This window comes from Corallococcus sp. CA049B, from assembly GCF_003611685.1.
GTDB classification, from domain to species: Bacteria; Myxococcota; Myxococcia; order Myxococcales; family Myxococcaceae; genus Corallococcus; species Corallococcus coralloides.
Genome location: NZ_RAWC01000031.1, coordinates 1 through 57,671, shown reverse-complemented (window position 1 = coordinate 57,671; position 57,671 = coordinate 1). Strand labels below are relative to the sequence as shown.

The 57,671-nt window shown below is 71.6% G+C and carries 29 protein-coding genes (1 of these 29 running past the window's edge); 13 read left to right on the top strand and 16 right to left on the bottom strand.

All coding sequences use genetic code 11. The features are described from left to right. Nucleotides 1-366, bottom strand: the 5' portion of a protein-coding gene (locus D7W82_RS10150) for a hypothetical protein (RefSeq protein ID WP_120618145.1). The gene continues 168 nt to the left of window position 1, outside the view; the window shows 366 of its 534 coding nt (coding positions 1-366); the start codon lies at nt 364-366; the stop codon falls past the left edge of the window. 88 nt (nt 367-454) lie between these two features. Here D7W82_RS10150 and D7W82_RS10145 point away from each other — a divergent pair, with 88 nt between their 5' ends. Further along, on the top strand, nt 455-1,579 hold the full coding sequence (locus tag D7W82_RS10145; RefSeq protein ID WP_120618144.1) for a hypothetical protein: 1,125 nt from the start codon (nt 455-457) through the stop codon (nt 1,577-1,579). On the opposite strand, the gene D7W82_RS10140 is transcribed toward D7W82_RS10145, so the two are convergent. Together D7W82_RS10140 and D7W82_RS10135 are read right to left on the bottom strand one after the other, a co-directional pair. Next, nucleotides 1,563-2,612 (bottom strand): GNAT family N-acetyltransferase, encoded by a 1,050-nt coding sequence (locus D7W82_RS10140; RefSeq protein WP_120618143.1) that lies wholly within the window; start codon nt 2,610-2,612, stop codon nt 1,563-1,565. The two genes, D7W82_RS10145 and D7W82_RS10140, sit on opposite strands and share 17 nt — an antisense overlap. Nucleotides 2,613-2,850: 238 nt before the next feature. After that, nucleotides 2,851-3,852 (bottom strand): endonuclease/exonuclease/phosphatase family protein, encoded by a 1,002-nt coding sequence (locus D7W82_RS10135; RefSeq protein WP_120618142.1) that lies wholly within the window; start codon nt 3,850-3,852, stop codon nt 2,851-2,853. Between the two features lie 300 nt (nt 3,853-4,152). Between D7W82_RS10135 and D7W82_RS10130 the strand changes: the two genes are divergently transcribed. Further along, nucleotides 4,153-5,694, top strand: a complete 1,542-nt coding sequence (locus D7W82_RS10130) for a DUF4153 domain-containing protein (protein WP_147439285.1) — start codon at nt 4,153-4,155, stop codon at nt 5,692-5,694. A 25-nt stretch (nt 5,695-5,719) separates the two neighbouring features. Further along, nucleotides 5,720-6,604, top strand: coding sequence for a DMT family transporter (locus tag D7W82_RS10125; RefSeq protein ID WP_120589708.1), 885 nt, complete (start codon nt 5,720-5,722; stop codon nt 6,602-6,604). 186 nt (nt 6,605-6,790) lie between these two features. On the opposite strand, the gene D7W82_RS40030 is transcribed toward D7W82_RS10125, so the two are convergent. From D7W82_RS40030 to D7W82_RS10115, 3 genes are all read right to left on the bottom strand, one after another. Next, on the bottom strand, nt 6,791-8,059 hold the full coding sequence (locus D7W82_RS40030; protein WP_147439284.1) for a hypothetical protein: 1,269 nt from the start codon (nt 8,057-8,059) through the stop codon (nt 6,791-6,793). Between the two features lie 156 nt (nt 8,060-8,215). Continuing rightward, nucleotides 8,216-9,406 carry a cysteine desulfurase-like protein gene (locus D7W82_RS10120; RefSeq protein ID WP_120618140.1) on the bottom strand — a complete coding sequence of 397 codons (1,191 nt, stop codon included), beginning with the start codon at nt 9,404-9,406 and terminating at the stop codon, nt 8,216-8,218. Nucleotides 9,407-9,443: 37 nt separating this feature from the next. Then, entirely contained in the window at nt 9,444-10,058 is a 615-nt protein-coding gene (locus tag D7W82_RS10115; protein WP_120618139.1) for a CAP domain-containing protein, read from the bottom strand. Between the two features lie 182 nt (nt 10,059-10,240). Here D7W82_RS10115 and D7W82_RS10110 point away from each other — a divergent pair, with 182 nt between their 5' ends. From D7W82_RS10110 to D7W82_RS10095, 4 genes are all read left to right on the top strand, one after another. Further along, nucleotides 10,241-10,693, top strand: a complete 453-nt coding sequence (locus D7W82_RS10110) for a putative toxin-antitoxin system toxin component, PIN family (RefSeq protein ID WP_233587402.1) — start codon at nt 10,241-10,243, stop codon at nt 10,691-10,693. An 85-nt stretch (nt 10,694-10,778) separates the two neighbouring features. Beyond that, nucleotides 10,779-12,173 (top strand): penicillin-insensitive murein endopeptidase, encoded by a 1,395-nt coding sequence (locus tag D7W82_RS10105; protein WP_120618138.1) that lies wholly within the window; start codon nt 10,779-10,781, stop codon nt 12,171-12,173. Between the two features lie 15 nt (nt 12,174-12,188). Continuing rightward, nucleotides 12,189-12,902 carry a purine-nucleoside phosphorylase gene (gene deoD / locus D7W82_RS10100; RefSeq protein ID WP_120597913.1) on the top strand — a complete coding sequence of 238 codons (714 nt, stop codon included), beginning with the start codon at nt 12,189-12,191 and terminating at the stop codon, nt 12,900-12,902. A gap of 12 nt (nt 12,903-12,914) precedes the next feature. Continuing rightward, complete coding sequence (locus D7W82_RS10095; protein ID WP_120618137.1) at nt 12,915-13,805, top strand: alpha-ketoglutarate-dependent dioxygenase AlkB; 891 nt, start codon at nt 12,915-12,917, stop codon at nt 13,803-13,805. 244 nt (nt 13,806-14,049) lie between these two features. On the opposite strand, the gene D7W82_RS10090 is transcribed toward D7W82_RS10095, so the two are convergent. Further along, nucleotides 14,050-16,392, bottom strand: a complete 2,343-nt coding sequence (locus tag D7W82_RS10090) for an RIO1 family regulatory kinase/ATPase (RefSeq protein WP_120618136.1) — start codon at nt 16,390-16,392, stop codon at nt 14,050-14,052. Nucleotides 16,393-16,688: 296 nt separating this feature from the next. Between D7W82_RS10090 and D7W82_RS10085 the strand changes: the two genes are divergently transcribed. Together D7W82_RS10085 and D7W82_RS10080 are read left to right on the top strand one after the other, a co-directional pair. Further along, entirely contained in the window at nt 16,689-17,426 is a 738-nt protein-coding gene (locus tag D7W82_RS10085) for a murein L,D-transpeptidase family protein (RefSeq protein WP_120618135.1), read from the top strand. A 70-nt stretch (nt 17,427-17,496) separates the two neighbouring features. Further along, nucleotides 17,497-18,996, top strand: coding sequence for an amidase (locus tag D7W82_RS10080; protein WP_158617629.1), 1,500 nt, complete (start codon nt 17,497-17,499; stop codon nt 18,994-18,996). A gap of 1 nt (nt 18,997) precedes the next feature. Here D7W82_RS10080 and D7W82_RS41450 read toward each other — a convergent pair whose 3' ends face one another. Further along, nucleotides 18,998-20,401 carry a TonB C-terminal domain-containing protein gene (locus tag D7W82_RS41450; RefSeq protein WP_233587401.1) on the bottom strand — a complete coding sequence of 468 codons (1,404 nt, stop codon included), beginning with the start codon at nt 20,399-20,401 and terminating at the stop codon, nt 18,998-19,000. A 171-nt stretch (nt 20,402-20,572) separates the two neighbouring features. On the opposite strand from D7W82_RS41450, the gene D7W82_RS10070 reads away from it, so the two are divergent. From D7W82_RS10070 to D7W82_RS10055, 4 genes are all read left to right on the top strand, one after another. Then, nucleotides 20,573-23,701, top strand: a complete 3,129-nt coding sequence (locus D7W82_RS10070; RefSeq protein ID WP_120618133.1) for a tetratricopeptide repeat protein — start codon at nt 20,573-20,575, stop codon at nt 23,699-23,701. A gap of 67 nt (nt 23,702-23,768) precedes the next feature. After that, nucleotides 23,769-24,635 carry an NAD-dependent protein deacetylase gene (locus D7W82_RS10065; protein ID WP_120618132.1) on the top strand — a complete coding sequence of 289 codons (867 nt, stop codon included), beginning with the start codon at nt 23,769-23,771 and terminating at the stop codon, nt 24,633-24,635. Nucleotides 24,636-24,792: 157 nt separating this feature from the next. Then, the gene (locus tag D7W82_RS10060) at nt 24,793-26,811 is read left to right on the top strand and encodes a protein kinase (RefSeq protein WP_120618131.1); all 2,019 of its coding nucleotides are present in this window, start codon (nt 24,793-24,795) and stop codon (nt 26,809-26,811) included. 14 nt (nt 26,812-26,825) lie between these two features. Continuing rightward, nucleotides 26,826-28,367 carry an adenylate/guanylate cyclase domain-containing protein gene (locus D7W82_RS10055; protein ID WP_120618130.1) on the top strand — a complete coding sequence of 514 codons (1,542 nt, stop codon included), beginning with the start codon at nt 26,826-26,828 and terminating at the stop codon, nt 28,365-28,367. A gap of 3 nt (nt 28,368-28,370) precedes the next feature. On the opposite strand, the gene D7W82_RS10050 is transcribed toward D7W82_RS10055, so the two are convergent. From D7W82_RS10050 to D7W82_RS10015, 8 genes are all read right to left on the bottom strand, one after another. After that, nucleotides 28,371-29,051, bottom strand: a complete 681-nt coding sequence (locus tag D7W82_RS10050) for a Crp/Fnr family transcriptional regulator (RefSeq protein ID WP_120618129.1) — start codon at nt 29,049-29,051, stop codon at nt 28,371-28,373. Between the two features lie 418 nt (nt 29,052-29,469). Then, nucleotides 29,470-31,908 (bottom strand): penicillin acylase family protein, encoded by a 2,439-nt coding sequence (locus D7W82_RS10045; RefSeq protein WP_120618128.1) that lies wholly within the window; start codon nt 31,906-31,908, stop codon nt 29,470-29,472. Beyond that, nucleotides 31,905-33,308, bottom strand: coding sequence for an MFS transporter (locus D7W82_RS10040; RefSeq protein WP_120618127.1), 1,404 nt, complete (start codon nt 33,306-33,308; stop codon nt 31,905-31,907). Before D7W82_RS10040 ends, D7W82_RS10045 begins: the two co-directional genes overlap by 4 nt. 93 nt (nt 33,309-33,401) lie before the next feature. Next, complete coding sequence (locus D7W82_RS10035) at nt 33,402-37,937, bottom strand: type I polyketide synthase (protein WP_158617628.1); 4,536 nt, start codon at nt 37,935-37,937, stop codon at nt 33,402-33,404. After that, nucleotides 37,930-41,253, bottom strand: coding sequence for a non-ribosomal peptide synthetase (locus D7W82_RS10030; RefSeq protein ID WP_120618146.1), 3,324 nt, complete (start codon nt 41,251-41,253; stop codon nt 37,930-37,932). The genes D7W82_RS10035 and D7W82_RS10030 overlap by 8 nt, the downstream gene beginning before the upstream one ends. 2 nt (nt 41,254-41,255) lie before the next feature. Next, nucleotides 41,256-47,228, bottom strand: coding sequence for a type I polyketide synthase (locus D7W82_RS10025; protein ID WP_120618125.1), 5,973 nt, complete (start codon nt 47,226-47,228; stop codon nt 41,256-41,258). A 39-nt stretch (nt 47,229-47,267) separates the two neighbouring features. Then, nucleotides 47,268-51,926 (bottom strand): type I polyketide synthase, encoded by a 4,659-nt coding sequence (locus D7W82_RS10020; protein ID WP_120618124.1) that lies wholly within the window; start codon nt 51,924-51,926, stop codon nt 47,268-47,270. 44 nt (nt 51,927-51,970) lie between these two features. Then, complete coding sequence (locus D7W82_RS10015) at nt 51,971-57,346, bottom strand: non-ribosomal peptide synthetase (protein WP_158617627.1); 5,376 nt, start codon at nt 57,344-57,346, stop codon at nt 51,971-51,973. Nucleotides 57,347-57,671 lie beyond the last annotated feature (325 nt).

Below are 57,671 nucleotides of genomic sequence, written 5' to 3'. Positions count from 1 at the left end.
CGGCCCCACCGACCCCGTCAGCGCGTCCGGACTGAGCGTCAGCGACGAGGGCTGGCCCGCGAAGGTGCCCATCATCTCCACCACGTCCGGGCGCTCGGCCACGGTGAGCTCCACCGGTTTCTCTCCCACCGTGCCCTCGATGCGCCGCTCCGACAGCTTCAGGTCCACGGGGCGCTGGAAGGCCTGGCCCTTCAGCGCGTTGTCCGACAACTGGAGCTTCAGGTCCGGGCCCTGGAGACCCTGCGCGTCGACGCTCGCACGCACGGTCGTCCGGGGCGTCCGCAGCTCCACGGTGTCGTTCTTCTTCGCCACGGCGGATCCGCCCGCGAGCAGGGCGGCAACGGTGAGGATGCGAACGATTCTCATGCTCCAAAGCTGGGGCGTCGGGCCGCGCGTCACCAGGGCCGTGCCCCGGCTGCTCGGCGGGCCGCACGTTCGTGATATCCGTTCGCGCGTGTCCCGCACGCGCCTGCTGGCCCTCCTCGTCGCACTCGTCGCCATCGCGGTCGCCGTCTGGCAGCGCTCCCGGGCGGTGGAACGCCTGGGCCAGGACTTCGACGAGGCGGTCTACCTGCCCATCGCCTTCACCTATGCCCAAATGGTGGACGAGGGCCGCTGGGGCGACATCGGCCAGCTTCGGGAGAACTTCGAACACCCGCCGCTGGTGAAGCTGCTCTTCGCCGAAGCCGTGCGCGTGTCGGGCGCCCCGGCGCCGGACTGGCGGGACGTCCCCATGGGCCGGCCCATCCCGGACGCCGCGCGCCCCGCGTTCAACGTGACGCGAGGCCTGTCCGCGGTGGCCGGGGTGCTCCAGGTGGGGCTCGTCGCACTCGTGGATCCGTTGGGCGCGCTCCTGCTCGCGTGGGACCCGTACCACACGAAGTACACGTCGCAGGCGTACCTGGAGGCGGTGCCGGGGCTGCTCGCGGTGCTCGCGCTGCTCGCGTTCGAGCGCGCCCGGCGGATGGGTTTCGCGCCGGGATGGACGGCGGGGTCCGGCGCGCTGCTGGGGCTCGCGGCGGCGGGGAAGTATCCGTATGGCCTGGTGGGCGGGCTCACGTTCCTTCCCTTCCTGGTGGCGGGCGCGCGCACGCGGTGGCGTCCGTGGGCCGCCATCGTCGCTTCCACGGCGGCGGTGTTCATCCTGGCGAACCCTGCCCTGTGGGCGTCTCCGTTCGCGTCGCTGTGGGAGTCCATCACCTTCCACTGGAACTACTCCCACAACGAGCACGTGCGCCGCGCCGGGCTGCCCTGGTACCAGCCGCTGGTGTTCCTCACGGACACGTGGCTGTCAGGCTCCGACCCGGGCATCTACCTCACGCACTTCAACGCGCGGGCGCTGTTGCCGCTGGCGGTGCTGGGCCTGCCGCGGACGTGGCGCGAGCGCCCCGTGTGGGCGGTGGCCGCCGTCGTGGGGCTGGTGTTCCTGCTGCTGTGGAACACCAAGTGGCCGCAGTACCTGCTGCTCGTCATTCCCGCGCTGTGCGTCTGCGCGGGCGGGGGTGTGCGGACCGTGGCCAGCGGGGCCGTGTGGCTGCTGCGCAAGGTCCAGGGCTCGCGCGTCAGCGCAGGTGCGTGAAGACGCACGGGTCCGCGGGCAGGTCCAGGTCGCAGATGGGCATCAGGCACGTCACCGTCGCGCGGCGGGGCAGCGGCACCCAGCCCGAGCGCAACAACAGACAGGCCGGCGTGCCGGGCCCGCGCAGCATGCCCGCGAACGCCACGCCCCGGCGCTCCATGTCCTGCATGGCCACCTGGAGCAGCCGCCGCCGGTCCCTGGCGGACACGGAGGCGTGGAAGGCCATCAGGTCCACGACCTCCGCGGTGAGCTCTCCCACGCCCGTCATCAACAGGCTGTGGGAGCTCACCAGCCCGCGCACCTCGCCGTCCTGCTCCAGCACGAAGGTCCGGGGCACGTCGCGGTACTGGAGCTGGGCCGCCAGCTGCTCGGTCGAGTACGTGTAGCCCAGCGTCACCGGGCGCAGCATGTCGTGGACCAGCGCCGTGCAGCGGCCCAGGTCCGCCGGCTGGTAGGGGCGGATGCCCTGGGGGTCCGCCTCCCGGAAGCGGTGCCTCAGGAAGGGCTGCGCCAGGGTGAAGAGCCTCCGCTCGTTGTCCGTGAACGACCAGCGGGCGAGCGCGCGCGCATCAAAGGCATACATCCACAGCCCCAGCCCTCCGAAGAGGCGCGTGTTCCACGTGCGCCGCCAGAAGCCCGGCGGGCGGGGCTCCGTGGTCGTGAAGCCCAGGGTGAGGCGCGCCGCCCGGTCCTGGTGCCGCCGCAGCAGCTCGTGCGCGAGCTTCGCGCCGATGCCCTGGCCCCGGTGGGAGTTCGTGACGGTGGCCCGCAGTCCATAGCTGCCGTCCACTTCCAGGCGTCCCAGGCGCAGCTTCGCGGGCTCCGCGAAGAGGGTGCCCACCAGCGTCCTTCCCTCGTATGCCGCGAGCAGGTAATCGCGCGGCGCCCGTCCGTCCCGGAACAGCCGCCAGTCGCAGAAGCGCTTGTCCCAGACGGGGATGGGGGCCGTCTTGCCGTAGGTGGATTGCCAGACGCGGTTGAGGAACCAGGACGCCTCGGAGGCGTCACCTTCGAAGGTGCGCACCTCAATCATGGCCTGCCCTCCGGGACGGGATGCCGAAGCGCCCGGGGGTGGCGTGCCGCATGCGCCACGCGATTGCTGTTCATGGCAAGGAAGGTAGGGAGGGGGGCCGGGCTGGAAATCGGCCGCCGAGGATGGCTCCTCCCTGGCTGTCATTGCCGCGTCAATGTCAGGCCTTCCGCGTGCGGTGGTCCACAGGCGGCGCGCTGACAGGGCAGGGGAGTGTGCGGGGCTCGCCGTCCCCCGCGCTTCAGCGAGGGGTGAGCGCGAAGTCCGCGTACACCGCGCCGTGGTCGGAGCCGCCGTAGCCTCCCGTGGGCTCGCGGGCCACACGGAAGGAGCCCGGCACATAGGCGCCGCCCCCGTTGGGCGCGAGGTAGAGGTGGTCGATGGCCTGACCCCTGCCGGAGTAGAAGTACGTCCAGGTCTCGTTGTCCGGCCGGTCCTTCGCGACGCGCAGCAGGGCCTGGTCCAGGGCGTTGATGGGCTCCGAGCCGGGGATGTCGTTGAGGTCTCCGCCGAGCACGATCATCGCGTCAGGGAACTCCCGCGCCGATGCGAGGAGGATCTCCCGCGCGGCGGTGGCCTCCGCCATGCGGCGGCCCGGATCGTCGTCCACCTTGGAGCGGAAGTGCGCCGCGAAGACGATGACCCGCGTGCCCTCCACGTCCACGTGGACCTCGAGCAGGTCGCGTGAGAAGCGGGTGGCGGAGCCATCCGGCCTGAAGATGTAGAGGTTGCGGTGGCTGCGCACCTCCGTGATGGCGTGGCGGGAGAGGACCGCGACGTCCACGGAGGCCCGGGTGTACGTCTCCCCGAGGCGCGATTCGGGGAACTGCGGGACCTTCTTCAACAGTCCATCCAGCGAGTTCTGCGTCTCGACCTCTTCCAGCATCACGATGTCCGCGTTGAGCGCGGTGATGGCCCGGCCGAGCTGGGCCACCTGCGCCTCGAACTCCGCCTCGGTGGGCAGCTCCTCGTAGTTGGAGCCGCCGCAGGAGCCCGTGTCGCAGACGGTGTCGAAGAGGCGGTGCACGTTGAACGCCGCGATGCGCACGCGGGTGCCGGAGGGATCCACCGGCGTTCCGCTGTCGGGCTGGGGGCAGTTGCCCTGGACGCAGGCGCCGGCATCCGGAACCGACTGGACTTGAGGAGACTGGCCGTCACAGCCCGCGAAGGCGAGCACCAGGCCCCACAGGGCCAGGGTCGAGCGGGGACGGAAGCGGAAGGGGAGCCGCGGCGGGGGTGACATCGGGGCGGCAACCTACCATCGGGCCTGCCCGGGTGCCGCGCGGACCGGCGCGGAGTGTCCGTCGACGCGGCGCGGCTCGCGGCGTCGTCCAGGGCGCGGACTCCAGGTCCCGGTGAGCCGGACCCCGGGTGGGACCGTCCCGCCGCTCCAGGCCCGGGAGGTGCCGACCGGCCACCAGAGGGGCGGCGCCGTTCGGCGTGACTCCGCGACCGCTCGCCCCCGAGTCCCCCGGCCGTGCCGCCGGGCGTGTGCATCCTGCCGTCGTTCCGGGTGCTGACGCGCCCGCGAGGTGCCGACGCCATGAACCCATCCGTTCCCATGTCCCCGCTTCCTCCTTCTCCCGCTCCCGCCGTCGTGGCTCCGGAGCGGCCGGTGCTGCCCTGGGTGCGCGCCCCGCGCCGGACGCTGGCGGCGTCGCTGGCCCTGGGGGTGCTCGCGGAGGTCCTGCTCGAACGGGCGCGCTGGGGCCTGGGCTTCCCGTTGCTGGTGGCGGCCCTGGTGGGCGCGCTGGCGTGGCTGGGCGGACGTGAAGGCTGGCAGCGCGCGCGGCCCAATGCGTGGCTGCTGGCGCCGCTGGGCCTGGTCAGCGTCTTCGTGGCGGTGCGGGACAGCTCGTGGCTGCTGGCGCTCAACGCGATGACCGCGGCCGTGCTCCTGATGATGCTCTCGCACTTCTGGGCCGCGGGACGCGTGGAGCGGCTGGGGCTCGCGGACTACCTCCTCGTCTTCTTCGGCTCCGCCGCGCAGAGCCTGCTCTACCCGCCGGTGCTCGTCCGGGACAGCGTGGACGTGCGCGGGCTCAAGACGCACTCGCGCCTGCTGGGGGCGCTGTCGCGGGGCCTGCTGCTGGCGGTGCCGGTGCTGTTCGTGTTCGGGGTGCTGCTGCAATCCGCGGACGGCGTCTTCTCCTCCACCCTGGAGCGGATGCTGTCGTTCGACCTGGACCTGGAGCTGCTGGTGCTGCGCGGCATGGGCGTGGCGTTCGGCGCGAGCGTCGCCGCGGGCGTGCTGGGGCATGCGCTGCGCCGCCGCGCCACGAAGGAGCTGGGGGACGCGGAGGTGGCGTCGGCCACGCCGCGCCTGGGGCTCATCGAGGCGCTCACGCTCATCTTCGCCGTGAACGCGCTGTTCTTCGTCTTCGCGGCCTTCCAGGTGGCGTACCTGTTCGTCGGCGACGCGTCGTCGCCCGCCGCCGGTTACACCTTCGCGGAGTACGCGCGGCGCGGCTTCTTCGAGCTGGTGGTCGTCGCCTCGCTGACGCTGGCGCTGGTGATGGCCCTGACGCGCTGGACCCGGCGCGAGACGCGCGTGGCGCAGACCGTCTTCCGCGCGAGCACGTCGTTGATGGTGGTGCTGACGCTGATCATCCTCGCGTCGGCGATGCGGCGTCTGTCGCTGTATGAGGACGCGTTCGGCTACACGCTGCTGCGCGTGCACACGCACGTCTTCATGGTGGCGCTGGGCGCGGCGCTGGCCTGGCGCGCGGTGACGCTGTGGTGGAAGCCGGAGCGCTTCGCGGTGGGCGCCTTCGCCACGGCCCTGGGCTCGGTGCTGGTGCTCAACTTCCTCAACCCGGAGGCCTTCATCGTCCGCCACAACCTGGAGCGGTACGCGCGCACCGGATCGTTGGACACCGAAATGTTCTACGACCTGTCCGCGGACGCCGTGCCCGGGCTGGTCCTGGCGGACTCCATCCTCGAGGAGACGTACCAGGGGCGGCTGGCGCCTGTGCTCAAGGAGCACCGGGAGCGGCTGGAGCAGCGGGACTCGGTCCCGGAGTGGAATGTCTCCCGCTTCCTTGCTCGCCGTGCGCTGCTTCGGAGTGCGCCCGTGAATCCGTGAGGCACCCTGGGTAGATTCCGGCGCCATGAGTGAAGTCGCCGGACGCCGTGTCTCCGCCTTGCCCCCCATTCCCGCGGTCCTCATCGCCGTGGTGAGCGTGCAGGGGGGCGCCGCGCTCGCGAAGGGGCTCTTCCCCGTCCTGGGCTCGGTGGGGGCCGCGGGCCTGCGGTTGGTGCTGGCGTCGGTGATGCTGCTGGCCTACTTCCGCCCGCCGCTCTTGCGCTACACGCGGGCGCAGTGGGCGGCCGTCGTGCCGTATGGCGTGGCGCTGGGCGTGATGAACCTCACGTACTACCTGGCCATCGCGCGCATCCCGCTGGGGCTCGCGGTGACGCTGGAGTTCGTGGGGCCCTTCGTGCTCGCGGTGGTGGGCTCGCGCAAGGTCTTGGATTTCGTGTGGGTGCTCTTCGCGGCGACGGGCATCGTGTTGATTACCCCGTGGACGGCGAAGCCCGGCGGGTTGGATCCGCTGGGCGTGGTGCTGGCGCTGACGGCGGGCGCGTGCTGGGCGCTCTACATCCTGGCGGGCGGAAGGCTGTCGCGCCGGGTGCCGGAAGGGCAGGGCGTGGCGGCGGGCATGGTGGTGGCCATGCTGACGGTGCTGCCCTTCATGCTGCGCGAGGGCCACCTGGAGCGGATGACGCCGGGACTCTTCGCCGCGGGCGTGGGCGTGGCGCTGTTGTCCAGCGCGCTGCCGTACTCGCTGGAGATGATGGCGCTGGGCCAGCTCTCCAGCCGCACCTTCGGCATCCTGATGAGCCTGGAGCCCGGCGTGGCCACGCTGGTGGGGTGGTTGTTCCTGCGCGAGCAGCTCACGCCCCTGCAATGGCTGGCGGTCGCGCTGGTGAGCGTGGCGTCCGCGGGGGCGACGCTGACGGCGAAGCAGCCCCCTCCACCCGTGGAGGCGTAACGCTCGTACGGGTGCTCCTGCGAACACAAGACTGTAGTCTACTGCATTCAGTTAATGAGAACATCACCGCGAAGAGGCTGCCGGCAAGGCCAAGTTGACTAGTGCATTTATTGACAGGCCCCTCTTCTGATGGCGAGTGTCGCCAGGACTTGGTTCCCTTGGTGAGTATTCAATCGTCCTTCTTGTTCAATCGTCTTTCTTGAGAGCCGCCGCAACGGAGTCGGCTGCTTTTCCAAAGACAGCTCCCACAATGCTGCCGTCGTCCGCATCCTTTTCGCCAGTCTTGCTTGGACGACGAGACTCAGGGCGCGAGGAAGGTTTAGATGGGCGAAGCAGCTGGCCGATTACCTTTCGCAGGGTTTCGCGTTGTGTGTCTTTGGTGTCGCCCTGGGCGTAGTCGAGGGCCAGTTGGAGGCGGTCAAGTGCGGCGAGTTCCGATTCAGCGTCACGATGTTGCTCGCGCAGTTTGTTGTCATGACGTAAAAGAGCAAGCCCAATAGCTAGAGGAACAGCCGCTAGGCTGATGCTTGCAAGTAGGTAGTGCCAGTCCCGACTTGTTACAAGTAGCCAAACTGCAACTCCTGGCCCACCAGCAGATAGAAAAAGAAAGAAGCAGGCTAGCTGAAATGCCCGCTGGGCACGAACCCAAAGCAGATCGCGATCATCTCGGATGGACGTTGTCCGACTGCGAATCTTTGCGCTAGCATCTAATTGAACAATCTGTTCAGGCTCTAGATGGTCTTCAGTAATGCTAAGGGGCACTTCAGCCGGCGCCGAGAGCAAGCTCGGATCGGTATTTGGGTCAGAAGATTTGCTGGTGACTTCCAACAAGTGTCCAGTGGAGTCGTGCCGGACAATCCTTCCGTCGGAGTATTGATAGGTGCCATCTGATAAACGCCTCCTGCCTATGAAGGGGGGTGTCTTATCTCCAAATGCTCGCTGGAACGGGCGTTCAATGTCGTTGGCGCTATCGGAGAGATATGCAGCCGCAACAACCAAGCCAGCGAAGACGAATGGTGCGATGACAACGAGACTTCTCTCTACTGAGCGCGTAGCTAACCACCAATAGAAAGTCCACAGTAGAAGTCGCCAGATTCCGTAGATAAGCCCAATCACGGGTAGTGCGATGGCAAACCAAGTTGCTCCTTTTTGGAGAAGAACTCGGGGGCTCATTACGCTGAGTTCTGCCAGGGAGCGATTCTTCGCAGGAATGGATAAGGCGTCCATGGCCGCTTGGGCGAAATCGCGGGTTCGGGGACCTACTGTCGGCCTGCTCCCCCGGTCGAATAGGCGCAGCATTAATCGATCTTCTGAAGACGTCGCATCAATCAGATCGAGATCATTTGATTCTGCTGCCTTGCGTACCTGCCGTTCCCATCCAGGTAGAAGGGGAGTCGGACGCGGTACCGATACAGTTAATCGAACGCCGATGAGTTGCCGAAACCATTCGCTCAAGGTGGGTTCCTCCTCTAGGTATAGTAGGTGATGCTAATGCTCCTGTGCTCCGTCTTGGAGGAAATGATTGAGCCTGGAACTGCAGGATGTTGTTGTGCAAGGGGCCCCGTGCTCGTCGAAGTCGACGCGGAGCAGGACGCCACTCCCTCGGAGTCATCAGGGAAGCGAATCCAGCGCCGCGAGCAACCGCCCCACGTCCTCCGCCGTGTTGTAGTGGAGCAGCGACGCGCGCACCGCTCCGTCGGGCATGAGCCCCAGCGCCTGGGCCGCCATCGTCGCGTAGTAGTGCCCCGCCGCGACGCCCACGCCCTGCTCCGCCAGGTGCTCGGCCACGGCGCGCGGCGACACACCGGTCACGTTGAAACAGAACGTGGCCACGCGCCCGGCGGACGTCTCCGGCCCGTAGAGTTGCACGCGCGGATGACGGGACAGTTGCTCCAGCGTGGCCTCCAGCAGCGGCTGCTCCAACTGCGCGATGCGCTGGAAGGCCCGCGTCAATCCCTCACGTCCCGGCTGGCCACCGCCCAGCACGTCACGCAGGTAGCGCAGCGAACCCAGCCAGCCGGCCCAGCCTTCGTGGTTCGCCGTGCCCGGCTCGAACTTCTGCGGACCGTCATCCGGCATGAACCACAGCTTGTCCGCCGGGAGCCCCGCGAGCAGCTCGCGCCGCACGAACAGACAGCCCAGGTGCGGACCGAAGACCTTGTACGGAGAGAACGCCGCGAAGTCCGCGCCCCACGCGCGCACGTCCGGCAGGTGGTGCGGACTGGAGTGCACCGCGTCCACGAACAGCCACGCGCCCACGCCGTGCGCCACCTCCGCCGCCGCGGCCACGTCAGGCGTCGCGCCCACGGAGTTCGCCGCCGCGGACACCGCCACCAGCCGCGTGCGCGGCGTGACGAGCTTGCGCAGCTCGGAAGGCTCCAGCCGTCCCTCCGGCCAGCTCGCGCGCCAGGTCGTCACCTTCACGCCCTGCGCCTCCAGCGCGCGCCACGGGGCCGCGTTGGATTCGTGCTCCAGCTCGGAGATGACCACCTCGTCGCCCGCCTGGAAGAGGCGTGAGACGGCGCGGCCCACCTGGAAGGTGAGCGCGGTGGCGCTGGGCCCGAGCATGACCTCATCCGGCCGGCAGTTCAGGAACTCCGCCGTCTCCTCGCGCGCCCGGGCCTTGAGCGCCGTGGCCACGCGGGAGGCGGGGTAGGGCTGGCCCACGTTGCAGCTGCCACCCGAGAGGAATTGATGGATGGCGTCGATGCAGTGCGTGGGCACCTGCGCCCCCGCCGCGTTGTCCAGGTAGCTGAAGCCGGACCGCAGGGCGGGGAAGTGCTCGGCGAAGGGGGAGGGCATGGGACGCGGAGCATAGCCCTCCGCCCTTCCGCAGGAACTACGGCGTGCCGAAGTCCTGCGTCCAGTACGCACGGTACGTGCTGGACGGCGCGTTGTAGTAGCCGATGCCCGACTGCTTCAGCGCCCCGTTCATGATGTTGTTGCAATGGCCCGTGCTGGCCATCCAGCCGTCCACCACCGCCTGCGCGGTGCCGTAGCCCGCGGCGATGTTCTCCGCCGCCGTCCGGTAGCTGTAGCCCGCGGACGCCATGCGCTGCCACGGCGTGGAGCCGTTGGAGCCCGTGTGGCTGAAGAAGTTGTTCGTGCCCATGTCCTTGGAGTGCTTGCGCGCCGCACAGCGAAGCTTGTCATTGGTCGTGAGCGCGCCCACCGCCGGCTTCGCCACGCCGCCACAGGTGGCGCCCGCCGCGCGGCGCTGGTTGATGAGCGTGAGCACGTCCGTCTCGAACTGCACCCAGGCCGGGTCCCACGTCGTCACGTCGTCGCAGTACGCGGCGCTCGCGCTCAGCCCGTTGCCGGCGGCGTCCGTCTGGACCGGCGGCACGACGACGCCTTCACCCTGCTGCGTGGGCGCCTCCTCGCCTCCACAGCCGCCGAGCAGGGCAGCGGCGCTCAGCAACGTCAGACACAGCGAACGGGACGAGGGCTTCATGGACAGACCTTTCACCGGCGGGGGCCGGCCAGGGGGAGGGGTTCAACGAGAGGCATTCTTGTCGGTGATTCCTGGTTTCCGCCAGGAACCCTCCGTGCATTGTGATTGACGCGTGAAACGGCGGGGTTGTGTCCGCGGTGTTGGTGACGGAAAGTTCTTTCACCGTGAAGACGCCTTCCGCTGTGCCTGCCATTCGTTCCGTGGTGCTGGACACCAACGTGGTGCTGGACGTGTTCGTCTTTGATGATGTCTTCACGCGGCCGCTGGCGCAGGCGCTGCGTTCGGGCGCGCTGACGGCGTGGGCGGACCGGCACACGCTGAAGGAGCTGGCGCTGGTGCTCGCCTATCCTTCGTTCAAGCTGACGGCGGACGCGCAGCGAACGGTGCGCGATGCGTACGGCGCGCTCGTGCGCATCGCGGACGGAGAGGGCACTCCGGTGGAGCTGCCGCCGTGCCGGGACCGGGATGATCAGAAGTTCCTGGAGTTGACGGCGCGCGCGGGGGCGTCGTGGTTGGTGAGCAAGGACCAGCGCGTGCTGTCCATGGGCGGCGGACGGCGCCTGCCCTTCGATGTGCTCTCGCCTCGCCGTGCCTCGCAGGCGCTGGAGGCGGAAGGCTTCACACGGGGTGTTTGAAGCAGGCAGGCAGGGGTGCGTACGCGCAGTCAAAATCGCGCTCCGCGCTTGGTGACCCGGGCATCTCGGGCCATCCTGCGGCCCGGTGCGTTCCTCACTCCTGATCCTCCTGTTCTGCGCCGGCTGCGCCGCGCGTGTCGTCACTCCCGTCCCGGCTCCGGCTCCGGTGCAGGCCTCGCCCGCGACGCCGCCCGTGGAGACGCCGGCCGCGACGCAGCCCGAGCAGGCCCCGGCCCCGGCCGAGTCCCAGGCCACGCCCGCCGTGAGCGCGTCCGGTGCCCCCATCGCGATGCCTTCCCCGGCGGAGGTCGCCGCCGTCGTCACCGACGCCGCCGTGCGGGAGAACCCCTGCCCCGTGGACGCGGAGGAAGAGGAGGACGAGGCCACCGCGGCCACCGAGGACGAAGGCGTGAGCGAGGAGGGCGAGATGCAGGCGCCGCTCGCGCCCGCCGCGCCCGCGGGGCCGCTGTACACCGCGGACCTGTCCGACGAGGCGCTCACCGAGGCGTGGAAGAAGGACCCGGCCACGCTGGGCTCCATGTCCATCGGCTTCGTGGAGAGCGGCCGGCAGCTCAACAGCGTGCGCGTGCCGGATGACAAGGATTGGCTGGTGGTGTCGCCGGACATCGCCTACGGCACGCAGGAGACGGTGGACTACGTGGTCGCCGCCATCCGCGCGGTGCGCGCGCAGTACCCGAACGTGCCCCCGCTGCGCGTCAACCGCCTGTCCACCAAGGACGGCGGCTACCTGCGCCCGCACAAGAGCCACCAGAACGGCCGCGACGTGGACTTCGGCTTCTACTACCCGACCGCGGAGCCGGTGCGTGAGCGCGAGCGGGAGCGCTACATCGACGTGGCCATGAACTGGGCGCTGGTCCGCTCGCTGGTGGTGAACACCGACGTGCAGATGATCCTCGTGGACAAGCGCGTGATGAAGGTCCTGTACGACTACGCGCTGTCCATTGGCGAGGACAAGGTGTGGCTGGATTCGCTGTTCAACGCGGGCTTCAACTCGCTGATCAAGCACGCGCGCCGGCACCGCGACCACTTCCACGTGCGCTTCTTCAACGGCCGCGCGCAGGAGCTGGGCCGCCGGGTGGCGCCGCTCCTGGCGCTCCAGCCGGACCAGAACCTGATGATGTACAAGGTCCGCAACGGGGACACGCTGGGTGGCATTGCGATGCGTCACAACTCCAGCGTGGTGGCCATCAAGAAGGCCAACCGGATGCGCAACACGTTCCTGAGCATTGGCCGGCGGCTGGTGATTCCGCTGAAGGGCCCGTGCACGCACTGCCCCATCCCCCCGCCGGTGCAGCTGCCGCCGCGCCGGATGCCTCCCCTGGCGCAGGGCCCCGCTTTGGTGAACACGGCGCCCGCGGCTTCGGGCAAGCTGCCCAACCCGTGCACTCCCGCCGCGCCGGCACCGACGCCGGTGGCCGTTCCCACGGGTGTTCCCTCCGGTCTTTCGACCGGGCGCTGAAAGGCTTCTGCTTCCATGGCAACTCCGCACATCTCCGCGTCTCCCGGTGACTTCGCTGAAGTGATCCTCATGCCGGGCGATCCCCTCCGGGCGCGCTACATCTCCGAGCGCTTCCTGGAGAACGCGCGCTCCGTCACGGCGGTGCGCAACATGCTGGGCTTCACCGGCACCTTCCGGGGCAAGCGGCTGTCGGTGATGGGGCACGGCATGGGCGTGCCGTCCATCTCCATCTACGCGACGGAGCTGGTGAAGAACTACGGCGCGAAGGTGCTCATCCGCGTGGGCAGCTGCGGCGCGCTGCGCACGGACGTGAAGCTGCGCGACGTCATCGTGGCGATGGGCGCGGGCACGGACTCCAACGTGAACCGCATGCGCGTGATGGGCCACGACTTCCCGGCGGTGGCGGACTTCACGCTGGCCCGGCGCGCGGTGGAGGCGGCGGAGAAGCGCAACAAGCCGGTGCGCGTGGGCAACGTCTTCACCTCGGACCTCTTCTACCACCCGCAGGAAGCGCTCAACGCGACGCTGGAGAAGATGGGCATCCTGGCGGTGGAGATGGAGATCGCCGGCCTGTACGGCGTGGCCGCGGAGTTCGGCGCTCGGGCGCTGTCCCTGCTCACCGTGTCGGACCACATCCGCACCGGCGAGCACCTGTCGCCGGAGGACCGTCAGACGACGTTCGACGAGATGATCGAACTGGCGTTGGACGTGGCCGCCTCCGAGGCGTGAGGACCTGAGCGCATGGCCTTGCCTCCCCGCAGGGGCCCGGGTTCCCCGCTGGCGCGCAAGGCCGCGCAGCGCACGCCGGGCCACCACTACAACGCGAGCTTCCTGAACTCGGCGGACCGCGCGGAGATATTGGCGTGGCTGGGCACGCTGCATCCGCTGTGGGAGGAGCGCTACTCGAAGCACTTCCCACCGCCGGAGGGGCAGCAGCAGCGGCGGTTGCTCCGGCCGGTGTACTGGCTGGGCAACTGGCAGTTCGCGTGCCTGGACTACTACCGGCCCCCGAAGGGCGTGCAGAACCGCTGCGTGAAGGCGGAGCCGTTCCCGGCGGTGCTGCAGCGGCAGATTGAAAAGGTGGAGGCGCTGGCGCGGCGGATGTTCCGGGGCCCGGACATGCCGCAGGGCTGGCACCTCAACACGTGCCTGGTGAACTTCTACGGCAGCCGGTTGGAGGACGGGCGCTGGGTGGACACCGCGCGCGTGGGCGAGCACAAGGACTTCGAGCCGGGCCCGGTGGCGTCGTTGTCCCTGGGCGAGCGCGCGCTCATCCAGTTCGTCACGTCCACGCGGCCCGGCGAGCGGGACGCGGTGGTGCTGGAGCAGTGGCTGGATGACGGGGCGCTGCAGCTCTTTGGCGGGGCGCAGTGGAAGGACCAGACGTTCCACCGGGTGCAGCGGGTGGACACGCGCGCGGGGCACGTGATGCCGCCGGAGCTGCCGGACTTCCGCACGCGGCGCATCAACCTGACGTTCCGCTACGTGCCGGACGCGCACGTGACGCCGTTCGCGAAGCTGAGCCCGGAGGCCCGCGAGGACGTGCGCCCGTACATGGAGACGCTCGCGAAGGGCAGCCGGTTCTTCCGTGAGGAGCTGGCGCGCGAACAGCCCCCGGTGAAGGCGGAGTAGGGCGCGGCACCTCCCGGACGGCGCGGTTCAAAACCTGTCCGACAGTCGGACAGGTTCTCGCGGTCCGGCGGGTGACGGGGCTGGGCTCGCGTCGTCCAAACCTGTCGGACAGTCGGACAGGTTTCCAGGGTCCGGCTGTCGCCGGGGCCGACCTCGGGGTCCGCCAAACCTGTCCGACAGTCGGACAGGTTTTCGCGGTGCGCCGCTGGCGGGGAGCTCAGCTACGGGCTCCCCTGCCCGACGGCTAGGAGGAGCCCGTCTCGGGGTTCGAGGACGAGGCAGCGGGCGGACGGGCCACGTAGCTCACCTGGGGCGCGGAACCCCGGGACGAACGTCCCGCGCCGCGCTCCGGGCCCTGACGGGGCATCCGGGGACCGTTGTTGGGCAGGTTGCCACGCGCCTCGCGGGGACCCGAGCCCGGACCCCGGCCATTCTGGCGCGGCTCGCTGTTCTGCTGCGGGGCGTCATCCTGGAAGGAGCCGTTGTTGCGAGGCGGCCGGCCGTTCATGCGCGACTGCGCCCCCGGCCCATCCTGGCGGGGCCCGCCGTTCTGCTGCGGACGCCCATTCGCGCGCCACTCGTTGCGAGGCGGCCGGCCGTTGCCGTTCTGCGATTGCGACGGGCCGTTCACATCCGGCTCACCGCCGTGAGGCTGGCCGTTCATGCGCGGCGAACCGTTCAGGCCCGCCTCACCGCCATATGGCTGATCGTTCTGGCGCGACGGACCCTTCATGCCGGCCTCACCGCCACGAGACCTGCCGTTCATGCGCGGCGGCCGGCCGTTCTGCTGCGACTCCTGGCCGTTCTCGCCTGACGGCTGTCCGTTCATGCGCGGCTGGCCGTTCAGGCCCGCCTCACCGCCGCGGGACTGCCCGTTCATGCGCGGCGGCCGGCCGTTCTGCTGCGGCGCCTGACCGTTGTCGCCGTGGGGCTGGCCGTTCTGGCCCGCCTCACCGCCGCGGGACTGCCCGTTCATGCGCGGCGGCCGGCCGTTCTGCGGAGAAGCCTGAGCGGTCTCGCCGTACGGCTGGCCATTCGTGCGCGGAGGCCGGCCGTTCTGCTGCGGCGCCTGAGCGTTCTCGCCCATCGGCTGGCCGTTCATGCGCGGCGGCCGGCCGTTCTGCTGCGGCGCCTGCGCGTTCTCGCCGTGCGGCTGGCCGTTCATGCGTGGCGGCCGGCCGTTCTGCTGCGGCGCCTGCGCGTTCTCGCCGTGCGGCTGGCCGTTCATGCGTGGCGGCCGGCCGTTCTGCTGCGGCGCCTGAGCGTTCTCGCCCATCGGCTGGCCATTCGTGCGCGCCCCGCCGTTGGGCTGGCGCGGCGGACGTCCGTCGCTGCGGGGGTTGCCGTTGCGCGGCCCTCCCTGCTGCGGCCGACCGTTCATGCGCGCATCGCCCTGCGCCACCGGAGCATTCGCGCCCTGCGCCGGAGCGCCGTTGCGCGGCCCGCCCTGCTGAGGACGCCCGTTGGTGTTGCCGTTGGGCCGGTTGTTGCCGCCCCCCTGGGGCGGACGCGCTCCCGCGTTCTGCTGGGGCCCGCCGTTCCCGGGCCTCGGCGCGTTGCCGGTGCGCGGCGGCGGCTTGCCACCAAACCCACCGCGCCGACGCCCATCCCGCGGGCTCGCCGTGACGATGGGCCGCCCGCGCTCGCCGCCACCCTGGCGCAGCACCAGCGCCTCCAGCGCGCGCAGCTCCGCCTCCTCCGCGCTGAGCCCTTCCTCCACCTCCACCGCCGCCACGGGCGCCGGAGCCGGACGGGCCTCGTTGCGCCGGGCCTCCTCCTGCTGGAGGAACCGCTCCTGCCGGGACGCCTGACGGCCAGCGCCCTGCCGGCGCGGCGCCTCGCGGAACGCGCCCGACGGCACGTACTCCGGCGTCAGCTCGCGCCGCACGTACGCGTTCCAGATTTCGCCCGTGTCACCCGCGCGGCCCGCCAGCCGGGTCGAGAAGCCCTCCAGGAACTGCCGCACGTTGTCCAGGTCGCGGCGGAAGTAGAACTCCGCCTGGCTGTTGCGCGCCGCCGCCACCGTCTGCGGAAAGTCGATGATGGTCGGGCCGGACCCGCTCATCAGGATGTTGTAGGGCGACAGGTCCCCGTGAATGAGGTCCGCGCACAGGGTGCGAACCACCTGGGCCCGCAGGTCCAGGTAGAGGGCCTCGGCCTCCTCGGGCGTCTGGGGCGGGGCCTCCACCAGCCGGGGCGCGGGCTGGCCTTCCGCGTCCCGCACCAGCTCCATGAGGAGGATGCCCTCGTAGAACAGCACCGGCGTGGGCACGCGCACGCCCTGTGCGTGCAGCTTGTAGAGCGAGTCCGCTTCCGCGTTCTTCCACGCCTCTTCCGCGGCGGCCTGCCCGAAGCGGCTGCCCTTCTCCATGGCGCGGCGCGTGCGCGAGTTGCGCACCTCGCGGCCTTCCTTGTAGCCGGAGTTGTTGCGGAAGTTGCGCTCGTGGCGCTCCTTGTACAGCTTCGCTGCGACGACCTGGCCGGCGTGCTGGACGAGCCACACCTCCGCCTCCTTCCCCGTCTTCAGCTGGCCGATGACGGCGTCGATGATGCCGTCGGCGAGGAGGGTCTCGAGGGAGTCATTCATTCTTAGGCAAAAGGCCGGAACGGCACGGGGCGGGGAGCATCCGTCGTTGCGCACACCGGCGGCCCCTGCTCGCCATGATGCACGTTGGAGATGAGAACACCGGGCAGCCCCCGGTTTCCATCGCCGTTGCGCTGAACGTCATCCAGAAAGCCCACGTACCGCTTGCTAGCAGCTTGGGAAGCAGGGGGCCAGGGGTGCCCCCGTGCGTGTAGCCTGTTCGCCGCCCATCCCTGCCCAGGGACCGGATTGACGTCCGCCCGGCGTCAAACGGTTTTCCGCCAAGGAGCATTCCGCCCATGAAGACCCTGCTCGCGTGCGGTGTCCTGTTGGCCTCGCTGTGCGCCCACGCGGAGGACCGGGTCGCAGCGGCCCGCAGGCGCCAGACGGCCGGCCTTGTCCAGACGTTCAAGGCGGCGGGGCTGTCCTGGCCCCCGGAGGAGCTCTACCTGCGGGCCTTCAAGGTCGAGCGCGAGCTGGAGGTCTGGGCGGGCAGGCCGGGCCAGCCGCTGGTGAAGGTGCGCACCTTCCCCGTCTGCGCGGCCTCCGGCGACGTGGGCCCCAAGCGGGCCCAGGGCGACCTGCAGGTCCCGGAGGGCTTCTACACGGTGGACCTCTTCAACCCGTGGAGCGCGTACCACCTGTCCATGCGGGTGAGCTACCCGAACGCGCTGGACCGCAAGCTGGGCGCCGCGAAGCCCGGGGGCGACATCTACATCCACGGCGACTGCGTGAGCATCGGCTGCCTGGCCATCGAGGACGGCCCCATCGAGGAGCTGTACGTGATGGTGTCCGAGGCCCGCGCGCGCATGGGCCGCGACGTGCCGGTGCACCTCTTCCCACGCCGGCTGGACGCGGCGGGGCTGGCGGCGCTGGAGGCCCTCTCCGGCGTCACCGACGCGCGGAAGGCCTTCTGGCGCGGCCTGGAGCCGGGCTACCGCCTCTTCGAGGAGTCCCGGCGTCCACCGAAAGTGAAGGTGGATGACTCCGCGTCCGCCTACGTGGTGTCGCCGGCTCCCCAGGTCCGGGCGCGCTGAGGAGTTGCTAGAACCGGGGGCATGGGAGGCCGCGCCGCCGGAGGGCGGCCTCCGGGGGGAGTGTCCGCACATGAAATCATCTGTCCTGCTTCACGAGCCCGGAACCGCTGGGGGCGCACGGGCGCTCGTGTCCCTCACGACGACGGAGCTGGCCGCCGCCCTGCGCGAGCGTCACGTTACCGCGGTGGAGGTGCTGGACGCCTTCCTCGCCCGCGCGCGCGCGCACAACGCCGCGCTCAATGCCGTGGTGACGTGGGACGAGGCCCGGGCCCGGAAGCGGGCGGAAGCGGCGGACGCGGCGCTCGCCCGGGGGGAGTCGTGGGGCCCGCTGCACGGCGTGCCCTTCACGGTGAAGGACGCGTTCAGCACCGACGGCCTGCGCACGACGTCCGCGCACCCGGGCTTCGCGGAGTACGTGCCCGCGCGGGACGCGACCGTGGTGGCCCGGCTCAAGGCGGCGGGGGCCATCCTCTTCGGCAAGACGAACCTGCCGCCGTTCGCGGCGGACTTCCAGACGCACGGGCCGCTCTGGGGCCGCACGAACAACCCGCATGACCTGGGGCGCACGCCGGGCGGCTCCAGCGGTGGCGCGGCGGCGGCGGTGGCGGCGGGGCTCACCCCGTTCGAGGTGGGCAGCGACATTGGCGGCTCCATCCGCCAGCCGGCGCACTACTGCGGCATCGTGGGCATCAAGCCCACGGAGCACCGCGTCTCCACCTTCGGCCACATCCCGGACCCGCCGGACGGGCCGCGCCACGTGCGCCACATGGCGTGCGCGGGGCCGCTGGCGCGCTCGGTGGCGGACGTGCGGCTCATCCTGTCCCTCATCGAGGGCGCGGATCCGCGCGCTCCGGAGGTGCCGCCCGTCGTGCCGGTGGGGGCCGCGAAGCCCCGGGCCCTGAAGGGCCTGCGGCTGGCGTGGGCGGACACGCTGGGGCCCTTCCAGGCCGACCGCGAGACGCGTGAGCTGTTCCAGCGCTTCACCGCCGCTGCCCGCGCGGAGGGCGTCGTGGTGGAGCAGGCCGTGCCGCCGGGACAGGACTTCACGGACCTGGTGGAGGTGTGGGGGCTGATGGAGGGCGCCGAGGTGGGGGCGCCCCTGCCTCCGCCCGTGCGCGAGGGCTACCAGCAGCAGTTCCTTCCCTTCGAGCGCGACCTGCTGGCGAAGGCCATCTTGCAGGGCTCCCGCGTGGACATGACGGGCTACGGCACGGCGCTCAGCCGGCGGGACGTGCACATCGGTCTGCTGGAGGACTTCCTGTCTGGCTGGGACGCGTGGCTCGTGCCGGTGGCGATGACGGCCGCGCCGCCGCACACGCCGTTCGGGGCTCCGGTGGACGTGGACGGCGCGCCTCGCGACTACCTGGAGGCGTTGGGCGGGTTCACCTGCCTGTTCAACGCGACGGGGAGCCCCGCCGTGGTGTTCCCGCTGGGGCGCACGTCGGCGGGCCTGCCGGTGGGGGCGCAGCTGGTGGGGCGGCGGTGGATGGATGGGGCGCTGCTCGACGTGGCGGAGGCGCTGCTGCCCCTGGGCGGAGGCGTGCGGTGGCCGGCGGCGTTCACGCCCTGAGTCAGTAGACGCGCAGCAGGCGCGAGCGGCATTCGAAGTGCGGGTTGCGCACGTCGATGATGTAGACCTCGCCGGTGGTCTCATCGAAGTTTCCGGCGAGGAGTCCCGCGGCGGTGAGGGCGGCGAGGTAGATGTTGTCCGAGCCCTTCTTCATCTCGCTGACCTTGCGCACGTAGACGACGCGGCCCTCCACGGCCCACACGCTGCGGATGCCGTCCGTGTGCACGCCCATCGCGTCCGGGGGCGGCGGGGCGGACTTTCCCAGCGCGGGCGGGACGGCCTGGAGCACGTAGTCGTCGTAGGCTCGGTTGCCGCTGCGGCTGATGAGCTTCACCTCGCGCAGGAGTCCGTCCGGGCCCTGGAGCAGCTCCAGCGTGACGGTGAGCTTCAGGGTGCTGACGCCGTGGGCGAAGTCCTGGAGCTCCTCGCCCGCCTGGGAGAGGCCGCGCAGGCGGTTGTAGCCGGGCTCGTCGCGGGCGCGCTTCGCGAGGAGCTCGCCCGGCTTGGGGGGCTTGCGAGGCCCGGGCATGGCTCCCGGGGAGCCGCTGGCGCCGAACTGCCGGGCCTTCTCCGCGTAGGAGTACAGCAGCTGCTTGGGGAAGCTGGGCATGTCGAAGAGGGGCGGGGCGTCCATCTGCTTCTCCAACTGCGCGCGCAGCTGGCCGAAGTAGGGATGGATGCGGCCGGTGTCCACGCGGTCGCGCGCGCGGCGTTCGTCGACGATGCCCTGCACGCGCTCTGACACGCGCGCGTGTTCCTCGGCGGCGAGGGCTTCGGCGGACAGGCTCGGGTCGCCGGGGCGCAGCGTGCGGCCACCGCCCCGGGAGTTCTCTGGCGTCGTGATGATGATCCCCGTGCTCGAGCCGGGGGAGGGGAGCAGGTTCGAGGGAAGGGAGCCCGGGGGCCGGTCCCCGGCTGGAGCGGGCGCGCGGGTCGCGATGTCCAGGCGCGGAAGGTCGTCCGCCGTCGCGCGAGGAGCGTCTTCGGAAGGAGCAGGCTCGCGCGTCGCGACGGGAGGCGGAGGCGGCTCCGAGGGTTCGCGCGTCGCGGTCGCTGGAGGTGGCTCCGTCGGCACGTCCTTCGTCGGCGCGCTCGGTTTGACGGGCGGCGGAGCGGGCTCCGGCGCCTCGCGTGTCGCCACGGGGGGCGGGGCGCGCTTCGGCGGCTCACGCGCCGCGATGCCGGACGGTGGCGTTGCGGGCTCCCGGACCGGAGGCGGTTGGATCGCCGGGGTGACGGAAGGGGAGAGGGTGATGATCTCCACCTCGACCGCCTTCTCTCGCAGCCGGGCCGTCCGTCCGTTGGGCGACGGATGAGGGTCCAGCGCCCACAACAGCCCGAAGATGAGGGCGTGCAGCGCCAGCGATATCAGTCCGGCCCATCCGAGACGTCGCAACCGCCGCATGTTCGGACACTTCCCAGAAAGCGCCCCCTGGCTCAACACATTGAGACGCGTGCGTTCGCGAACCGACGTCCCACCCGCCGAGCAGGCGACCCTTCAACGCATGAAACGTCCCGGGGGTGACTCGACGCCCGCCGTGACTCCTGCTGTGCTGCCGCCCTCCAAGTGCCTCCCATGCCCCTCGCCTGTCTGGACGAACCCACGTTCATGGATCTCCTGCTCGGGACGCTGCCCTCCGACAGGGCCGCGCTCGTCGACGAGCACCTGGACACGTGTCCCTCCTGCCGGCGCATGGTGTCCGAGGCGCTGAAGGTGCAGCCGCCCGCGGACTCCGGGCCTGCCGCTCCGGAGGAGGAGGTCCTCGACAGCCAGCTGGCGACGCTGGCCGTGGACCCGTGGCGCGGAAAGAAGCCGCGCCTGAGGCTGCCCACGCCGCCGCTCGCGCGCGGCACGGCGGTGGGCCGCTATCTCATCCTGGAGATGCTGGGCGTGGGCGGGATGAGCGTCGTGTACGCCGCCTATGACCCGGAGCTGGACCGCCGCGTCGCGCTCAAGCTCCTCCAGGTGGAGGCGCTGGGGCTGGGCGCGGAGGCCGGACGCACGCAGGTGCTGCGCGAGGCGCAGGCCATGGCCCGCGTCTCCCACCCGCACGTCGTCTCCGTCTTCGACGTGGGCACCTTCGGCCGGCAGGTCTTCCTGGCCATGGAGCTGGTGGACGCGCACACGCTGCGCAAGTGGGAGCACGACGGTCCGCACCCGTGGCGTCAGGTGGTGGAGCTGTTCCTCGCCGTGGCCCGGGGGCTCGCCGCCGCGCACGCGGTGGGCGTCGTGCACGGCGACGTGAAGCCGGAGAACATCCTCGTGGGCCAGGACGGCCGCGTGCGCGTCACCGACTTCGGCCTGTCGCGCATCATGTTCGGCGCCGTGGCCCCGCCGGTGATGCCGGGAAGCCCCTCGCACCCGCGCGCCATGGAGGGCGGCACGCCCGCGTACATGGCCCCGGAGCAGTTCCCGCCGGAGGAGCGCACCGACGCGCGAAGCGACCAGTTCGGCTTCTGCGCCGCGCTCTACGAAGGCCTCTACGGCGAGCGCCCCTTCGCGGGCGCCACGGTGGAGGAGCTGTCCCAGGCGGTGCACGCGGGGCGCGTGAAGAGCGTGCCCCGGCACTCCGGCGTGCCGCAGTGGCTGCGCAAGGTGGTGGTGAAGGGCCTGTCGGTGAAGCCCGAGGACCGCCACGCGTCCATGGAGGCGCTCATCGCCGCGCTGGAGGCGGACCCCGCGGCGCGCCGGACGCGCCGGCTGCGCGTGGCGGGCGCGTCACTGCTCCTGCTGTCCGCGGTGGGCCTCACGCACGTCCTCCACGGCCGCGACACCACCGGCTGCGAGGGCGCCGCGCGCGCCATGGACGGCGTGTGGGACGCTCCCCGGCAGCAGGCGGTGGAGGCGGCCTTCGTCGGCACCCAGCGCCGCTTCGCGCATGACGCCTTCCGGCACGTGCGCCGGGGACTGGACGCGTACACCGCCGCGTGGGTGACGACGCGCACGGCGGCCTGCGAAGCCACCCGCGTGCGCCACGAGCAGAGCGAAGCGGTGATGGCGCTGCGCATGCGCTGCCTGGACGCGCGGCTCGCGGACGTGGCCGCGCTCACGCAGCTGTTCACGCAGGCGGACCCGGACCTGGTGGAGCGGGCGCCCCGCGCGGTTGAGGGGCTGACGCCGCTGGCGGGCTGCTCGGACGTGGAGGCGCTGACGTCGCGCGGCCACTCCTCACCCGCCGACCCCGCCGCCAGGGACCGCACGGTCGCGCTGCTCCAGGCGCTCGTGGACGCGAGGGCGCTGCGCGCCGCCGGCCGCTATTCGCAGGGCGTGGCGCGCGTGGAGCCGGTGGCCCAGGCCGCGCGCGCCGCGGGGGACTGGTCCGGCGCCGCGGACGCGCTGCTGCTGCTCGCGGAGCTGAAGGACGGGGCGGGGGACTACCGGGGCGCGGAGGCCACGGTGCTCCAGGCCGCGTGGACCGCGGAGGCCGGCCGCAACGACGACGCCGCCGCTCGCGCGTGGACGCTGGCGGTGCGCGTGACGGGCGAACGGCTGGACCACTACGCCCAGGGGCAGCAGGCCGCGGAGCGCGCCAGCGCCGCGGTGGAGCGGCTGGGCGCCAGCAGGGAGCTGGCCGGCGCGCTCGCCATGAACCTGGGCCGGCTGTTGTCGCGCCAGGGCCGCTACCCGGAGGCCCACGAGCAGCTCACCCGCGCGCTGTCCTTCCTGGAGAAGCGCTTCGGCCCGGAGGCCCTGGAGGTCGCGGACGTGCGCGTGGAGCTGGGCACCGTGCGCCGCTCGCAGGGGCGCGCGGAGGAGGCCCTGGGCCTGTACGAGCGCGCCCTGGGCACCGTGCGCGGGGCGCTGGGCCCCGAGCACCCGGACGTGGCGCGCATCCGCCTGGAGCAGGCCAGCGTGCGCTGGCAGCAGGGTGACTTCGTGCAGTCGGAGCGGCTGGCCCGGGGCGCGCTGGCGCTGCTGGAGCGCTCGCTGGGCCAGGACCACCCGCAGGTGGCGGACGCGCTCAACAGCCTGGCACTGGCGCTCCAGTACCAGGGCAAGCGCGAGGAGGCGCTGCCCCTCTACGAACGCGCGCTGAGCATCGCGGAGAAGACGGAGGGGCGCGACAGCTCCACGGTGGCCATCATCGTCAACAACATCGGCACGCTGCTGGTGCACATGGGCCGGCTGGAGGAGGCCACCCAGCGCTTCGCCACGGCGCTCGAGCAGGTGGAGAAGAGCCTGGGCCCGGACCACCCCACGCTGGCGCTGGTGCTCCGGGGCATGGGCCAGACGCTCAGCTACCGCAACCAGCCGGACCAGGCCCTGCCGTACTTCCAGCGCGCCGCCGCGCTCCAGACGTCCCTGCCGGACGACGTGAACGGCGGCTGGACGGGGGCCCTGGTGGACCTGGGGCGCACGTACATGGTGCTCGGCCGTCCGCGCGAGGCGCTGGCCCCGCTGGAGCAGGCCGTCGCCGGGTGGGAGCGCGCCCGGCCCCGTCCCGCGGAGCGCCCCGCCGCGCGCTACATGCTGGCCCGCGCGCTGTGGGACGCGAAGACGGACCCGGCCCGCGCCGTCCGCCTCGCCGCCGAGGCCCGCCAGGAGGCCGGAGCGCTCCCCGACGACGAGTCCTCCGTGCCGGAGCTGCGCCAGGCGATGGACCGCTGGATCGCCAGGCTGCCCCCCGCCGCTCGCAAGGGCATCAAGGCCGCCATGACCACGCCAAAGCCCGCGGACCCCGCCAGGGACGCGCTCGTCCGGTAGGTGCCTCACCCGAAGCGCCAAGGCCCCGCAAGCGAGCGCGAACGGGCCACGTTATACGGAGGGTGGAATGACGCTCCTCACGGACTCCCCTGTCGCCGCCCTCCCGCCGGAGGCCGGCGTGGACGCCCTGGCCAGGCTGCTGCGCGGACGCCGCGTCGTGGTGCTCACCGGCGCCGGAATCAGCACCGAGTCCGGCATCCCCGACTATCGCGGCCCGGAGACGCGCCACAAGGTGCGCAACCCCATCCAGCACCGCGAGTTCCTGCACCAGCCGGAGGTGCGTCAGCGCTACTGGGCGCGCAGCCTGCTGGGCTGGCCGCGCTTCACCACCGCCCGGCCCAACGACGCGCACCTCGCGCTCGTCGCGCTGGAGAAGGCGGGCGTGGTGCCCGGGCTCATCACCCAGAACGTGGACGGCCTGCACCACGCGGCGGGCAGTGAGCGCGTGCTGGAGCTGCACGGCGCGCTGTCGCGGGTGCGCTGCCTGGCGTGTGGCGCGCAGGAGCCTCGCGCGTCGCTCCAGGCGCGGATGCTGGGCCTCAACCCGGACTTCGCGCACACCGTCGTGGAGCTGCGTCCGGACGGCGACGCGGAGCTGTCGCAGGAGGCCGTGGAGGGCTTCCGCGTCCCCGCGTGCACGCGCTGTGGCGGGACGCTGAAGCCGGACGTGGTGTTCTTCGGGGACAACGTCGCGGCGCCGCTGGTGCAGGACGCGTTCGCGCTCGTGGAGGAGGGGGACGCGCTGCTGGTGGTGGGCTCGTCGCTGACGGTCTACTCCGGCTTCCGCTTCGTCACGCGCGCGGCGGAGCGGCACATGCCCATTGGCATCCTCAACATCGGGGAGAGCCGGGGCGACGGGCTCGCGGAGGTGCGCGTGGAGGCGCGAGCGGGGGAGGTATTGCCCCGGCTCGCCCAGGCGCTGACCCGCACCTGACGGTCCTCCTCCCACACCGGGCGTGCAGCCGGGCGGCCCCGGAACTCCGGGCGCGGCACCGAATGGGCACGCCAGGGGAGGGGCCAAGTGTGCCATCATCCCCGGCTTCGCGAGGCACGCGCGCTGTGGCCGTGCCCGGGACGGAGACACAGGGCCGATGGACACCGGGCGCCCGCTGGGCGGCAGGTACGCGCTGGAGCGCAGGATTGGCGGCGGTGGCATGGGCGCCATCTGGCGCGCGGTCGACCTGCAGCTCCAGCGGCACGTGGCCCTCAAGCTCATCGCCTCCGACGTCGTGGCGCGCACGCCGGAGGCCCACCGCCACTTCGAACAGGAGGCCCAGGCCGTGGCCCGGCTGCGCCACCCGCACGTGGTGCAGGTGCACGACTCCGGCGTGGACGGCGGCGTGCCGTACATCGTCATGGAGCTCTTGGAGGGCGAGGACCTGGAGACGCGCCTCACCCAGCAGGGGCGCCTGTCCCCGGCCCGCGTGGCCGCGCTCGTCACGCCGGTGGCCCGGGCGCTGGCGGCGGCGCACGCGGCGGGGCTCGTCCACCGCGACCTGAAGCCCGCCAACCTCTTCCTCGCCCACGTGGACGGGGAGGAGGTGGTGAAGGTGCTCGACTTCGGGCTCGCGCGCTCGCTCGTCCCCACCGGCGCGCCCGCGCAGGCGGAGGGCCTCACCGGCACGCTGCGCTACATGAGCCCGGAGCAGCTGCGCGCGGACCCGGACCTGGACGCGAGAGCGGACCTCTGGTCGCTCGCGGTGGTGCTCTACCGCGCCCTCACCGGCCAGTTCCCCTACGGGGCCGAGTCCGTGGGCGCGCTCCTGCGCGGCGCCTTCCACCCGCCCGCGGTGCCCGTCTCGCAGCTGGTGCCGGAGCTGGGCGCGGGCGGTGACGCCTTCTTCCAGCGCGCCCTGCACCCGGCGCTCGCGCAGCGCTTCACCTCCGCGCGCGAGCTGGCCGCGGCCTTCGTCGCGCTGGTGGAGGCGGGCCGCGCCGCGCAGGCCGCCACGGTGCTGGTGGTGGACGACGAGCCGGACGTGGAGTTGCTCATGCGCCAGCGCTTCCGCCGGCACGTGCGCGACGGCGTCTACCGCTTCGTCTTCGCGCGCGATGGTGAAGAGGCGCTGGAGGCCCTGCGCCAGCACCCGGACACCCACGCGGTGCTGTGCGACCTGAACATGCCGCGCATGGACGGGCTCACCTTCCTGTCGCGCGTGGGGGAGGTGGATCCGCTGGTGAAGGTCGTCATCGTCTCCGCGTACGGTGACCTGCCCAACCTGCGCACGGCGATGAACCGGGGCGCGTTCGACTTCCTCGTGAAGCCGGTGGACCTGGACGACCTGGAGTCCACGCTGGCCAAGACGGTGCGCCACGTGGCGGAGCTGCGCCGCGCGGTGCGCTCCACGGAGGAGAACGCGCTGCTGCGCATGTTCGTGCACGGCGGCATCGTGGACCGGATGCTGCCGCTGGTGCGCGGCCCGGGCGGGCTCGCGGGCGAGCAGGTGGACGCCACGGTGGCCTTCCTGGACGTGGCGGACTTCACCGCCGTCACCCGCAAGCACCCGCCGGAGTCCGCGCTGCGCCGGCTCAACGCCAACTTCGAGGTCATCCTCCCGGAGCTGGAGTCGCGCGGCGGCGTGGTGGACAAGTTCCTGGGCGACGCCGTGATGGCCGTCTTCCAGGGCGAAGGCCACGTGGCGCGCGCGCTGGACGCCTGCCTCGCGGTGAGGCAGCGGCTGCAGGGCCTGGCGTGGAGCGGCGGTGACGCGTCTCCGTATGCCCACGGCGTCTGCATGGGCGTGGACACCGGGCCGGTGCTGTCCGGCAACGTGGGCGCGGCCGGGCGCGGGCGCCTGGACCACACGGTGCTGGGCGACGTGGTGAACACCGCGGCCCGGCTCGCCACCGTGGCCGCGCGCGACCAGGTGCTGGTGAGCGAGACGCTGGCCGCACGGCTCCAGGACGCCTTCGACTGCCGGCTCGCCGGGGACCGCCACCTGCCGGGGCCCGGAGGCCAGTCGCTCGCGGTGCGCGAGGTGGTGGCCCGCCACGGCAGCCAGTCCGAGTCCTCCGCGGACCGCACCTCCGAACAGGTGGCCCCCGCCGTCATGGAAGCACCCGCATCCCCGCCCCGGCCAGGCGCCTTCACGGCCAAGGGGCCCACGTGAAGTCCGTCTAGCGCATGCGCGTCATCCTCAATCCAGGCCAGGTGGATGAACGGGTGGTGATGCTGCCGGAGGGCACCACCACCATCGGCCGCACCGAGGAGAACGGCATCCGCGTGCCGCACCCCAGCCTGTCGCGGCGCCACGCCCGGCTGGAGCGCGCGGGCGGGCGCGTGGTGCTGGTGGACCTGGATAGCAAGAACGGCAGCTTCGTGGGGCCGCACCGCGTGTCGCGCCAGGAGCTGGGCCACGGCCAGTCCTTCCGCTGCGGCGAGGTGTGGTTCCGGCTGGTGTCCCTGGACACGCCGCTGCCGGACGGCTGGGGCCCGCTGCGCACGCAGCCGCTGGAGACGCGCTTCTCCGGCGGGCCCACCATGGAGGCGCTGCTCGACACGCGCTCGCCGGACCGCACCCGCGACAAGCTCCAGGTGCTCCTCAAGGTGGGCCAGATCCTGTCCTCTCCGGGCCCGGTGGACGGGCTGCTGGAGCGCGTGCTCCAGCTCGTCTTTCAAATCTGGGCGGTGGACCGGGCGGCGGTGCTGCTGGTGGACCGCGACACGGGGACGCTGGAGCCGCGTGTGTCCCGTGGCGCGCGGGGTGGGGCGCTGCCGGAGCGCTTCTACAGCCAGCACATCGTGGACTACGTGCACTCGCGCGGCGTGGCGGCCCTCTTCACCGACGCGCAGGACGACGCGCGGCTCGTGGGCGCGGACTCCGTCTTCCGCCAGTCCATCCGCGCCTCGCTCTGCGTGCCCCTGCGCACGCGGGACGCGGTGCTGGGCGTGCTGTACCTGGACAGCCTCAAGCAGGGAGGCCTCTTCACCGACGAGGACCTGGAGTTCCTCACCGCCTTCGCCAACCAGGCCGCCATCGCGTTGGACCACGCGCACCTGGCGCGGCGCCTGGAGGAGGAGGCGGTGCTGCGCAACGCCTACCAGCGCTTCTTCCCGCCGGACGTCGTGCGCCAGCTGAAGGCGCTCAGGGGCGTGCCGCTGGAGGTGCGCGAGGCGAACGTCACCATCCTCTTCTCCGACATCACCGGCTTCACCGCCATGTCCTCGCGCCTCAAGCCCCGGCAGGTGGTGGACATGCTCAACGCGTACTTCCCGGTGATGGCGGACGTCGTCTTCCGCCACGAGGGCACGCTGGAGAAGTACATCGGCGACGCGCTGATGGCCGTGTGGGGCGCCCCCTTCGCCCGGCCGGACGACGCGGAGCGGGCCGTGCGCGCGGCCGTGGAGATGCAGCAGGCCCTGGCGGCCTTCAACGACCGCTGGCGGGCGGAGGGCGTGCCGGAGATTCAAGTCCACATCGGGCTCAACTCCGGTCCGGTGGCCGCGGGCAACATCGGCTCGGAGCGCTACCTCCAGTACGCCACCGTGGGGGACGCCACCAACGTCGCGGCCCGCGTGTGCGGCGTCGCGCGCCCGGGCGAGGTGCTGATGACGGACGCCACGCGGGCCCTGCTGGACGCGGGCGCCTTCGCGCTGGAGCCGCTGGCCCCGGTGCGGGTGAAGGGCCGCGACGAGCCCCTGTCCCTCTTCCGCGTGCGCGGCTGACGGCTACTCGGCGTCCTGGCCCAGCCGCTCCGGCTGGAGGAGGATGATCTGCCCGCCCTCGAAGCTGAGCATCCCCTCGCGCACGTAGTAGCGCAGCCACTTGTTGACGCTCTCGCGGGTGACGCCGCACAGGTTGGCCAGCTCCGACTGCGTGAGCTTCGGGGTGATGGACAGCCCTTCGGGGGACTGCTTCCCCTGCGTCTTCGCCAGCTCCAGCAGCACCCGCACCAGCCGGCTTCGCGCGTCCAGGAACGCTGAGTCGTACACGAGCTGCGTCGTGCGCCGCACCAGCCGGCTCATGTTCGCCAGGAGCGCCAGGCTCACCTGCGGCCGCGTCTCCAGGTAGCGCCGGAAGTCGTCGCGCTGGAGCGTCAGGAGGTGCGCCTCCTCGCGCGCCATCGCGTCCGTGGAGCGCATCTCGCCGTCCAGCAGCGACAGCTCTCCGAAGGCGTCCCCCCGGTCCAGCAGCGCCAGGGTGATTTCGCGCCCCTCGCTGGAGGAGAGCCGGATGGCCACCTGCCCGCGCCGGATGATGAACAGCGCGGTGCCCACGTCCCCCCGATGGAAGATGACCTCCCCCCTCGCGAAGCGCCGGGGCTGGAGGAGCGACGACATGGTCTCCAGGTCCTCCCGGCCGAGGCTTTCGAACATGGGGATTTCGGCCAGCAGCTGCGCGTAGGACATGGGGGGACCGTCATTCTGCCCGGAATCCCTGGATGCAGGTAGGGAAGCCTCCCATCCAGGTCCGGCGGACAAGTCCGGCGGGTGTGAACGCCTTCACAGCGGGCTTGTGGGCCGCTTCACAGATCGAAACAGGGGCTCCCGGTACTGTTCCTTCATCGCAGCACGGGAAGCAGGGGGGCCCGCGCAGCAGCAACACGGTGAGTCAGGGAGTCGGGGGACTTCTTAGCTCACCGCGGCATGCGCGGGAAATGAGGGGGACCGCAGGGGCTGGCACATAGAAGGGGGAAGCGTCGAGTTTCTGAGGGGGAACTCGACGCGAATACGAGTGCCGGCTCCCGCTGGAGCCTGAAAGCAATGGAACCCGGGCCTGAAGGCCTGTCGCTCCGGGGGGAGTGACGGCCTTCAAGTCCGGGTTGTTTTATTTGGCCACCAGGGCCACCGCGGGCGTGAGCGTCAGCGTGGCCTCGCGGTGCTGCTCCACGGCCTGGCGCGTGTGGAGCATGGGGTGGAACTCCACCTTGCGGTTGAGCTCCATCAGGTCGTCGCGGTGCTTGTGGAACAGGTGTTCCGACTGCCCCGGCGAGTGGATGGACACGGAGCGGGACAGGTCCGCCAGGTCCACAATCATCCGCAGCGCGGTGCCGTGGACCACCTTGAACGGGTGGCTCCAGAGGAACGAGGCGCCGTCCACGGAGTAGTTGTCACCCCGGGCCGGCACCGGGCGGCTGTTGAAGACGCGCCGGATGGGGCCGGGGATGGCGGGCCCGCCCAGCAGCTGATGCGCGTAGGTCAGCTGGTGCACCTGGCCCCAGGCCCAGGCCTCCGGCTTCGGGCCGTACGTCTTCACAAGCCACGCGGTGGCCACGCCCAGGGCCGCGCGGAGGATGTCGTCGCGCGTCTCCTGCTCCGGCGTCTTCGGGTCGTCCCACCAGGCGCTGTCCGGCTGGGACATCAGGCCGATGACGAAGGGCATGTGCAGGCTGCCGTGCCGTTCGTACTGGCCCATCAGGTATTGATTCACCAGCGACGGCTCCAGCTTGTGCTGGAGCAGCTTGCGCAGCACTTCGATGTACCAGGCCTGGAACACCGTGGCGCCCACGGCCTCCGGCTCGAAGCGCAGGTCCCACGCCTTCAGCGCGTCCACGGCCTGGCGCTGGGTGTCGTCCGCCGGGAGCGCCGCCGCCAGGAAGTAGGGGCGCAGCGCCTCCGCAGGCAGCGAGTACGTCTGCGCCTGGATGTCCCGCATGGACTCCACGGTGTGCTGCGTGCCTGCTTCAATCAGGTCGGTGATGCGCTTCGCGCGGTAGCCCGGGAACCAGTTGTGCGCGATGAGGTGCGGGTAGTCGTCGGACGTAATCTTGTTGTTCGCCGTGGCCGCGTAGCCCGCGGGCGGGTTGAAGGACGCGGGCAGCTCCTCGAAGGGGATGAAGCCCGTCCACTCGGATTCACCCGTCCAGCCCGGCATGGGGATGAGGCCCTGGTGGCCCTGGCGGAGGGGGATCTTCCCCGTGGCCTGGTAGCCCACGTTGCCGGCCGTGTCCGCGTACACGAAGTTCTGGCCCGGCCCCTCCCAGCACTTCATGGCGGCGCGGAAGGACTCCCAGTCCGCCGCCAGGTTGAGCTTCAGCACGGCGTTGATGAGCGGCTGGCATTCGCGGTGCGCCCACTTGAGCGCCAGGGGCTCGCTGTCCTTCAACTCCTCCGCCATCACCGCGTTCATCAGCGGGCCGTGGCGCGTGCTCTTCACCTCCAGCACCACGGGCGCGCCGCCCTTGACGGGGATCTCCTCGCGGCGCACCTCCAGGTCGTGCCAGACGTCCTGGTAGAGGTACTTCCTGGGCGCCTTCGGGTCGTCCAGCTTCTCGATGTAGAAGTCCTGGGTGTCCGGCCCCAGGTTGGACATGCCCCAGGCCACCTTCCCGTTGTGGCCGACAATCAGCATGGGCACGCCGGGCAGGGAGAAGCCCACGTGCTGGAAGCGTCCGCCGTGCAGGCCGTTCTCGTACCAGGTGGAAGGCATGCTCAACGGGATGTGCACGTCGTTGGCGAGCAGCGGCTGGCCGCTCTTCGTGCGCTGGCCGTGCACCACCCAGTTGTTGCTGCCGGAGACGATGTGGGGGTCGCCCATCACCGCGTCCACGCTGTCCAGGCCGGACATCGCCTTCACGTCCTTGAGGCCCGTCAGGCGCGCCTCCTTGGGGACGATGAGGGGCGTCTCCGGCGCGTTCTGCGGCAGGAGCGCGTTGGCCACGTCCTCGCCCACCGCCGCCACCAGCCGCGCGCGGAAGAGCTCCAGGCGGTGGTTGCCGCCCAGCATCATCGCCAGCAGGTTGCCGCGCGCGAGCGAGTCCACGGGCGTCCAGGGCGTGGGCGTCGTGGCCATCACGGTGAACTCGTAGGGCAGCGGCTCCGCGGCGATGCGCGCGTTGATGCCCGCGCTGTAGGCCTCCAGGATGGCGCGCGCCTCCGGGTCCACCTGCTCCCAGGCTTTTTCGGCCATGTGGCGCAGGCCCATGGTGCGGAAGAACTGATCCGCGGACACGCCCATGGGGCCCAGCAGGGTCGCGAGCCGGCCGTCCACCAGCCGGCGGCTCATCTCCAGCTGCCACAGCCGGTCCTGCCCGTGCACGTAGCCCTGGGCGAAGAAGAGGTCGTGCTCGTCGTTGGCGAAGAGGTGCGGCACGCCCCACGTGTCGCGCAGCACCTCCACCTTGCCGTGCAGGCCGGGCAGGGCGAGCGTGCCCTCCTCGCGCGTCCAGCGGCGGCGGGCGAGCCAGGGGCCCACGCCCGGGGTGGCCACGGCCATGGCGGACGGCAGCATGCGCAGCATGCGCAGGATCTGGGTAACGGCGCTCATGACGCGGAGGCTCCAGCGGTGGGGGCGTTGGGGGCGGCGGTGTCGTCAGGGGTGGCGGGCGGCGTGTCCGGGAGCGCGTCCGGCAGCTCCTTGTCCAGGTTGCGCAGGCGCGGGTTGAGCCACCCGGCCGCGACGTTCGTGAGCGTCAGCAGGCCCAGGACGATGAAGATGACGGCGATGCCGCGCCCCGGACCCACGCCCAGAAGACGGCCCATGGTGCCGGCGAGCGCGCCCCCCTCGCGCATGGCCGGCTCGAAGAGGTCATCCGCGAGCGGCCCCGCGATGAGGGCCGCGAGCGGCGAAACGCAGAGGATGACCATCCGCTTCACGGCGGCGGCGCGGCCCTGGAGGTCCGAGGGAATCTTGCGCTGCCAGATGGACTGGATGCCCGCCATCACGGGCGGCATGGTGAACAGGTAGAGCGCGGCGGCGGTGGCGACCAGCGGCACGCTGGGCGACGGCGCGGCCATGAAGAGCACCACGCCCGAAAACGCATGGAAGCCGAGGATGCCGTACAGCGGGTTCTTGGGGCCGCCCCACACGCCCATGCCAATGCCGCCCAACAGCGCGCCCACGCCCGCGATGGACGCGATGCGGCCCAGCGTGGAGATGTCCGTGAAGGCGAGCACCAGCGGGGTGATCAGCAGCACCACCAGGTCCATGCACAGCACGGCCACGCCGGTGAAGGCCATCAGGGACAAGAGCCCCTTGCGCGCGCTGATGAAGCTCCAGCCCTGCTTCATCTCCGCGAGCAGCGACCCCTTGCCCTGCTGGCCCTCCGCGGAGACGGTGGGCCGCGGGAAGCGGACCATCAGCAGGGTGGTGACGGCGATGAAGAAGCTGCAGACGTCCACCGTCAGCACGCCCATCAGGCCCACGCTGTCGATGAGCGCTCCCGCGATGATGGGGGAGAGGATCTGGCTGGCGCCGCTGGCCACCTCCGCCATGGCGTTGGCGCGGCCCAGGTGCTGCTTGGGCACGATGAGCGTCACGGTGGCGAAGAAGGCCGGCCAGCGGAAGGCGCCGAAGCACGAGCCCAGGGAGACGGGCAGGTAGAAGTGCCAGGTCTCGAGCTTGAACATCCCCCGGTCGCTGGCCACCAACATGCCGAAGATGAGCAGGGTGGTGAAGCCGTTGCCCATGTCCGCCAGCAGCATGGCGCGGCGGCGGTCCCACCGGTCGATGAGCGTCCCCGCGATGGGGGACAGCACCACCATGGGCGCCAGCGCGAAGAAGGACAGCAGCGCGAACTGCGTGGTGGAGCGCGTGTCCAGGAAGACCTTCGCGCCCACGCCGAAGGACGTGAGGCCGGAGCCGAGGATCGAGATGAGCTGGCCGAACCAGGTGATCCAGAAGACCCGCATGGGCTGGGTGATGGTCAGGCGTTGCGCGAGGCTCATTCCACGTCTCTTTCTCCTGGGGGGCAGGAGGGTCAAGGGCCCGCGCACCGTACTACGGGAGTGCGCGCGGGCCCGGCGTTGCAAAGGGGGACTTCAGCTCTGCTCCAGCTCCGCGAGCATGGCTTCCAGGGCTTCGGGGTCGAGCTGACTGGCGCTCGCCTCCACGATGGCCACCGTCATCACCTCCACGGTGGGGGACTCGAAGAGGGCGCGCATGGACAGCTCGACCTGGAAGGCCTCGCGGATGCGCGACAGCAGCTGCACGCCCAGGAGCGAGTGGCCGCCCAGTTCGAAGAAGTTGTCGGTGATGCCCACCGACTCCACGCCCAGCAGGTCCTGCCAGAGCGCGGCGACCTTCTCCTCGGTCTCGTCGCGCGGGGCGACGAAGGCGTTGGCCAGCGGGGGACGCGGGTGCTTGCCGCTGCCGCTTCCACCCGGGCGGGAGGTGGCGGCACCGTCGCGAGCCACCTGCCGCCGCGCCTCCAGCGACCCGAGCGACGCGAGGAAGCGCCCACCGGTGGGCTGGGTGAGCAGCGCGCTCAGGAGGCGGAAGCCCTCGGCGGGGGGGATGACGGCGTCGGGCCGGAAGCCCTCGCCCACGCCCCACACGTCCCAGTCCACGGTGTACCAGCGGGTGCCACCCAGCCGGGCCTGCCGCGCCGCCACCGCGTCCATGCAGGCGTGCGCCGCCGCCACCGCGCTGACCGCCATGCCGCCCAGCACCACGGTGAGGGAGGACTGCACCACGACGAAGTCCGGCTGCCGTGACGCCAGCGCCTCCGCCAGCTGCGTAAGGCCTCCGAAGCGGCCGGACAGCAGCGGGGTGGTGGCCTCCGGCGTGGCCTCGGCCACGGAGATGCGGGTGGCCATGCCGCCGTCGCCGGCCGCGTAGAAGACGCCGTCGATGCGGCCGAACTTCGCCTCCGCGACCTGGAGCGCCTTGTCGAGCTGACCCGGTACGCCCGCGTCCGCGCGCAGCGCCAGGACCTGCGCGCCCGAGCTTTCCAGCGCGCGCATGCGGTCAATGGCCCTGGACGTCGCGTCCTGCGCGTCATGGCCCGCGCGCCACGCGTCCCATTCGCCGGGTGCGGGGAGCGTGCGGCGCGACAGCAGCACGAGCTTCGGCTTCACCGCCTCCGTGAGCTGCTCCGCGAGCGCGAGCCCCACGCGGCCCAGGCCACCGACGATGACGTAGACCCCGCCGTCCTTGAGTCCGGCCTGTTCCGTGGGGGCAGGGACTTCGAGGGTTTCGAACGCCTCGACGTGGCGGTAGGGGCCGCGCAGCGCGACCACCGGGTCCTTGCCTGCGGCCAGCTCCGTCACCAGCCGCTCCAGCCACGGACCCGACGCGGACTCTTCCGGCGCGGGCCAGGTGACGTCGACGGCGCGCACGGTGAGGCCGGGGTACTCCTGGGGCAGCACACGGCTGGCACCGACCGCGGCCGCCTGCCAGGGCAGCAGCGGCTCCTCGCCCGTGACGTCCTGGGCGCCGGTGGTCACCACGTCCAGCGTCACGGGCGTCTTCGCCGCGCCCGGGCCCACGGCCTTCGCCAGCGCGAGCAGCCCGTGGAACGAAGTCGCGAGCCCCGAGTCCACATCGCGCGGCTCCTTCACCAACGGCCACAGGTACGCGATGTGCGCGGGCGTCCAGTCCTCACCGCGCAGGCGCTCCAGCTGCTCGCCCAGCGCTTCCGGAGACGACGGATCCACGGCGAAGCGCTTCGTCACCGGATCCGACGCGCCCTGTCCCGCGACGAGCGACACCACGTCCGCGCCCGCCTGGCGCAGCCGCTCCGCCACGCGCGAGGCCACCGGCGTGTCCGCCTCCAGCACCAGCCAACGCTGGCCGGACAGCGACGGCACCCGCGGAGACGCGCGCGTGCGCGGCCATGCCGGGACGGTCAGCTCCACGCCCTGGGTCGTCACGGTCCGCGCGGCGGCGGCGCGAGGCAGCGCGGGCGGCGGACCCTTGAGCAGGTCGTAGCGCTCGCGCTGGAAGGGGTAGGCGGGCAGGGGGATGCGGCGGCGGGCCTCGCCCTTGTAGACGCGGCCGGCGGTCGTCTTCGCGCCCGCGAGCCACAGCTTCGCGAACGCGTCCGCGGCGTGCGTGAGCGCGTCCTGCTGGGCGTCGCGCGGCGCGGGCAGCGTCGTGAGGATGGCCGGGAAGGTGCCTTCCTGCGCGTTGCGGCGCACCAGCGTGGCCAGCGCGTTGCCGGGACCGACCTCCAGGAAGACGTGCTCGGGGTCGTTCAACAGCAGCGTCGCCGAGTCCTGGAAGCGCACGGCGTCGCGCAGGTGCCGGGCCCAGTACGCCGGGCTCACCGCGTCCTCGCGCGTCACCCAGGTGCCGGTGACGTTGGACAGGTAGAGGTCCTTCGGCTCCTTGCGAGCGACCTTCGCCACCGCCTGGCGGAACTCCTCCACGATGGGGTCCATCATGTGGGAGTGGAACGCGTGCGACGTGTGCAGCCGCGACACCTCCACCTTTTGGGCCTCCAGCTTCGCCTGGAGCGCGTCCACCGCATCGGTGGGGCCCGCCACGACGGTGAAGCCCGGCGCGTTCACGGCCGCCACGGAGATGCGCGCGTCCATCAGCGGCGCCAGCGCCTCCGGCGTCATCCGCACGGACAGCATGGAGCCCGAGGGCAGCGACTGCATCAACCGGCCACGCGTGGCCACCAGCGCCAGCGCGTCGTCCAGGCTGAACACGCCCGACAGGCACGCGGCCACGTACTCACCGATGCTGTGGCCCACCATCGCCTGCGGCGTCACGCCCCACGACGCCCACAGCTTCGCCAGCGCGTACTCGATGACGAACAACGCGGGCTGCGTGAGGGACGTCTGCTTGAGCTGCTCCGTCGCCTTCTCGCGCCCGTCCGTGGGCGGGTAGAGCACGGTGCGCAGGTCCAGGCCCAGGTGCGGCTTCAGCTTCTCCGCGCAGGCGTCCACCTCCGCGCGGAAGACGGGCTCCTGCTCGTAGAGGCCCCGGCCCATGTCCACGTACTGCGAACCCTGGCCGGAGAAGAGGAACACCACGGGCCGGCGCGTGTTGGTGCCGGAGCCGCCCAAGAGCCGCCGAGCGTCCCGCAGCGCCGCCTTCGCGTCCGCCACGTCCTTCACCACCACCGCGCGTCGGTGCTCGTGCGCGTGGCGTCCCACCTGGAGCGTGTAGGCCATGTCCGCCAGGGACACGTTCGGGTTCGCGTCCAGGTGCGCGGCCAGCCGCTCCGTCGCCGCGTCCAATGCGGCGGGCGTGCGGGCGGACAGGGGCAGCACGTGCCACGCGCGTTTGGACGGAGCGGGGGCGGCCGGCTTCGGGGCCTCTTCGAGGATGACGTGCGTGTTGGTGCCGCCGATGCCGAAGGCGCTCACGCCCGCGCGGCGCGGCCCGTTCGGGGACGTCCACGGCCGGGGCTGCGAGGGCACGAAGAAGGGGCCCGCGTCGAAGTCGATGACGGGGTTGGGCTGCTGGAAGTGGGGGCTCGCGGGGATCTCGCCGTGCTCCATGGCGAGCACCGTCTTCACCACGCCCGCGATGCCTGCCGCCGCGTCCAGGTGGCCGATGGCCGCCTTGAGCGAGCCCAGCGCCACGCGCTTCTGGCCCGTCTCCTTGCCGCCGAAGGCCTGGTTGAGCGCGGCCACTTCAATCGGGTCGCCCAGCGGGGTGCCCGTCGCGTGGGCCTCCACGTACTGGATGTCCTCCGGCGTGACGCCGGAGATGGCCAGCGCCTCCGCGATGACCGCGGCCTGGCCCTCCACGCTGGGCGCGGTGAAGCCCACCTTGCCCGCGCCGTCGTTGTTCACCGCCGTGCCCAGGAGCACGCCGTGGATGGTGTCGCCGTCCTTCAGCGCGTCCGACAGGCGCTTGAGCACCACCACCGCCGCGCCCGCGCCGCGCACGGTGCCGTTGGCCTTCGCGTCGAACGCGCGGCAGTAGCCGTCCGGCGAGAAGATCATCCCCTCCTGGTAGAGGTAGCCCGCCGTCTGCGGGAAGGACACGGACGAGCCGCCCGCGAGCGCCATGTCGCTCTCGCCGGACAGCAGGCTCTGGCACGCCAGGTGGAGCGCCACCAGCGAGCTGGAGCACGCCGTCTGCACCGTCGCGGAGGGTCCGCGCAGGCCCAGCCGGTGGGACACGCGCGTGGCCACGTAGTCCTTGTCGTTGGCCAGCATCACGCCGAACGAACCCGCCGCGTCCATCAGGTCCGGCTGCCGCATCAGCGCGCGCAGCAGGTACGAGCTCAGGCTCACGCTCGCGTAGACGGCCACCGCGCCCTTGAAGCGGCCCGGGTCGTAGCCGGCGTTGTCCAGCGACTCCCACGCGCACTCCATGAAGATGCGCTGCTGGGGGTCCATCAGCTCCGCCTCGCGCGGGCTGTAGCCGAAGAGGCCCGCGTCGAACTCCGTGGCGCCCTCCAGCACGTAGCTGGAGCGCACCCACTGCGGATGGGCGCGCAGGGCCTGGGGAACGCCCGCGTCGTCCAGCTCCGCGTCCGTGGGCACGCGGCGCGCGTCACCGCCACGGCGGAGCATCTCCCAGAAGCCCTCCAGCGTCCGCGCGCCGGGGAAGCGGCCCGACAGGCCGACGATCGCGATGCGCTCCTCGCCACCACCCACTGCGTCACTCATCCGCGTCTCCATCCGTTTCCACCCGACCGCGCGAGGCCCCCGCGCGGCGGTTGACCGTGCGTCGCGCCTCGGCACGGGAGCGGCCCGCCTGCGCCGCGTCCTCCGAGGGCGTGTCCTCCCGGCGCGACAGCCGCGCCGCCAGTGCCCGCACGGTGGGGTACTGGAAGAGGTCCGTGAGCGCCAGCGTCACGCCGAGCTCCGCCGTCAACCGGCGGTGGAGCTGGAGCGCGAGCAGCGAGTTTCCACCCAGCTCGAAGAAGGGGTCGTCCAGGCCCACCCGCTCCACGTGGAGCAGGTCCTTCCACGCCTGGGCGATCTGCTGCTCGATGGCCGTCCCCGGCGCCACGAAGGGCCGCGACGGATCCGCGCCACCGGCCTCCGGCGCGGGCAGCGCCTTGCGGTCCGCCTTGCCGTTGGGGCTGAGCGGCATGCGCTCCAGCACCACGATGTTGGACGGGACCATGTACTCGGGCAGCCGCTCCAGCAGGTACGTACGCAGCGCCGCGCCCTCCGGCTTCGCGTCCTTGCCGGTGACGTAGGCCACCAGCCGCTTCTGGCCCGGCCGGTCCTCGCGCGCGAGCACCACCGCCTGCCGCACCGTGGGGTGCTTCTCCAGCGAGGACTCAATCTCTCCCAGCTCGATGCGCAGGCCGCGGATCTTCACCTGGAAGTCCGCGCGGCCCAGGTACTCGATTTCACCGTCCGGCAGCCACCGCGCCACGTCGCCCGTGCGGTACATGCGCGCGCCCGGCACCGTCGCGTACGGATCCGGGATGAAGCGCTCGGCCGTCAGCGAGGGCCGCGCCAGGTAGCCGCGCCCCACCTGCACGCCGCCGATGTACAGCTCGCCCGCCGCGCCCTGCGGCACCGGCTGGAGCTCCGCGTCCAGGATGCGAATCTGGGTGTTGTCCACCGGCCGGCCAATGGGCACGGAGCGGCGGCCGTCGTTCGCCTGGCACGTGTGGAACGTCACGTCCACCGCGGCCTCGGTGGGGCCGTAGAGGTTGTGCAGCCCCGCGCCGGGCAGCGTGCGCAGGCACAGCTCCTTCAGCTCCAGGGGCAGCGCTTCACCGCTGCACACCACGCGCTTCAGCGACGTGCACTCCGCCACGCCCGGCTCGTCCAGGAAGGCCTGGAGCATGGACGGCACGAAGTGCAACGTGGTGACGGACGCGGAGGCAATCAGCGACTTGAGGTAGCCCGGGTCCTGGTGCCCGCCGGGCTTCGCGACCACCAGCTTCGCGCCCGTCATCAGCGGCCAGAAGAACTCCCAGACGGACACGTCGAAGCTGAACGGCGTCTTCTGCAGCACCGTGTCCGAAGGCGTGAGCCGGTAGGCGGACTGCATCCACAGCAGGCGGTTCACCACCGGGCCGTGCGCGTTCATCGCGCCCTTGGGGCGGCCCGTGCTGCCGGACGTGAAGATGATGTACGCCAGCGAGTCCGGCGTCGCCGTGGGCGCGGGCGCGGTGGTGGGCTCGCGGGCAATCTCCTCCCAGCCCGTGTCCAGCTTCACCACCTTCGCGCCCGACGACGGCAGCCGCGCCAACAGCCGCTCCTGCACCAGCAGCACCGGCGGACGCGCATCCTCCAGCATCCAGCCCAGGCGCTCCTGCGGGTAGCCGGGGTCCAGCGGCACGTAGGCGCCGCCCGCCTTCAGCGTGCCCAGGAGGCCCACCACCATCTCCAGCGAGCGCTCCACGCACAAACCCACGCGGACTTCCGGCCCCACGCCGTGCTTGCGCAGCGCGTGCGCCAACTGGTTCGCGCGGGCGTCCAGCTCGCGGTAGGTGAGGCGGCTGCCCTCGAACTCCAGGGCCACGGCGTCCGGCGTGCGCGACACCTGCGCCTCGATGAGCGACGTGAGCGTCGCGTCCTTCGGGTGCGTGACGGCGGTGTCGTTCCAGTCCTTCAGCACGCGCTGACGCTCGGCGGGAGGCAGCAGCGGCAGGCGGGAGATGGGCACGTCCGGCCGAGCGACGATGCCTTCGAGCAGCGTCAGGTAGTGGCCCAGCAGCCGCTCCGCGGTGGAGCGCTCGAAGAGGTCGGTGCTGTACTCGGCGATGACGCGCAGGCCCTGCGGCAGGTCCACCAGCAGCAGGGACAGGTCGTACTTCGTCGTGCCGGTGTCCACCGGCTTCGCCTCCATCACCACGCCCGGGGCCTCCAGGGCCGGCATGGGCGCGTTCTGCAGGACGAACATCACCTGGAAGATGGGCGAGTGGCTGAGGTGCCGCTCCGGCTTGAGCGCATCCACCAGCCGCTCGAAGGGGATGTCCTGGTGCGCGTACGCGTCCAGCGTGGACTCGTGCACGCGGTTCAGCAGCTCCTTGAACGTGGGCTTGCCGGACAGGTCCGAGCGCAGCGCCAGCATGTTCACGAACAGGCCGATGAGCCCTTCCACCTCCGCGCGAGGACGGCCCGCGATGGGCGTGCCCACCACGATGTCGTCCTGGCCCGTGTAGCGGGACAGGAGCACGTTGAAGGCGGACAGCAGCGTGACGAAGAGCGTGCGGCCCTCGCGCTGGCCCAGCGCCTTGAGCGCCTGGGTGAGGGCGGGGGACAGGTGCATCACCTGCCGCTCGCCCTTGGAGCTCATCAGCGCCGGACGCGGCTTGTCCTGCGGCAGCTCCAGCAGCGCGTTCGGGTTGAGGCGGTTCTTCCAGTAGGTGAGCTGGCGCTCCAGCTCCGCGCCCTGGAGCCACTCCTTCTGCCACGCCGCCCAGTCCGCGTACTGCAAGGGCAGGGGCTTGAGCGGCGAGGGCTGACCCTCCAGGCAGGCTCGATAGAGCACGGCGAGCTCATGCACGAGCACGCCCATGGACCAGCCGTCGGAGACGATGTGGTGCTGATCCACCAGCAGCACCTGCTCCCCGTTGCCCAGGAGCATCAGCACCGCGCGCAACAGCGGCCCCTGCTCCAGGCTGAACGGCTGCTGCGCGAGCGTGACGACGCGCCGCTGGGCTTCCGCCTCGCGCTCCGTCACCGGCAGCCCCTGGAGGTCCATCACCTCCAGCGGCACTTCACCCGTGGAGGCGATGACCTGCACGCCGCCGCCTTCGCGCTCCTGGAAGGTGGTGCGCAGCGTGTCGTGCCGCTCCACCAGCAGGGCCAGGGCGCGGCGCAGCGCGTCCGTGTCCACGGTGCCCGTCAGTCGCACCGCGGTGGGCATGTGGAACGCCGCGCTGCCGGGGCTCCACTTGTCCAGGAACCACATCCGCTCCTGCGCGAAGGACAGGGGCGCCTGCTTCGAGGCAGGGCGCGACTTGTCCTTCAGGAGCTGGGCCAGGCGTGCTCGCTTCTCTTCGGGCGTCATGTTCAGGCCGCGTCCTCGCTGCTGCTGCTGTCACCGCCGTCACCGCCGCCCGCGTCTTCCATCACCGCGAGCAGCTCCGCCACCTGTTCGTCCGACAGCTGATCCATGTTCTCCAGCAACTTCTCCGCTTCGGCCGCCGTGACCTTCTGCTTCGCGGCGGGCGTGGCCACCGGCTGCGCGGCCACCAGGGGCTGCGTGGGCGTGGCGCCCTCCACGGAGTAGCCCAGCCGCTCAATCACCGCGTGGGTGGAGGCGTCGAAGGGGCGGGGCCATTTGATGCGCTTCCAGGACTCGCCCATCTTCTTCTCGATGCCCTGATGCTGGAGGATGTTCGGGTCCCCCAGGCCACCCATCATGCGGTCCTTCTTGCCGTCGTACGGCTGGACCATGCGCTCGTCGAACTCGAGCCCCAGGAATTGGGCCACGCCGGTCATCACCTTCGTGGGGTCCGCGACCAGGTCCTCGTAGCGCACCCAGTGGCAGCGCTCGCGGCCGATGCCGTCGAAGAAGTTGAGCAGGTTCCGGTTGGACAGCGCCCACACCGTCTCCGCCACCACGTAGGGATCCACGTCCGCGTCGCCGAAGAGGCCGGCGGCGAAGAGGCGGTCGAAGCGCATCCGGAGGATGGACTCCATCACCGGGAGCGGGTGGCGGTAGAGGTAGATGTACTTGTTGCCCTCGAACATCCGCTCCGCGCGCTCCAGCGTCTCCACGTCCATGGCGTACGTGGGCGTCTTGTCCACGAGCAGCCTGGGCGCGGACTTCTCCTGGAGGCGGCGGTAGACGTCCTGCGCGGACACGTCCTCCGCGACCAGCCGGTCCACCAGCGCGGCGCCAGCGGGCGAGTCCAGCTTCTCCAGCTCCATGAGCGCCCACTGCAGGCCGCCCGTGGTCCACTCCATCTCAGAGCCGAAGCCGATGTTCTCGCGCCACTCGCGCATGCCCTCGAAGAAGAGCAGGTTCACTTCCGGCGGGCAGAACAGCCGGGGGTGTCCCGCGAGCATCACGCGGAACAGCGTGGAGCCCGCGCGCGGGCTGGAGTGCACGAACACCATGGGCGGGTTCTTCTTCGCCGTGTTGGTGCGCTGCGCGCCGGACGTCTGGGTTCGATAAGGCTTCAGCGGATACGCGGACAGCGGCTTGTTCTCCGCGAAGCGCTGCGGATCCTGGAGCCGGTCCATCTCCACCAGCAGGTACCTGGACAGCTCCGGGATGGACGGGTGCGCCTGCACCTCGTGCGGGTAGAGCTGGAACTTGAAGTCCTGCCGCAGGTCGTACTCCAGCTCCGCGCCCAGCGCGTGCAGGTCGTAGCCCTTGAGGCTGCCGTCGGCGGGCAGCTTGTCCTGGGGAATGCGCAGCCCTTCGGAGATGTGGTGGCGCAGGTACTCGGTGAGCAGGGCGGGGCGCTCGGTGGGGAACGCGGTGCGCAGGCGCTCCGCGATGGGCTTCTCCGTGGAGGCTGCGCGCTTGCCCAGCTCCTGCTCCACGCGCCCGGCGACACCCGCGACGGTGGGCGTCTCGAAGAGGCCGCGCAGCGACAGGTCCACCTTCAGCACCGCGTGGATGTGGTTGCGCAGCTGCGTGGCCAGCAGCGAGTGGCCGCCCAGCTCGAAGAAGTTGTCGTTGATGCCGATGCCGTCGATGCCCAGTACCTGCTCCCAGATGCCCGCGACGGTCTTCTCCAGCTCCGTGCGAGGCGCCGCGTAGGGCGTAAGGATGGAGGGCCGCGCGTGCTTGTTGCCCTTCGCCGCGTCCTTCTTGCCCTTCTCCGCCTTCGCGGCCCGAGGCCCCTGACGGCGGCGCGCGGCCAGGTCACCCGTGGAGACCGCGAGCCGGCCACTCTCGCCATGCGACAGCGCGCGGCGCAGCGCCTCCAGGCCTTCGGCGGGCTGGATGGCGAACTGGGCCAGCGTGGGTGACAGCTCCGCCATGGCCTGCGCGTCCGCGAACTGCCACGCATCCCAGTCCACGCTCAACCACGGGTAGGCGAAGCCCTCCGTGCGCGCTTCCGCGAAGGCGTCCATGAAGGCGCTGGCGGAGGCCTGCGCCACCTGGCCCAGGCCGCCCAGCACGGATGACAGCGACGACACGAGGAGGCAGAACGCGGGGCCTTCCTTCGGGAGCACCTGCTCCAGCACCCGCACGCCGTGCACCTGCGGGCGGAAGTGCCAGGCGCACTCGTCCGGGCCCGTCTCCGCGATGGTGCCCAGCGTGGCGCCCTGCATGCCGCCCGCCGCGTGGATGACGCCGTCGATGCGGCCGAAGCGCGCCACCGCCGTGTCCACCACGCCGCGCATGGACTCCACGTCGGTGAGGGAGGCGGGCAGCACCAGCATCTCCACGCCCGTGCGCTCCAGGGCCAGCGCGCGCTGGATGCGGCGGGACACCGCGTCCTGCACGCCGTGCTTCTCCACCCACGCCGTCCACTGACCGCGGCTGGGGAAGTCCGGCGTCTCCACCAGCGTCAGCTTCGCCTGGTGCACGGTGGCCAGCTCGGACGCCAGCGCATGGCCGATGCCGGTGAGGCCGTCCGTGATGAGGTACGCGCCGCCGTCGCGCAGCACCTCCGCGCCGGCCGCCTCCAGGCGCACGGGCTCGAAGGTCTGCACCCAGCGCTGGCGGCCACGCAGGGCCACCACCGCGTCACGCGGTTCGGCGCCCAGCTCCGCGGCCAGCCGGTCCACCACCGCGCTCGCGTCGCCGGGCACCACGTCCACGAAGCGGCAGGAGAGGTTCGGGTACTCCTGCGGCAGCACGCGCGAGGGGCCCACCAGCAGCGCCTGCTCCGGCAGCTGCGCGTCCGCCTGCTCCACGCGGGCGGAGCGGCTGGTCACCACGGACCAGGTGAGCGGCTCCAGGTGGCCCGTCTCGCTCAGGGCGCGGGCGAGGAACAGCTGGCTGTGGAAGCCCAGGTCCAGCGCCTTCTCCTGGGACGCCGGCTGGCGCGACAGGCTCCACAGGTGCAGCACGTTGGAGAACGCGCGGCCCTGCTTCTTCAACGCCTCCAGCACCGCGCAGAAGTCATCGCGGCGCGCCGGGTCCACCGTGAACGTGCCGTCCGGGCGCTGCTCGAAGCGCGCGCCGGGGACGACGCGGAAGACGTCCCCGCCCAGCTTCGGCGTCAGGGCCTCCGCCACGCCGGTGTCGTCCGCGAGCACAAGCCAGCCCCCGCCCGCCGCGTCCTTCGCCTTGGGCAGCGGGGACAGCTTCCACGACGGCGCGTAGAACCAGTCCGCCACGTCCGAGCGCTTCGCCAGCGACGCGGGCGCGTCCGCGCGGGCTCCACCGCCCAGCGGCTTCGCGTCGATCCAGTAGCGCTCGCGCTGGAAGGGGTAGGTGGGCAGCGGCACGCGGCGGCGCTGCTCGTTGCCCGCGAAGCCCTTCCAGTCCACCGTCACGCCGTTGAGCCACAGCCGGCCCAGCGCGCTCAGGAGCACCTGGAGGTCCGGCGCCTGCTCGCGCGGGTGGCGCGTGGAGGAGATGAGCACGCGCGCTTCCGCGCCCGGCTGCTGCTTCGCCAGCGTGGTGAGCACCGTGCCGGGGCCCACCTCCAGCAGCGCGGCCTGCGGCCACTTGCGGGACAGCTCCTGGAGGCCCGCGGAGAAGCGCACGGCCTGGCGCAGGTGCGTGGCCCAGTAGCCCGCGTCCGTCGCCTGCGCGGCCTCAATCCAGGTGCCCGTCACGTTGGACAGGAAGGGCAGGGTGGGCGCGTTGAGCTTCACCTGACGCACGCGCGCGGTGAAGGTCGCGAGGATGGGGTCCATCATCGCGGAGTGGAAGGCGTGCGACGTGTGCAGCCGCGACACCTCCACGCCCTGCGCCTCCAGCTTCGCCTGGAGCGCGTCCACCGCGTCGGTGGGGCCCGCGACCACGGTGAAGCCCGGCGCGTTCACCGCCGCCACGCTGATGTTCGCGGGCAGCTGCGGCTTGAGCGCGGACTCCTCCAGCTTCGCGGACAGCATGGCGCCGGAGGGCAGCCCCTGCATCAGCTTGCCGCGCGCGGCCACCAGCGCCAGCGCGTCATCCAGGCTGAACACGCCCGCGAGGCACGCGGCCACGTACTCACCGATGCTGTGCCCCAGCATCGCGGAGGGCTTCACGCCCCAGGCCATCCACAGCTTCGCCAGCGCGTACTCCACGGCGAAGAGCGCGGGCTGCGTCAGCTCCGTGCGCGTCAGCGCCTGCGTCGCGGCTTCCGCCTTGGAGGCCTCCGGGAAGAGGACCGCGCGCAGGTCCAGGCCCAGGTGCGGCGTCAGCTTGTCCGCGCACGCGTCCAGGTGCCGCTTGAAGGCCGGCTCGGACGCGTACAGGTCGCGCGCCATGCCCACGTACTGCGAGCCCTGGCCGGGGAACAGGAAGGCCACCGGCCGCTCGTGCACGTCCGGCACGTGCGTCCACAGGCGGGGGCTGCCCTCCGCCTCCAGCGCGGCCAGCGCGTCGTCGCGGTTGCGGCACACCAGCACGCGGCGCTTCGCCATGGCCTGACGGCCCGTCTGGAGCGTGAAGGCCACGTCCGCCAGCGCCTGCGCGGGGTGCGCCTTCAGGTGCGCGGCCAGGTTCTTCGTCGCCGCGTCCAGCGCCGCGTCGCTCTTCGCGGACAGCACCAGCAGCTGCGCCGGGCGGGACGCGCCGGACGCGGGAAGGACGGGCGCCTCTTCCAACACGATGTGCGCGTTGGTGCCGCCCACGCCGAAGGAGCTCACGCCCGCGCGGCGCGGGTGCTTGGGGTTCGCCTGCCAGTCGGCGAGCTTCGTGTTGACGAAGAACGGGCCGCCCGCGAACGGAATCTCCGGGTTCACCTCCGTCACGTGGAGGCTGGGCGGAATCTGCCGGTTCTCCAGCGTCATCACCGCCTTGATGAGGCTGGACACGCCGGCCGCGTTGGCCAGGTGGCCGATGTTGCTCTTGAGCGAGCCCACCGGAATCTTCGGCGGGTTCGCCTTCGCCGCCGCCGAGCGGAACTTGAACGCCTTGTTGAGCGCGCGCACCTCGATGGGGTCACCCATCTTCGTGCCGGTGCCGTGCGCCTCCAGGTAGCCGATGGTCTCCGGGGCCACTCCAGCCGCGCCCAGGGCCTCGGTGATGACGGTGGCCTGGCCCTCCACGCTGGGGGCGGTGAAGCCCACCTTCAGCGCGCCGTCGTTGTTGATGGCGCTGCCCTTGATGATGGCGTGGATGTGGTCGCCGTCTTCAATGGCGTCCGCCAGCCGCTTGAGCACCACCACGCCCACGCCGCTGCCGAACACCGTGCCCTCCGCCTTCGCGTCGAACGCGCGGCAGTGGCCGTCCGGGGACACGATGCCGCCGGGCGCGAAGGGGTAGCCCTCCGGGTGCTTCACGTGCACGGACACGCCGCCGGCCAGGGCCAGGTCGCACTCTTCATTCAAGAGGCTCTGGCAGGCCGCGTGCGTGGCCACGAGCGACGTGGAGCACGCGCTGGTGATGGAGTAGCTGGGGCCGCGCAGGTTGAGCTTGTACGCGACGCGGGTGGCCAGGAAGTCGCCGCCGTTGTTCACGTCCACCTGCACCTGGTCCATGCCGCTCAGCTGGTCGAAGTTGGGGACCAGGTGGAACACCAGGTACGTGTTGGTGGCCGCGCCCGCGAACACGCCGATGGAGCCGTCGAAGCCCTCCGGCGTGTGGCCCGCCTTCTCCAGCGCCTCCCACGCGCACTCCAGGAAGACGCGGTGCTGCGGATCCATCAGCTCCGCCTCGCGAGGCGTGAAGCCGAAGAAGCCCGCGTCGAACAACTCCATGCCGGCGAGCGCGGCGCTGGCCTTCACATGACGCGGGTCCTTCCGCAGGACGGGGTCCACGCCCAGCTTCTCCAGCTCCGCGTCGGGGACGGGCTGGATGGACTCCACGCCTTCGCGCAGGTTCTTCCAGAAGGAGTCCAGGTCGGGAGCGCCGGGGAAACGTCCGGCCATGCCGACGATGGCGATGGCCTGCGCGTCGATGTTCGATTCAGCGGACATGGGGTGTGCTCGGCTTCGAAAGGTGGGGGGAGGGGACGGCTACTCCTCGTCGGAGGCGCTGTCGCCCCGGCGGTTCGCGCGGCGCGCACGGCGGCGCTCCCCGCGGCTGAGCGCCTCGGTCTCCTCGGGCGCGGCTTCCGTGTCCTCGCTGCCGCTGGCGGCCTTGAGCAGCTTGGCCAGCGCCCCCACGGTGGGGCCTTCGTAGAGGGTGACGGCCGGCAGCGCGACGCCGAACTGCTCGCGCACGCGGGCAATCAGCTTCACGCCGACGAGCGAGTTGCCACCCAGCTCGAAGAAGTTGTCGTGAACGCCGACCTGGTCGATGCCCAGCGTCGTCTGCCAGAGGCGGGCAATCTTCTCCTCCAGCTCGTCACGCGGCGGCACGTAGGCGTTCTGGAGCGCGGGCCGGGGCGTGGTGCCCAGGGATGAACCCGCCTCCTGCTTCGCCTCCGCCTGCTCCTGCGCGGCGGCCGGCTGGGCCCACTTGCGCGCGCGTGCGCGCAGGTTGCTCGTGGACACGGCCACGTGGGAGACGGCGCCCAGCTGGAAGAGCTGCTCGAAGGCGTCCTCGCCCTCGGAGGCGGTGATGGCCAGCGCGCCGAACGGGCTCTGCGCGCCGCCCGCGCGGGACTCGTACTGCCACGCGTCCCAGCCCACGCTCATCCACGGCACCGGCGACGTCTGCGCCTGCTTGGTGGCGAACGCGTCCATGAAGGACGTGGCCGCCGAGTACGACGCGAGCCCCAGGCCGCCCAGCACCGCCGCCAGCGACGACGACAGCACGCAGAAGTCCAGCGCGCGTCCGCGCACCGCCTCCTCCAGCGCGTACAGCCCGCGCACGCGGCCGTGGAAGGTGTCGCGCACGTCCTCGGGGCGGGTGTCCGGGATGGCGCGGAAGAGCGCCTGGCCCACGTCACCCGCCGCGAACACCACGCCGTGCAGCGCGCCGAAGTGCGTCAGCGCCGCGTCCACGGCCTCCTGGACCTGGACCTTGTTGCCCGCGTCCACGGACACGGTGTGCACCTGCGCGCCCAGCGCCTCCAGCTCCCGCACCTGACGGATTCGGCGGGAGACGGAGTCGTCCTCGCCCTGCGCGGACAGGTGCGCGTCCCACTGCGAGCGCTCCGGCAGCGCCGTGCGGCCCGCGAGCACCAGCTTCGCCTTCGTGCGCTTCGCCAGCGACTTCGCGTGGGAGAAGCCCAGCGTGCCGAAGCCGCCGATGAGCAGGTACACGCCCCCGTCGCGCAGCGGCAGTTGGGCCGTGCGCGGCGCGTCCGCCGGCACGTGCTCGAAGTGCTGCACCCAGCGGGCGCCGCCGCGGTACGCGATGACGGTCTCCAGCTTGGACGGCGTGGCGGCCTCCGACAGCAGGGCCTCCACCAGCACCGTCTCCTGCCAGCTGCCGGACACGGGCAGGCGCACGTCCACGGCCTTCGCGGACAGGTGTCCGTACTCCTGCGGGATGACGCGCACCGGGCCCAGCACCGTGGCCAGCTCCGGGTTCGGCGCCTCGTCGCCCAGCGCCTGCATGCGGTTCGTCACCGCGACCAGCGACACGGGCCGCGTGCCGGGCTGACGGCCCAGGGCCTGCGCCAGGGACAAGAGCCCCAGGAAGCCCTTGCCCAGCACGGACTCGAAGTCCGCCTCGCCGTGCGCGTCACCCAGGCCCAGCGTGCCCAGGTGCAGCACGTGGTCCGGGGCGCGGCCCTGCGCGGTGAGCGCCTCCAGCACCGTGGCCTCGCCGCCCAGCGCGAGCGACCAGTGGTGCTCGTCGTGCTTCGCGGTGACGGCGGCCGGGGTGATGCGCACCACGTCCTGGCCGGCCTCGCCCAGCTTGAGCGCGAGCCGCGCGCCCAGGCCTTCGTTGGAGTCGTCCGGGAGCAGCAGCCACCAGGTGGCCTTCTTCTCGCTCCAGGTGCCCTGCGGCGACGGCAGGGCGCGCTGCCACGACGGCAGGTAGAACCAGCGGGCCACGGGCTGCTTCTGATCCGCGGACGCCCACTCGGCGCGCTCGCCGTCGGCGGCGGTCTCCTTGCGCGGGTCCACCCAGTGGCGCTGACGCTCGAAGGGGGACGTGGGCAGCGCGATGCGGCGGCGCTTCTCCCCGCCACGGAACGCGTCCCAGTCCGCCTCCACGCCCTCCAGCCACAGCCGGCCCAGCGTGGCCAGCACGTGGTCCAGGTCCGCGACCTGCTCCTTCGGGTGGCGCAGCGAGTTGATCAGCGCGTGCTTCGCGCCCTTGTCCGGGTGCTGCCGCGCCAGGGTGACGAGCGTGTTGCCAGGGCCCACCTCCAGCAGGATGGCGTCGGACTCCTTGAGCAGCTCGCCCACGCCGTTCGCGAAGCGCACCGCGCCACGCAGGTGCTTCGCCCAGTAGTCGGGGCTCGTGGCCTGCTCGGCCGTCACCCAGGTGCCGGTGACGTTGGACAGGTAGGGCTTCGTGGGCGCCTTCCGGGCCACCTTGCGCACCGCCTCGCGGAAGGCGTCCAGGATGGGGTCCATCATCGCGGAGTGGAACGCGTGCGACGTGTGCAGCCGCGAGGACGCCAGGCCCTGGAGCTTCAGCGTCTCCACGAACGCGTCGATGAGCGGCGTGGGGCCCGCGACCACGCACGTGGCCGGGCTGTTCACCGCCGCCACGGACAGGCCGTCCGGCAGCATGGGCGTGACGTGCTCTTCCGGCAGCGACACCGCGAGCATGGAGCCCGCGGGCAGCGACTGCATCAGCCGGCCGCGCGCGGCCACCAGCGCCAGCGCGTCGTCCAGGGTGAAGACGCCCGCGAGGCACGCGGCCACGTACTCACCGATGCTGTGGCCCACCATCGCGTGCGGCGTCACGCCCCACGACTCCCAGAGCTTCGCCAGCGCGTACTCGATGACGAACAGCGCGGGCTGGGTGAGGCCCGTCTGCTTGAGGCGCTCCGACGCCAGCTCGCGCGACTCCGCGGCCGGGTACAGCACCGTGCGCAGGTCCAGGCCCAGGTGCGGCTTGAGCTTCTCCGCGCAGGTGTCCACCTGGGCGCGGAAGAGCACTTCCGTCTCGTACAGCTCGCGGCCCATGTCCACGTACTGCGAGCCCTGCCCGGAGAACATGAACATCACCGGGCGGCCACTGTTCTCCGCGCTGCCGGAGAAGACGCGGCCCGGAGTGCGCTCCGCCAGCGCGGAGGCCAGCTCCGCAGTGGTGCGCGCCACCACCGCGCGGCGCTTGCCGAAGCGCTTGCGGCCCAGTTGGAGCGTGTACGCCACATCCGCCAGGTCCACGTCCGGGTTGTCGCGCAGGTGCGCGGCCAGCCGGTCCGTGGCGACCTCCAGCGAGGCTTCCGTGCGCGCGGACAGCAGCACCACCTGCGCGGGCAGGCGGGCCTTGTCGGTGGCGGGCAGCTCCGGCGCCTCCTCCAGGATGGCGTGCGCGTTGGTGCCGCCCATGCCCAGCGACGTGACGCCCGCGCGGCGCGGCGTCTCACCGCGAGGGAAGTCGCGCAGCTCCGTGTTCACGTAGAACGGGCTGTTGGGGAAGTCGCACGCGGGGTTGGGCGTCTTGAAGTTGAGGCTGGGCGGAATCACCTTGTGGTGCAGCGTGAGGGCCGCCTTGATGAAGCCCACCGCGCCCGCCGCCGAGTCCAGGTGGCCGATGTTGCTCTTCACCGAGCCCAGCGCGCAGAAGTTCTTCTTGTCCGTGCCCTGGCGGAAGGCCTGGGTGAGCGCCGCGACCTCGATCGGATCACCGACCTTGGTCGCCGTGCCGTGCGCCTCCACGTAGCCGATGGAGTCCGGGTCCACGCCCGCGACGGCCTGAGCCAGGGCGATGACCTCCGCCTGACCCGCGACGGCCGGGGCCATGTAGCTGACCTTCTGCGAGCCGTCGTTGTTCACCGCCGAGCCACGCACCACCGCGTAGACGGTGTCGCCGTCCTTGAGCGCGTCCGACAGGCGCTTGAGCGCGACCACCGCCGCGCCGTGGCCCGCGACGAAGCCCGCGGCCTCCTCATCGAACGTGTGGCAGTGGCCGTCCGGCGCCGTGGTGCCGCCCTCGTGGTACAGGTAGCCGGCCTTCTCCGGGAAGTGGATGGACACGCCACCGGCCAGCGCCATGTCGCACTCGAACGACAGGAGGCTCTGGCAGGCGTAGTGGATGCACGTGAGCGACGTGGAGGACGAGGACTGGACCGTGACGGCCGGCCCCTTCAGGTCCATGCGGTACGCCACTTCCGTGGTGAGGCTGTCCTTGTCGTTGCCGATGGACGCCTGGAGGCTCTCCACGCCCGCGACGTGCGCCAGGTGCGAGTACAGGTTGGAGAGCAGGTACGTGTTCATGCTCATGCCGCCGAACACGCCCACGCGGCCGGGCTGGCGCTCCGGGCTGTAGCCGGCGCTCTCCATGGCCTCCCACGCGCACTCCAGGAAGACGCGGTGCTGCGGGTCCATCAGCGCGGCCTCGCGGGGGTTCATCCCGAAGAAGGCCGCGTCGAACTGATCCGTGTCGCCCAGCGTGCCGCGGGCCTTCACGTAGTTGGGCGCGCGGACCATCGCGGGGTCGGCGCCCTCCGCGATGAGCTCCTCATCGGTGAAGAACGTGATGCTCTCCACTCCGCCGGTGAGGTTCTTCCAGAACTCGGAGATGGTCTTCGCACCGGGCAGGCGGCCTCCCAGGCCGATGACCGCGATGCCATCCACTTCGGTTGTGTCAGTGCTCATGGAGCCGTCCTTCGAAATCTTGGGGTGTGACTGAAAGTCGTTGGTTACTTGCCGCGGCCGCGCGCTTGCTGACGCCGCGCCTGGGCGGCCCGGCGGCGCTCCGCCTCGTCCTTGATCTTCTGGGAGGCGGCGCCCGAGTCCTCGCCCTTGTTCGCCAGGTGCTGGGCCAGCGCGCTCACCGTGGTGAACTTGAACATGTCCACCAGCGCGAGGTCCGCGCCCAGTTCCTCACGCAGCCGCCGGTGGGCCTGCGCGATGAGCAGCGAGTTGCCACCCAGCTCGAAGAAGTTGTCGTTGAGGCCGACGCGCTCCACCTTCAGCACCGCCGCCCAGATGGCCGCCACGCTGCGCTCCACCGCGCTCTGCGGCTGGGCGTAGGCGACGCCCGAAGTGAGGCGCGCTCCTTCCGGCGCGGGCAGCGCCTTCGCGTCCACCTTGCCGTTGGGCGACAGGGGCAGCGCGGACAGCGGCACGTACGCGGACGGCAGCATGTACGGCGGCAGCCCCTCCGCGAGGAAGGTGTTCAGGTCCGAGTGCGTGGGCGCGGGCTCGCCCAGCACCACGTAGGCCACCAGGCGCTTGTCGCCGGGCGAGTCCTCGCGCGCCATCAGGAACGCGTCCTTCACGGCCGGGTGGCGGCGCACGGCGGCCTCCACCTCACCCAGTTCGATGCGGAAGCCGCGGATCTTCACCTGATCATCCGCGCGGGACAGGAACGTGAGCACGCCGTCCGGCAGCCAGCGCGCGCGGTCGCCCGTGCGGTACAGGCGCTCGCCGGCATGGAACGGATCCGTGACGAAGCGCTCCGTGGTCAGCTCCGGCCGCTTCCAGTACCCGCGCGCCACGCCCAGGCCGCCCACGTACAGCTCACCGGCGACGCCCACGGGCAGCAGGTTGCGCTCCGCGTCCAGCACGTACACGTCCGTGTTGATGACGGGCCGGCCAATGGGCACCCACGCGTGGCCCTGCAGGTCCTCCACCGCCATGCGGTGGTAGGTGGAGCACACGGTGGTCTCCGTGAGGCCGTAGCCGTTCACCACCGGCACCGTGGCGAGCAGCTTCTCCACGTCGCTGGCCACCAGCGCCTCGCCGCCGGAGAGCACCAGCTTGAGCGGCGGCAGATGCTCCAGGCGCGCGTTGAGCCCGGCGATGACCGCGGGCACCGTGCTCACGATGGTGACGGTGTGGCGGGTGATCAGCTGGAAGAGCTTCTCCTGGTCGAGGATCTCATCCTCGGTGGGCAGCACCAGCGCGCCGCCCGTGCACAGGAGCGGGAGGATTTCGCCCACGAAGCTGGCGGAGGCCACCGACGTGAGCGGCAGCATCCGGTCCGTTGCCGTAGGCGCGTAGGACTCCACGAACGAGCGCACCAGGTTGGCGAGGCCCCCGTGCTCCAGCATCACGCCCTTGGGCTGGCCGGTGGAGCCGGAGGTGTAGACGAGGCACGCCAGGTCCCCGGCCGCCACCGTCGAGGCGGGCGCGGAGGACAGCGTACCGTCCAACGGCTGGTCCACGAACAGCGTGCGCGCGGACGTGCCGGAGGGCAGCGTGCGCTGGAGCCAGGACTGGGTGATGAGGACCGGCGCCTGCGTGTCGCCCAGGATGAAGGCCACGCGCTCGGAGGGGTAGGCCGGGTCGATGGGCACATACGCCGCGCCCGCGGCCATCACCGCCAGCACGGACACCAGCGTCTCCACGGAGCGCTCCAGGCAGATGCCGACGATGTCGCCCGGCTTCACGCCCGCGCCGCGCAGCCACGCGGCCAGCTGACCCGCGCGCGCATCCAGCTCCCGGTAGGTGAGCCGAGCGTCCTTGAAGAGGACCGCGACGTTGTCCGGCGTGCGCGCCACCTGCGCCGCGAAGAGGGCAGGGAGCATGTCCGCCTGCGTGAGCGGCACGCGCGGACCCTTCCAGGTCTCCAGCAGCTGCTGCTGTTCGGCCTGCGTGAGCAGCGGCAGCCCCGCGAGCGCGCGGCCCGGCTGCGCGGCGATGCCGGACAGCAGCGTGGCCAGGTGCCCGGCCATGCGCTCGATGGTGCCGGCCTCGAAGAGGTCGGTGTTGTACTCGAAGGAGGCCACCAGCTCGCCGTCCGCCTCGCCCATGGTGAGCGTGAGGTCGAACTGCGCGCCGCCGTGCGACAGCAGCAGCGATTCGATGGGCAGGCCCGCCACGGTGGACTTCGCGCCCGGGATGTCCAGGGCGAAGGGCGTGAGGCCGCGCTCGTCCAGCTTGGAGGCGCGCTGGTAGACGAACATCACCTGGAACAGCGGCGAGCGGCTCTGGTCACGCACCGGCTGCAGCCGATCCACCAGCGCGCTGAAGGGGTAGTCCTGGTGCTCCAGCGCGCCCAGCATCGTCTGGCGCGTCTGGGCCAGGTAGTCCGTGAAGGACAGCGCGGGGGACGGCCGCGTGCGCACCACCAGCGGGTTGACGAAGTAGCCCGTGATGCCCGCCAGCTCCGCGCGTCCGCGGCCCGCGCTCACCACGCCCAGCGTGAAGTCCTGCTGGCCGGTGTAGCGGTGCAGCAGCACCTGGAACGCCGTCTGGAGCACCATGTTCGGCGTGGCGCCGTGCTCGCGCGCCAGCGTCTTCACCGCGCTCGCGACGTTGGCGTCCAGCCGGGTGGTGTGGACGCGGCCGTTGAAGGTCTGCGCCGGGGGACGCGGGTGGTCCGTGGGCAGGTCCAGCACCGGCAGCGTGCCGGACAGCTGCTCGCGCCAGTACTTCTCCAGCGCCTGTCCCCGAGCACCGGTGAGCATCTCCGACTGCCAGCGCGCGTAGTCCGCGTAGGTGCGAGCGGGCTGCGCGAGCGTGGGCTGCTTGCCCAGCTTGAGCGCCGGGTAGAGCGCGTCCAGCTCCTCCGCCATCACCGCCAGCGACCAGAAGTCGGTGACGATGTGGTGCATCGCGATGAGCAGCGCGTGGTCCTCCGCGGACCGGGACACCAGCCGCACGCGCAGGAGCGGACCCTTCTCCAGGTCGAACGGGCGGCGGGCCTCGGCGGACAGGTGCTCCGCCACCTGCGCGTCGCTCCAGCCCTTCGCGTCGGTGACGACGAAGTCCAGCTGCGGCTCCGCGTGCACGCGCTGCACGGGGCCGGTGGCCGCCATGACGAACGTGGTGCGCAGGGCAGGGTGGCGGGCCACCAGCGCCTCGAAGGCGCCCTTCAGTGCGTTGGCGTCCAGCCCCGCGCGCACGCGCACCGCGACGGGCACGTGGTAGGCGGCGCTCTCCGGCGCGAGCTGGTGCATGAACCACAGCGCCTGCTGTCCACCGGACAGGGGCGCGTCACCCGTGGCGGACGAGGCGGCCACCGCGCTCGAGGCCTGCTGGGACGGGGGCGCCGACATCAGCGTCACCACCACCTCCGCCAGCTTCGACAGCGACACGCCCTGGAGCACGTCCGACAGCGGCAGGTCGATGCCCAGCCCCGCGTCCACCGCGCTCTTGAAGTCCACGGCCATCAGCGAGTCCACGCCGTAGGCATGCAGCGGCTTCTGCACGTCCACCTGCGCCGTGGGCAGCCGCAGCACCTGCGCGGCCTGCTCCTGGAGGAACACCGCCACCATGGCCCGGCGCGCGGTGACGTCCGTCACCACCGCCAGCATCTTCCGCAGCATGCTGGTGTCCGGGCCCACGGGCGCGGGCGCGGCGGCGGCTTCCGGGGCGGCGGTCTTCACGGCCTCGGGCGCGGGGGCGGGCGCGGCGGCGAGGACGCTCTTGTGCAGCGCCTCCAGCGTGTCCGCGACGTACTCCGCGCGGGTGGCGAAGCGTTGAATCTTCCCGCTGGACGTCTTCGGGATGGCGCCCGGTCCCAGCAGCACCACGCCCTGGGCCTGCAGTTCATGCCCGGCCGCGACGGCCTGCCGGATGCCCTGCGCCAGCGCGTCCAGGTCCACGCCGTCACGCTCCACCGCGCGGCGGTCCACCTCCGTCACGACGATCAGGCGCTCCTCGTCGTCCTGCTCGATGGAGAACGCCGCCGTGCAGCCGGGGCGGATGGCGGGGTGGGCGGACTCCACCGTGCGCTCGATGTCCTGCGGGTAGTGGTTGCGCCCGCGGATGATGATCAGGTCCTTCAGCCGGCCGGTGACGAACAGCTCGCCGTCCGCGAGGAAGCCCAGGTCGCCCGTGCGCAGGAACGGCGTCGGGTCCCCCGTGCCGGGCAGCGGCTGCTGGAAGGTGGTCCGCGTCTGCTCCTCGCGGCCCCAGTAGCCCTGCGCGATGCTGGGCCCGGCGACGCGGATCTCGCCCACCTGGCCCGCCGGCAGCGGCGCGCCCGTCTCCGGATGCGCGATGACCAGGCGCTGATCCGTGAGGTTGCGGCCGGAGCCCACCAGCGTCTGGGCGCCGGGGCTCGCGGCCTCCTTCGCCACCACGCGATTGTCCTTCAGCGCGCCCCCGTCCACGGTGCGCTGCACCGGCAGCTCGCGCTTGTCACCGCCAGAGGCGATGAGCGTGCCCTCCGCCAGGCCGTAGCAGGGATAGATGGCCTCCGAGCGGAAGCCCTGCGGACCGAACGCCTCCGCGAAGCGCCGGAGCGTGTCCGGCATGATGGGCTCCGCGCCGTTGAAGGCCAGGTCCCACTGGCTCAGGTCCAGCTTCGCGCGCTCCTCCGGCGTGCTCTTGCGCACGCACAGGTCGAACGCGAAGTTCGGCCCGCCGCTGGTGGTGGCCTTGTAGCGGGAGATGGCCTCCAGCCAGCGCATGGGGCGCTTGAGGAAGTCCACCGGCGAGAACAGCGTCACCGGGAAGCCGCCGTACAGGGGCTGCAGGATGCCGCCGATGAGGCCCATGTCGTGGTACGGCGGCAGCCAGATGACGCCCTGACTCTCTGTGGAGTGACCGAAGCACGAGTGGATCAGCTTCGAGTTGTGCAGCAGGTTGCCGTGCGTCAGCACCACGCCCTTGGGCGACGACGTGGAGCCGGACGTGTACTGGAGGAACACCCGCGTGTCCGTGGCCACGCCGGGGTCCTTCCAGCCTTCGGCGACCTCCGCGTCCAGCGTGTCCGTGGCGATCCAGTGCAGCTCCCGCAGCTCCGGCGCCTGCTCGAAGAGCATCTCCCCCATGCCGTAGATGAAGTCGGTGGTGAGGGCGATGGTGGCCTGCGCGTCCTGGCTGATGGCCAGCAGGCGCGGCAGCGTGCGCGCCAGGCGCATGGGGTCCGGCGGATAGATGGGGACCGCGATCACGCCCGCGTACAGACAGCCGAAGAACCCGGCGATGTAGTCCAGCCCGGGCGGGTACAAGAGCAGCGCCCGCTGGCCCTGGGCCCCGCGCGCCTGGAGCGCCGCCGCGATGGCGCGAGCCTTCTGATCCAGCTCCGCGTACGTCAGGTGCGCTTCGTCCGTCTCCCCGTCCAGCAGGAACGTAAAACCCCGGCGGTCTCCCTGGGTGCTCGCGCGAACGCGGAGCAATTCAACCAGGGTGGAAAACGCAAAGTCGGGGACCGGGGAAGAACCGGGCGTGGATCCGGAAGGCATGACGCGACTCCTGGGAGGCGGGGGTGTTCCGTGCACGGGGAGCACGGAGACGCGGATTCAGGGGCCGGGGCGCTGCTGGCTCCCGGCTAGACAGGAATTCAAAGGGTCAGTCGCAATCAGCACCCGCCGTGAAGGGGCGTTGTTTCGCGCATGTATCGCCTGACGCGCGTGCGAGCAATCCCCCCCCACCCACATTGGCGCCATTCCGGCCCCGGGCCCGGCGGGGAGTGCGTGAATCAGGGGCGGGGCGGGGTGCGAG

Bases quoted from the DNA above. Each gene is read 5' to 3' on its own strand.
- D7W82_RS10135 (WP_120618142.1), bottom strand. From the start codon at position 3,852: ATGTCACCCCCGCCGCGGCTCCCCTTCCGCTTCCGTCCCCGCTCGACC.
- D7W82_RS10030 (WP_120618146.1), bottom strand. From the start codon at position 41,253: ATGACGCCCGAAGAGAAGCGAGCACGCCTGGCCCAGCTCCTGAAGGAC.
- D7W82_RS10070 (WP_120618133.1), top strand. From the start codon at position 20,573: ATGCCCCTCGCCTGTCTGGACGAACCCACGTTCATGGATCTCCTGCTC.
- D7W82_RS10040 (WP_120618127.1), bottom strand. From the start codon at position 33,308: ATGAGCCTCGCGCAACGCCTGACCATCACCCAGCCCATGCGGGTCTTC.
- deoD (WP_120597913.1), top strand. From the start codon at position 12,189: ATGGCAACTCCGCACATCTCCGCGTCTCCCGGTGACTTCGCTGAAGTG.
- D7W82_RS10045 (WP_120618128.1), bottom strand. From the start codon at position 31,908: ATGAGCGCCGTTACCCAGATCCTGCGCATGCTGCGCATGCTGCCGTCC.
- D7W82_RS10060 (WP_120618131.1), top strand. From the start codon at position 24,793: ATGGACACCGGGCGCCCGCTGGGCGGCAGGTACGCGCTGGAGCGCAGG.
- D7W82_RS10090 (WP_120618136.1), bottom strand. From the start codon at position 16,392: ATGAATGACTCCCTCGAGACCCTCCTCGCCGACGGCATCATCGACGCC.
- D7W82_RS10125 (WP_120589708.1), top strand. From the start codon at position 5,720: ATGAGTGAAGTCGCCGGACGCCGTGTCTCCGCCTTGCCCCCCATTCCC.
- D7W82_RS41450 (WP_233587401.1), bottom strand. From the start codon at position 20,401: ATGCGGCGGTTGCGACGTCTCGGATGGGCCGGACTGATATCGCTGGCG.
- D7W82_RS10055 (WP_120618130.1), top strand. From the start codon at position 26,826: ATGCGCGTCATCCTCAATCCAGGCCAGGTGGATGAACGGGTGGTGATG.
- D7W82_RS10020 (WP_120618124.1), bottom strand. From the start codon at position 51,926: ATGAGCACTGACACAACCGAAGTGGATGGCATCGCGGTCATCGGCCTG.
- D7W82_RS10120 (WP_120618140.1), bottom strand. From the start codon at position 9,406: ATGCCCTCCCCCTTCGCCGAGCACTTCCCCGCCCTGCGGTCCGGCTTC.
- D7W82_RS10035 (WP_158617628.1), bottom strand. From the start codon at position 37,937: ATGAGTGACGCAGTGGGTGGTGGCGAGGAGCGCATCGCGATCGTCGGC.
- D7W82_RS10080 (WP_158617629.1), top strand. From the start codon at position 17,497: ATGAAATCATCTGTCCTGCTTCACGAGCCCGGAACCGCTGGGGGCGCA.
- D7W82_RS10140 (WP_120618143.1), bottom strand. From the start codon at position 2,612: ATGATTGAGGTGCGCACCTTCGAAGGTGACGCCTCCGAGGCGTCCTGG.
- D7W82_RS10095 (WP_120618137.1), top strand. From the start codon at position 12,915: ATGGCCTTGCCTCCCCGCAGGGGCCCGGGTTCCCCGCTGGCGCGCAAG.
- D7W82_RS10065 (WP_120618132.1), top strand. From the start codon at position 23,769: ATGACGCTCCTCACGGACTCCCCTGTCGCCGCCCTCCCGCCGGAGGCC.
- D7W82_RS10050 (WP_120618129.1), bottom strand. From the start codon at position 29,051: ATGTCCTACGCGCAGCTGCTGGCCGAAATCCCCATGTTCGAAAGCCTC.
- D7W82_RS10130 (WP_147439285.1), top strand. From the start codon at position 4,153: ATGAACCCATCCGTTCCCATGTCCCCGCTTCCTCCTTCTCCCGCTCCC.
- D7W82_RS10115 (WP_120618139.1), bottom strand. From the start codon at position 10,058: ATGAAGCCCTCGTCCCGTTCGCTGTGTCTGACGTTGCTGAGCGCCGCT.
- D7W82_RS10025 (WP_120618125.1), bottom strand. From the start codon at position 47,228: ATGTCCGCTGAATCGAACATCGACGCGCAGGCCATCGCCATCGTCGGC.
- D7W82_RS10085 (WP_120618135.1), top strand. From the start codon at position 16,689: ATGAAGACCCTGCTCGCGTGCGGTGTCCTGTTGGCCTCGCTGTGCGCC.